The following is a 56,757-nucleotide window of genomic DNA, read 5'->3' as shown; positions in this document are numbered from 1 at the left end:
GCGGCCCAGGCGAACATCTGACGCCGTCTGGCTGCCGTCGGTATCGGTAAGCAGCTCACGGGCCGCTTCCGCCTGGCCGCTTTCCAGCTGTGCGGGAGTCAGTACACCCGCCCTTTGCTGGGTGTTCAGCTCGGCCAGTCGCTCTTGGTACAGCGCCACGTTGAGTGCCGTACGGTCTTGCTCGGGCTGCTCGCGACGAGCCCGCAGCAACGGCACCAGCACGAAACTCAGTGCAACCAGCAGCAACAGCCCGGCAGCGAGCCAGAAATCGATCATGGGTGGTCTTCATCCAGCGGTTTTTGGGCAAGCAAGTCAGCCAGGCGAGCCCGCTCGCCCGGGTCGAGATCGCGCGGGCTGGTGGCCGGTTGCCGACGTCGGCGGCGCACCGTCACCGCGATCACCCCCACGCCGGCCACGAGCAAAGCCGCCGGGCCGAACCAGAGCAGCCCGGTGCGCGCGGTCAGCGCCGGTCTGTAGCGGACGAATTCGCCATAGCGGTCGACCATGAACTCGATGATCTGCTCGTCGCTCTTGCCTTCGGTCAACAGCCGATGGATCTCGCGGCGCAGGTCGCCGGCAATGGGCGCATTGGAATCGGCGATGTCCTGGTTCTGGCACTTCGGACAACGCAACTGCTGAGTCAACTGGTGACAGCGCTCGCGCAATTCCTCATTGGCGAACCTATAGGTGTCGATGGCGGCGTGCGCCGCTCCGGCCAGGCTCGACAGCAGCATGCAGGTCAGCAGCCAGCGTTTCAGGTTCATGGTCGGGCCTCGTCGAGCAGCGCCTGGTACAGCGGCGCCAACTGCTCGCGCCATACGGTCTGGTCGATGACACCCACCCACTTGTGGCGAATCACCCCGCGGGCGTCGATGAGAAAGGTCTCCGGCGCGCCGTATACGCCCAGATCCAGGCCCAGAGTGCCGTCCTTGTCATTGATGTCCAGCGCGTAGGGGTTGTGATAGTCCGCCAACCAGCGGCGCGCGGCTGCGTTGTCATCCTTGTAGTTGATGCCGTAGATCAACACGCCCTGCCGGGCCAGCGTGTTGAGCAGCGGATGCTCGACCCGGCAGGCCACGCACCAGGTGCCCCAGACATTGACCAGTGCGGGCTTGCCCAGCAGGTCGGCGCGGGTCAATGTCCGTTCGCCCGGGGTATCGGCCAGGCTGAACGGGGGAAACGGCTTGCCGATCAGCGCCGACGGCAGCTGTGCCGGGTCCAGGTGGAGGCCGCGGTAAAGCAGCACCGCCACTATCAGGAATGCGCCCAAGGGCAGCGCCAGCAGCCAACGCTTCATGCCGGGGCTCCTTTGCCGAGTACGTCACGCACGCGCGCTTTGACCTTGAGCCGATAGCGCTTGTCCAGCGCGGCGAGCAATCCTCCCAGCCCCGTCAGCAACCCGCCCAGCCAGATCCAGCGCACGAACGGCTTGACGTGGATGCGTACGGCCCACGCACCGTTTTCCAGCGGTTCACCCAGGGCAACGTAGAGGTCGCGGGTAAAACCGGCGTCGATGCCTGCCTCGGTCATCACCGATTGCTGAACGGTGTACAAACGCTTTTCGGGATGCAGCAAGCTGACCTGTATACCCTCGCGCAGGACCTGGATGCTGCCACGCTGAGCGGTGAAATTCGGCCCGCGATGAGACTCGGCACCGTTGAAGATGAATTGATAGCCACCCAGTTCCACTGCATCGCCCGGTGCCATGCGCAGGTCGCGCTGGGCACTGTCGTGGCTAGACAGCACCACGCCCAAGGCACAGACGGCGATGCCCAAGTGGGCCAGTTGCATGCCCCAGTAGCTGCGCGGCAAGCCAGCCAGGCCTCGGCGAAAGCCCGTGTGACGGGTCTTGTCGTGCAGGTCGCGGGCACCGGCCAGCAGCACCCAGGCAGCCAGCGCAAAGATGGTCAATACCGGCCAGGCAAAATCCCCCAGGCACCACGCTGCCAGCGGCGCCAGCAAGGCACTGCCGATCAACACAGGCACCAGCATGCCCCGCAACCAGGCCGTTGGCGTGTGTTTCCAGCGCACCAGCACACCGACCGCCATGGTCAGCATCAGCAGCGCCATCAAGGGCACGAACAGCGCATTGAAATAGGGTGGGCCGACCGACAGCTTGGCGCCGGTCAGGGCATCCAGGGCCAGCGGATACAACGTACCCAGCAGAATCATGGAGGCGGCCACCAGCAGAATCAGGTTGTTGCCCAGCAGCAGGGTTTCGCGCGACCACAGGCCGAAGCCCACATGACTCTTGACCACCGGCGCGCGCAGCGCAAACAGGGTCAGCGAACCACCTACCACGAACAACAGGAAGATCAGGATGAACACCCCGCGCGTTGGGTCGGACGCGAACGCGTGCACCGAGGTCAGCACGCCCGAGCGCACCAGGAAGGTTCCCAGCAGGCTCAGGGAAAACGCGGCGATGGCCAGCAGCACCGTCCAGCTCTTGAACACGCCGCGCTTCTCGGTGACCGCCAGCGAATGGATCAGCGCGGTACCCACCAGCCAGGGCATGAACGAGGCGGTCTCCACCGGGTCCCAGAACCACCACCCGCCCCAGCCCAGTTCGTAGTACGCCCACCATGAGCCCAGGGTGATGCCGATACCCAGAAAGCTCCACGCCACCATCGTCCATGGACGTGACCAGCGTGCCCAGGCCGCGTCCAGCTTGCCGCCCAGCAGCGCGGCAATGGCGAAGGCAAAGGCCACCGAAAAACCGACGTAGCCCATGTACAGCATGGGCGGGTGAACGATCAGGCCGATGTCCTGCAGCAAGGGGTTGAGGTCGCGGCCGTTGGCGGGAATCTGCGGCAGCACCCGAGCGAAGGGATTGGACGTCAGGATCAGGAACAGCAGGAAGCCGACGCTGATCATGCCCATCACTGCCAGCACCCGCGCCAGCATCACCTGCGGCAACTGCCGCGAGCCGATCGACACGGCGAAGGTCCAGCCGCCCAGGATCAGCGCCCACAGCAGCAACGAGCCCTCGTGGGCACCCCATACCGCGCTGAACTTGTAGTACCAGGGCAAGGCGCTGTTGGAGTTTTCGGCCACGTAGCGCACGGAAAAGTCGTCGTTGAGGAAGCTTGCGGCCAGGCAGGCGAACGCCAGCACCAAGAACGTGAACTGGCCCCACGCAGCTGGCCGCGCCAGGCCCATCCACAGCCGGTCGCCGCGCCAGGCACCAACCAACGGCACACTGGCCTGCACCAGGGCCAGACACAGCGCCAGGATCATCGACAATTGGCCCAGTTCGGGCACCAGCAGTGCAGCGATCATGGCGAAGCTTCCATTCGGCCGGAGTCTTTCAAGGCTTTGGTGACTTCCGGGGGCATGTATTTCTCGTCGTGCTTGGCCAGTACCTCGTCCGCCTGCACCACGCCGGCAGCGTTCAGGGTGCCGAGGGCGACGATGCCCTGCCCCTCGCGAAACAGGTCGGGGAGGATGCCGCGGTAGGTGATGGTGACGCTGCGCTGGAAGTCGGTAACCACGAAGCGGACATCCAGCGAGTCGTCGGAACGCTGCAGCGAGCCCCGCTCGACCATGCCGCCGGCGCGAATGCGCGTGCCCACCGGCGCCTCGCCATTGGCGATCTGGGTCGGCGTGTAGAACAGGTTGATGTTCTGCTGCAATGCACCCAGGGCCAGGCCTACGGCAAGCGCGACACCTGCCACCAGGGCGAGGATGAGCGTCAGGCGTTTTTTGCGTAGCGGATTCACGGTCGACCCTCCCGGCGCAGACGTCGCGCTTCCTGTTGCAGGTGACGTCGCCGGGCCAGCAGCGGTCCGGCCACGTTGACCACCAGCACCAGCACGCACAGGCCATAGGCCGACCAGACGTAGACGCCGTGGCGCCCCATGCTCAGAAACTCGCCGAACGAATCGAAGCTCATGGCGCGGCCTTCGTTTTCAAGGCACCGGCCAGGTACTCCCGGACCCAGCGGCTGCGGGCTTCGCGTCTGAGCACCTCCAGGCGCATGCGCAACAACAGCACGGCGCCGAAGAAACAGTAGAAGCCGAGCACCGTGAGCAGCAGCGGCAACCACATCTGCGCGGGCATCGCCGGTTTTTCGGTCAGGCTGAACGTGGCGCCCTGATGCAGGGTGTTCCACCACTGCACCGAATACTTGATGATCGGAATGTTGACCACGCCGACGATGGCCAGTACCGCACAGGCCTTGGCCGCGTTCTCGCGGTTGCCGATGGCCTGCCCCAGGGCAAGCAGCCCCAGGTAGAGAAACAGCAGGATGAGCATGGAGGTCAGGCGCGCATCCCAGACCCACCAACTGCCCCACGTCGGTTTGCCCCAGATGGCGCCCGTGGCCAGCGCCAACACGGTCATCCAGGCGCCCACCGGTGCAGCGCATTGCAGCGCGATGTCGGCGATCTTCATCTTCCACACCAGCCCCACCACGCCGGCCAGCGCCATCATCACGTAGCAGGACTGGGCAAGCATGGCTGCTGGCACGTGAATGTAGATGATGCGAAAACTGTTGCCCTGCTGGTAATCCGGCGGCGCGAAAGCCAGCCCCCAGACAACGCCCGTGCCGATCAGCAGTGCCGCCGCCGCGCTCAACCACGGCAGCAGGCGTCCGCTCAGGGCATGGAATGCCTTGGGCGAGCCGAGCTTGTGAAACCACGTCCAGTTCATCACCTTGTTCTTCATGACCCCGTATCCAAAAGCATGAGCCAGACGCACACGCGGCCTGGCCCGTTCATTCGCCGACACTGATCTTCAGCCCCGCCGCGATGGCGAAAGGCGCCAAGGTCACCGACACCGCTGTCAGGCTGCCCAGCCATAACAGGTAACCCGTGGCTGGCAACTGCTGCAACGACGCCTGCAGGGCGCCACTGCCCAGAATCAGCACCGGGATGTACAACGGCAGCGTCAGCAGCGCCAACAGCAGGCCGCCGCGCTTGAGCCCGACCGTCAACGCCGCCCCCACTGCGCCGAGCAGGCTGAGCACTGGGGTGCCGAGCAGCAACGACAGCAACAGCACCGGCAGGCAGCGCTCGGGCAGCCCGAGCATCAGCGCCAGCAGCGGGGAGACGAGCACCAGCGCCAGCCCGGAAAACAGCCAGTGCACCAGCACCTTGGCCAGCACCAGCAAGGGCAGTGGATGTTCGGACAATATCCATTGTTCCAGCGAACCGTCCTCCAGATCGCTGCGAAACAGGCCGTCGAGTGACAGCAGCACGGCCAGCAGCGCCGCTACCCATACCAGGCCGGGGGAAAGACCTTGCAGCACCTGCATCTGCGGACCCACAGCCAGCGGGAACAGCGCGATGACGAGGGCGAAAAACACCAGCGGGTTGGCCAGCTCGGCGGGCCGTCGACACAGCAGCCGTGCTTCGCGCTTGAGCAACAGGACGAAAACACTCATGCCGCCTGCGCGTCCAGTTCCAGCCGCCGGTAGCTGCCGGGGGTCTGCGCCAGCAGATGGTGGGTGGTCAGCACGACCATGCCGCCTCGCTCGCAGTGTCCGACCAGGTGCCGTTCCAACTGCTCCACTGCCTGTGCATCGAGTGCAGTGAACGGCTCGTCGAGAATCCACAGCGGCGGGCCGGGCAGATGCAGACGAGCAAGCGCCACGCGGCGCCGCTGGCCGGCTGAAAGCCGGTGACACGGCACGTCTTCGAAACCGCGCAGGCCGATCGCCGCCAATGCCGCCCAGATGCGCTCGCGACTGGCCGGGGTGTGCAGCGCGCAGAGCCAGGCCAGGTTTTCCTCGGCGCTGAGTGTCTCGTTGATGCCGGGCGCGTGGCCGATCCATACCAGCGGGCAGCCACGTTCGCGCCGGTGTGCGGTCTGCGTCTGCGCCGTCAGGGCGACCTGCCCTTCAGCGGGCTGCATCAACCCGGCCAGCAGGCGCAGCAGGCTGGTCTTGCCACAGCCGTTGGGGCCGCACACCTGAAGCATGTCGCCGGCTGCCACCTGTACCTGCAGACGCTCGAACAGCAGCCGCCCATCGCGCTCGCAGGATAGATCGATGGCGTGCAGGTATGGGGTCAAGACTCGGCCTTATGAAATCGGATCGCACGTCACGGCGTCGAGCCGTGTTCAAGTTCTGCAGGGCATGGCCGCTATACTTCCATGGCACTGTATAGCAGAGCCGGCCGCAGTGGCCGCGCATTATACATGCGCAGCTCACGCCCAAGGGCGCAACCGACACAGGTTTCATCCATGCCTGACCTGATCAGCAACCTAGCCGCGCTGCCGTCTGCCAGCGGAGCCGCGCGCGCCAGTGCCTCGAACACCGAGATGGTGAAGATCACCCAGCCACTGGACAACCTGCTGGCCCTGGGCGAGACAGTCGACGCCGAGGTGGTGTCGGTCAAGGCCGGCGCCCAGGACTTTCAACTGCTGCTGCGCCTGAGCCTGGCCGGTGGCGGGGTGGCGACGATCACCGCCAGCAGCCTGCAACCGCTGCCCCAGGGCACTGCATTGCTGGTTTCGCACCTGGCCGGCGGCGCGGCCCTGGTCGCCACCCAGGAGCGCGGCAACGGCGCCCCGCTGACCCTGACCCGCATAGACACCCAGGCATTGCCGGTGGGCGCGCTGTTGCAGGGCAAGGTCAGCAGCAGCCAGATGCTGCCGCAGATCGCCGGGCAGCCGGCGGTGTATCGGGCCATGGTGACCCTGCTCAACACCGCTCAGGCGGGCAATATCCTGGCCATCGAGAGCCCTCAGCCGCTGCGCCTGGGCAGCCTGCTCAGCGCCCAGGTGATGAGCGACCGCAGCCTGAATTTCGTGCCCTTGAGCGGGCGCATGGACCAACTGGCCGTGGCCCAGCAATTGGGCGCCCAGCAAGCTCGGCAGGGTTCCTTGGACAGCCTCCTGAGCGCGGTGCAGAGCCTGCGGCAGAACCCGGAACTCGCGCCGCCGACGCGGGCGGGCCTGGAGCGTCTGTTGGCCAGCTTGCCGGACATGCAGCAAATGGCCGACCCGAAAACCGTTGCACAGGCCGTGGTCGCCAGCGGCGCATTCCTGGAAGCCAATCTGCTCAACGGCCAACCGGCACCCGATCTCAAGTCGGCGCTGCTGCGCCTGATGGCGCAGATCGCGCCTGCTGCGGTGCCCAATCCGGCGGCGCAACCGGCGGTGGCGGCCAATGTGCTCGCTCAGGTGCTGCCGGGGCGCGTGCGCAATGCCCTGAATGCCTGGGGGCAGGTCAGCGAAAAAATCGTCCCGGCAAGCTTTCCCCTGCCCGCCCGCACGGCGCAGAAAAGCGAAGGCGAAGACGATCTCGAACACCTGCTGCGCCTGGCCGGTGCGGCGGTGGCGCGCCTGCAGAGTCATCAGCTCGCTGGCCTGGAACAGACCGGGCGTACCCCAGATGGCGCCACGCAGACCACCTGGCAACTGGAGATCCCCATGCGCCACCTGCACGATTTCATCCCGCTGCAGGTCAAGGTGCAACGCGAAGACCCACCACCGGACCAACAGCCCCACGACAAGAACGAGCCCAGGCCCGCCCAGGAAAAGATCTGGCGCCTGGACCTGGCTTTCGATCTGGATGCACTGGGCCCGCTGCAGGTGCAGGCGCAACTGGCCCACGGCAGCCTCTCCAGCCAGTTATGGGCGCAACGACCAGCCACCGCCCTGCTCATCGAGAACCAACTGGACAATCTGCGGCAGCGCCTGCAGGCCAGCGGCTTGAACGTCGCCGACCTGCAGTGCCACCAAGGCACCGCTCCGCAAGGCGCCCGTACGCGTCTGGAACAACGCTGGGTGGATGAAACCGCATGAACGAACGAGCCCCACGCCAAGCCATCGCCCTGCGCTACGACGGCCAGAAGGCACCTACCCTCACCGCCAAGGGCGACGATGAGCTGGCTGAAGCGATCCTGGCCATGGCGCGCGAATACGAAGTACCGGTGTATGAAAATGCCGAGCTGGTGAAGATGCTGGCACGCATGGAACTGGGCGACAGCATCCCCCACGAGTTGTACCTGACCATCGCAGAGATCATCGCCTTTGCCTGGCACCTGCAAGGCAAGACCCCTTCCGGCTTCGAACTGGCGCCTGCGCCGGCCGAGCGAGACATCACGCCCAAGGCCTTGTAGCGCCTGGGCCAGAAGGCTTTTTCCACCCCTCGAATCGAGTCTACGGCGATCGCGTCGATAGCCTTTACCGGGCCGGTTTGCTATCGGTACCGGCGGCGGCCGCCCTAGATAGTTACCACGTCCACCCGATGCGCCGAACGAATCATGGCCTGGCACGACTTTCCGTGCTCTGAAAGGAATACCGCCATGACTTCCCGATTCATCAGCCCGCAGGGTGTGCAAGCCGTCCGCGACGCCCTCCAGGATTACCCCAGGCCCGATCGCGCCGCTGCCGATGCGGTACGCAAGTGGGCGTCGAAACAGGGCCTGGAGCTGAATCCGGACAAGGTCGACGCCGTTACCCTGCACTATCAATTCAAAGGCCAGCGCTGCATCGCCAAGGTCGTGCGCAAGCTGACCATGACCCAGGCGCTGCTGTCGAACTGGCAGGGCGAATCGAACAATGATCTGATCGGCGCCGCCCTGCATGCTGCCTGGGCCGGCACCCCGCCGCCCTACCCGATCACGCTGGTCGACCATCTGGATGAAAAGGGTTCGTTCGACTACGGCAGCGAGTACCTGGTGTACAACGGCCTGTACCGGCAGACATCGTCGGCGGGCTACGACCCGGCCAACCACATACGCCTTCCTGCCGAAGAGTTTCAACGCTTCATCTGGCACATGGACTTCCAGACGCCCTACAATCACATGCTCAAGGGCTACTGGAAAAACGGACTGCAAGCCTACCGCGACGCGGCCAAAGTCAATTTCATCGCGGCCTGCAACAGGCAGACGAGCCACGCGAGCCTGAGCGATGCCGGTCGGGTTCTGGCCTGGCAGATTGCAGGCCTGCTGCCGCGGCCCCATGCCGTACACGTCGCCTGCCTGAATATCTACGGCTATGCAGCGACCAATCTGCTGTGCCTGAAAAACACTGCGACCGGGCTGACGGTGCTGTACATACCCGGCAACAGCTCGCCGTTCCACGAATTCACCGACGAATCGTCGATGAAGCGGTGGGTGGCCAAGCACTGCAAGCACCCACACACGCGTCAAGCGCTCGAAGCGCACTTTCCACCCGGCGACGAGGCCGACACGCTGGGTTTCAGTGGCCTCGCCACCGCGCTTACGGGTCTGGGCCTGTACCCTGCCTACCACCATTTCGATCCCGACAGACATCCCGGTTTCGCCACCAGCGGTTTGTGGGTACCCGAGGATACGGTCAACTACCGGACGAGCCACTACAGCCCGCCCATCGAAGGCGACCTGTTCATGGCCATGGCCCGCCAACAGAAGAAACGCAGCGAGCAGGACGCCGCGTTCATCATCGACACCGACAGCTCGGTAACCCAGGAAAAGTGGCGCGGCTACTTCACTTCGGCTATCAACACCCTGGCCCCGATCGCGATGGTGGTGCCGGAACTGGCGCCAATCTTTGCCTTGGGCGGCCTTGCTCAACTAGGCCTTGGGCTGGATCGGGCAATCAACGGCAAAAACCTGGAGCAGCGCGCCGCCGGCGCCGACGATGCGGTCTGGGGGATGCTCAATGCAACACCACTGCTGCACCTGCAGATTCCCCAAAGACCGGCAATCTTCCGCTTCAAGCGTGCCGAGTTCGTCATCCCGGCACGCATCAACGGCCAGCTCGGCTACCCGCTGAGCCCGGTGCAGGCTCCGCACCTTGCGGCCCTGGAGCCGGTTCTGGAGACCGCCTTCAGCCTGCCGCAATCGGTACAACCCGTGGCCGGGGCGGACCAGGCGCTTTGCGATGCCATCATTCGCGTGCCCAGCTACAGTGGCAGGCACGACCTTCTGGAATGTGAAATAGACGGATACGTCGCTGCCGTTCACTACGATGTGGAGCACGACGCCTTCGTCCAGAGCACCGACCTCAACGAGATCGATCCGCCGTGCTACGTGGCGCCGCAGCCTGGCGGGCGCTCGCTGTCGCGGTTGCCGAACGTCAAGCGGCCCGTCACCGACGCCCAGCGCGCGCAAACCCTACGGGCGCTGGGGGTCGATCTGACACTGCCGCTGAGCCTTGGCGAACTGCGCCCGCCGGTCATGAAAGCCATTGCGAAGAAAATCTCCTGCCTGTGGGTCGGCGACAAGGTCATCAGCGCTGCCTTGCTGGAAAACGTAGGACGCAATGCCGCCCTGCTGCGCGACAGCAGTTACCAATACCGCCTGTTCCTTTCCACGACCTCACCGCAAGCCTATGCGCGCAACGTCGAGCTGTTGGCCCAGCATGCGCCCTCGCTGCGGGTCATCCCGCTCGAACCGCATCCGCTGTACACGGCGTTCAAACGCAGTCGCTATTTCCGGCAATACCAGGCGGCCATCGAAGGCAACGGCGGCATCGCCACCAACTACGCTTCGGCATCCGACGTGCTGCGCTATCGAATTCTGAAAAGCGAAGGCGGCCTGTACATGGATATGGACGACAGCATCCTCGCACCCGGAGAGAAAACCCCCATGGGGCAGCTGGCCGAGCCCATCGACAGCGTACCGCTGCGCACGTCGGACCGAGGCCTGATCCTTTCGGTGCCCCTGTCCAATGAAACCCTGGGCATGAACATCCAGTTCGGCAACAGCATGATCGGCAGCCACGCGGGCAATCCGACCCTGGATGCAGTGTCGCAAACGATGCTGGAGCGCTTCGAGGCGCAGCCACGGTTCTACGATAGCCGTCCGGATCGGGCGACCGATCCCGAAGGCTTCCAGCGTTATGCCATTACCTTGAACCACATCAGCGGGCCCGGTGCACTCAACCACACCATCAGCCAGCGGTTGCTTGAGCTGGCGCAGTACCGCGAGGCGTGGAACCTGGCGGCGTTGCCGATCCGTGACATCAACGGCGTCCTCGACTGGTCGGGATTCAACGATGCGTATCAGACACTCACGCCACTCAACCGCTTTTCGCGGGTAGGCAGCAGCCTGAGCTGGACCCACACCTGAGTGACACCGCCGGATGCTGACGAGCAACAGGCGCTGGGCGCTCAGCCGCGGTGCAGTTTGCTCATCAGCTCGGCCTCGGCCTGGGTGAGGCCGCAGGCCTGGGTCAGCTCATCCACCGACGCGCCCATGGCCACCAACTTGCCCGCCTGGGCAAACGACAGGCTGCCGGGGTCGCGTTGCTCGAGCTGGGCCAGCTTCTCCGGCAATGGCCCAACCACCGCGCGCAACTCGTGCAGTGCTTCGCCCAGGCGCACGTTGAGATTCTGGTAATCGTCCAGGCGCTTGGTCAGCTCGCGCAGCCGCTGATCGCGCAGCGCATCGCCTGCCGCCTGTTCAGCAGCCAGCAGGCGCTGGCTTTTCTGGTAGGACAGGAACAGCGAGACCGTTCCAACCCACAGCACCGCCAGCAGGACGACTGCAACCTCGAAGATCAATCAGATATTCTCCAGCTCGGACCACTCTTCTTCGGACATCATCTTGTCCAGCTCGACAAGAATCAGCAGTTCGCCATTCTTGTTGCACACGCCTTGGATGAACTTGGCCGACTCGTCGTTACCGACGTTGGGCGCCGTTTCGACTTCGGACTGGCGCAGGTAGACCACCTCGGCCACGCTGTCGACCAGAATCCCTACCACCTGCTTGTCGGCCTCGATGATGACGATGCGCGTATTGTCGCTGACATCGCTGGAATCCAGACCGAAGCGCTGACGCGTATCGATCACCGTGACCACGTTACCGCGCAGGTTGATGATACCCAGCACGTAGCTGGGCGCACCCGGCACCGGTGCGATTTCGGTGTAGCGCAACACTTCCTGCACCTGCATCACATTGATGCCGTAGGTTTCATTGTCCAGACGGAAGGTGACCCACTGCAGGATCGGATCTTCGGAACCTTGGGCGGACGACTTCTTCATACTACTAACCCCTCAAATGCCATGACGGCGGCGTGTTCATTCAATTCTTGACGATAGCGGTGGTGGCGGCAGGCTTGCCTGGCGCCGAGGCGACTGGACGCAGATGGCGTGCGCCGCCACTGGCGATCAACTCGGCCAGTTCGGCGACGTCCAGCAGCGCGCACATGTGTTCGATGACGGTTCCCGCCAGCCATGGCCGCTGGCCGCGCTGACTGCGCCACTTGATCTCGTTGGGGTCCAGGCGCAGCGAGCGGCTGACCTGGTGCACGGCCAGACCCCACTCGTAGCCCTGCACTGAAATCACGTACTGCAACCCCTGGCGGAAATCATCGCGGTAGCGATCGGGCATCACCCAACGCGCGGTGTCGAGCACTTTCAGGTTGCCACTGTTGCTGGGCAGGATGCCGAGAAACCAGTCGGGCTGGCCGAACAGCGGCGTCAGGGTCTGGCCAGCCAATGCATAGATCGAACCCAGGCACACCAGCGGCACGGCCAGGGTCAGCCCGGCAACGTCGAACAGCAGGCACTCGAACGGCTCGGCGGCCCAGCTGGGGCGGCCATCTACGGTTGCCGAGAGCGGCTGCAGACTTGCCGACGGCAGATGGACATCGACCACCGGTGCGACCAGCGCCGACTCGGCCGACTGGATTGAATCGACAATGGGCGTGTGCACCTGCACCTGCACCGGCGGCAAAAGCACTGGCACTGGCACTGGTACCGGCTGCAGGCTTGCAGCATCGCGCACTTGTTCCTCGAGCACGGCTGCCTGGAACTCGTCGAGTCTGTCCAGGCCGGCGTCGAGATCCAGCGCTTCGAACGCCTCGGTGGCTTCATGCAACAGGCCGTCCAGGTAGGACTGCAAGGCCACCTGGGGCCGTTGGGCAATATCGACGGGACGGTTCATCAGGCTACCTGCGCGACGAGTTGTTGGGCCAGCAAATGCTTGAGCAAGGCCCGGTAGGCGACCACGGCGCGGCTCTTGCCGTCGAAGCGCGAGGGTGTCTGTCCTGCCCGGCTGGCGTCGCGCAGACGCGTGTCGACCGGGATGTAACCCGGCCATATGTGCTGCGGGTAATCGTCGCGCAAGGTGCGCAGGGTGCTCAGCGACGCCTGGGTACGACGGTCGAACAACGTCGGAACGATGCTGTATGGCAGGGCCTGACGGCGCGAACGGTTGATCATGGTCAAGGTGCTGACCATGCGCTCCAGGCCTTTGACTGCCAGGTGCTCGGTCTGTACCGGGATCACCAGTTGCTGGCTCGCCGCCAATGCATTGACCATGAGCACGCCCAGCAGCGGCGGGCTGTCGATCACGGCGTAGTCGAAATCCTGCCACAGTTGCGCCAGGGTCTTGGCAATCACCAGGCCCAGGCCACTCTGCCCAGGTTGCTGGCGCTCCAGCGTCGCCAGTGCGGTGCTTGAAGGCAGCAACGAGACGTTGGCCTCGCCGGTCGGCAGCAGCAGTTGATGAGCCAGGCCTGGCGGCACGGCGCCCTTGTGCAGGAACAGGTCGTAACAGCTGTGCGCCAGTTCATCGGGGTTGTGCCCGAAATAACTGGTCATCGAGCCATGCGGATCGAGATCGACCATGACCACGCGCTTGCCCGCCTCGGCGAGCAAACCGGCCAAGGCGATCGAAGTCGTGGTCTTGCCTACCCCGCCTTTTTGATTGGCTACTGCCCAGACTCTCATGGTGATGATTTCCCCTCGGTAAACGGCGCACTACCGAGATAGTGAAGCTTTCGGGTTATGGGCCGGGCGGCGGACTTTTGACAGACCCAGGCGCGGACGGCACGGTTAAGGGCGTCTTTGCAGTTTGTGTGCCAGCCCGGCGCAATGCTGCATCCGGCTGGGCGTTGGCACTGCCAGAACTGGTGATGCTGCGACGCACGTCAAGGTTGCGCGAAATGACCAGCACCACCCGACGGTTGCGCCCTCGTCCATCGGCGCTGGCGTTGTCGGCCACTGGCTGGAACTCACCATAACCGACGGCCGCCATGCGCCGCGGGTCGATGCCTTCCATGGCCATCATGCGCACGATGCTCGCTGCCCGAGCGGTCGACAGCTCCCAGTTGGTCGGGAACTGCGCAGTACTGATAGGCAGGTTGTCGGTGAAACCCTCGACATGAACCGGATTGTCGAAGGGCTTGAGAATGCCCGCCACCTTGTCGACGATGGCGAACGCCATGTCGCTGGGCATGGCATCGCCACTGCCGAACAGCAGGCTGGACTTGAGTTCGATCTCGATCCACAGCTCGTTGCCGCGCACGGTCAGTTGATCCGAGGCAATCAGGTCGCCGAACGCCTGACGGACATTGTCGGCAATGGTCTGCAATGGGTCGACCGCCTCGCCGATGGCCGCTTCCGATTGCTCGCTGTCGGTGACCAGCGGCTGCACAGGACGGGTGGTCAAGGGTCGCTCCTCGCCGATCGGGATGGGCCTAATGCTACGGTCCGGGTCGCTGAACACCCCGACCAGCGCCTGCGACAAGACCTTGTACTTGCCTTCGTTGACCGACGAGATCGAATACATCACCACGAAGAAAGCGAACAGCAGGGTGATGAAATCGGCGTAGGACACCAGCCAGCGTTCGTGGTTTTCCGGCTCTTCTAGGCGACGACGACGGGCCATGCCATGCTCTCCTAGTCGAGGTAGCCTTGCAGCTTCATTTCGATCGAGCGTGGGTTCTCACCTTCGGCGATGGACAGCAGCCCTTCGAGCAGCATTTCCCGATAGGCCGCCTGACGCTGGGCGAGCGCCTTGAGCTTGTGCGCCACCGGCAGCAAAAGCAGGTTGGCGCTGGCTACACCGTAGATGGTCGCCACGAACGCCACCGCGATGCCGTTGCCCAGCTGGCTGGGGTCGGCCAGGTTGCCCATGACGTGGATCAAGCCCATCACCGCGCCGATGATGCCGATGGTGGGCGCATAGCCACCCATGCTTTCGAACACCTTGGCTGCCTGCAGGTCACGGGCTTCGCGGTTGTACAGATCGACTTCGAGCACGCTGCGGATGGCCGCTGCCTCGGCGCCATCGACCAGCAACTGCAGCCCCTTTCGCGCATAGTCGTCGGGCTCGGCTTCGGCACTGGCTTCCAGCCCCAGCAAGCCTTCCTTGCGCGAGACCAGGCTCCAGTTCACCACACGATCGATACCGCCGGCCATGTCGATCCTGGGCGGAAAGAGAATCCAGCGCACATTGTGCAGTGCGCGCTTGAAAGCGCTCATGGGCGACTGGATCAGCGCCGCCGCCAGCGTGCCACCGACCACGATCAGCGCGGCAGGACCATTGAGCAGCGCCGACAGGTGGCCACCCTCGAGAAAATTGCCACCGATGATGGCAACGAACGCGAGGATGATCCCGATCAGGCTGAGTACATCCATCAGCCGCACGCCTCGACCAGGTGCCGGCCAATGTCGTCGAGGCTGTAGATGGCGTCGGCCAGGCCAGCCTTGACGATCGCCATGGGCATGCCGTAGATCACGCAGCTTGCTTCGTCCTGGGCCCAGATGTGACTGCCGCCCTGCTTGAGCAGGCGCGCGCCCTCTCGACCGTCGGCGCCCATGCCGGTAAGCACCACCGCCAGGACCTTGTCGCCGTAGGACTTGGCCGCCGAACCAAACGTGATGTCCACGCAGGGTTTGTAGTTAAGGCGCTCGTCACCGGGCAGAATCTTCACCGCGCCGCGGCCGTCGATCATCATCTGCTTGCCGCCGGGCGCCAGCAATGCCAGCCCGGGACGCAGCACGTCGCCGTCCTCGGCTTCCTTGACGCTGATCCGGCACAGCTTGTCGAGGCGCTCGGCGAACGCGCGAGTGAAGGCGGCCGGCATGTGCTGGACGAGCACGATCGGCGTTGGAAAATGTGCCGGCAGCTGGGTCAGCACGCGCTGAAGCGCCACCGGCCCTCCGGTGGAGGTGCCGATGGCCACCAGTTTGTAAGGCTTGCGCCGCGGCGTCGCACTGCTGGCGGTCGGCGCCGGCGCCCGCACCGGCGTCACCGGTGCGGGCGTACGCGTCGGCACGGGCCGCGACGGTGTCAAAGCGGCTGGAGAGGCCGCGGCCGCGAGCGCCGGAGCGGGCGTGGCCATGTGCGCACCCAGCCGGCGGTTGCTGCGCGAGAGTGTGTGGATCTTCTCGCAGAGCATCTGCTTGACCTTCTCGGGGTTGCGAGAAATGTCTTCGAAATTCTTCGGCAGGTAATCCACCGCCCCCGCGTCGAGGGCGTCGAGGGTTACCCGCGCGCCCTCGTGGGTGAGGGAGGAAAACATCAGGACCGGGGTGGGACAGCGCTGCATGATATGACGCACGGCAGTGATGCCGTCCATCATCGGCATCTCGTAGTCCATGGTGATCACATCGGGTTTGAGCGCCAGGGCCTGATCGATCGCTTCGCGGCCATTGGTAGCGGTCCCGACCACCTGGATGGTGGGGTCCGACGAAAGAATTTCCGAGACGCGGCGGCGGAAAAAACCGGAATCATCCACCACCAGGACCTTGACTGCCATAAACACTCCACTACGATCAGATACGCCGTGCGGCGTAGCGCTTGAGCATGCTCGGTACATCGAGGATCAAGGCGATTCGGCCGTCACCGGTGATGGTCGCGCCGGACATGCCGGGCGTGCCCTGCAGCATCTTGCCCAGCGGCTTGATCACCACTTCTTCTTGCCCGACCAGTTGGTCGACCACGAAACCGATGCGTTGGGTGCCGACCGACAGGATGACCACGTGGCCCTCGCCCTGCTCCTCGTGGGCCGCCGACTTGACCAGCCAGCGCTTGAGGTAGAACAACGGCAGCGCCTTGTCGCGCACGATGACCACTTCCTGGCCATCGACGACGTTGGTGCGCGAGAGGTCCAGGTGGAAGATCTCGTTGACGTTGACCAGCGGGAAGGCGAACGCCTGGTTGCCCAGCATCACCATCAGCGTCGGCATGATTGCCAGGGTCAGCGGCACCTTGATGACGATCTTCGAGCCCTGGTCCTTGGCCGAGTAGATGTTGATCGAGCCGTTCAGCTGGCTGATCTTGGTCTTGACCACGTCCATGCCGACGCCGCGGCCCGACACGTCGGAAATTTCCGTCTTGGTGGAAAAGCCCGGCGCGAAAATCAGGTTGTAGCAGTCGGACTCGCTGAGGCGGTCGGCGGCGTCGCGGTCCATCAGGCCTTTTTCCACGGCCTTGGCGCGCAGGACCGCAGGGTCCATGCCCTTGCCGTCATCGCTGATCGACAACAGGATATGGTCGCCTTCCTGCTCCGCCGACAACACCACGCGCCCACCGCGCGCCTTGCCGTTGCGTTCGCGCTCTTCCGGCGTCTCGATGCCGTGGTCGACGGCGTTGCGCACCAAGTGCACCAACGGGTCGGCCAGGGCCTCGACGAGATTCTTGTCCAGGTCGGTTTCTTCACCGACCAGTTCCAGGTTGATTTCCTTCTTCAACTGCCGGGCCAGGTCGCGGACCAGCCGCGGGAAACGCCCGAAGACCTTCTTGATCGGCTGCATGCGCGTCTTCATGACGGCCGTCTGCAGGTCGGCCGTCACCACGTCGAGGTTCGAGACTGCCTTGGACATGGCTTCGTCGCTGCTGTTGGCGCCCAGGCGCACCAGGCGGTTACGCACCAGCACCAGCTCGCCGACCATGTTCATGATTTCGTCCAGGCGCGCGGTATCGACGCGTACGGTCGTCTCGGCTTCGCTGGCAACCGGCTTCTCGGCCACCGGTGCACGTGCAGGGGCTGCCTCGACCTTGCGCGGTGCCGCCACCGGCGCGGGCGCGGCCGGAGCCGGCTGCGTCTCGGGCAGGCTGGCGACATCGCTGAACTTGCCCTTGCCATGCAGTTGGTCGAGCAGTGATTCGAACTCGTCGTCGGTGATCTGGTCGCTCGTGGGAGCCTGCGCCTGCGCCTGGGCAGGCGGTGGCGTGACCGCATCGGCAGTGAACGTACCCTTGCCATGCAACTGGTCGAGCAGCGCCTCGAACTCGTCGTCGGTGATCTCGTCGCCAGACGCACCCACGGCAGCCTGCGCCGAAGCGGCTGGCGATGCCGCAGCCGGCGCCAGCGCATCGACCGCGAACTGACCCTTGCCGTGCAGCTGGTCGAGCAGCGACTCGAATTCGTCGTCGGTGATATCGTCGCTGGCCGCACCGTGCTGTGCAGCAGCGGACGCGGTGGGCGCGGCGGCCTGCGCTTTGGCCGCGCTCAAGGAATCGAGCAATTGCTCGAACTCGCTGTCGGTGATGTCTTCGCCCGGCGTCGAGGCTGGCGCCGCAACGGGCACCGCCACGGACGGCGCAACGACCGCCGCAGCCGGTTCGGCCAGGCGCGCCAGGGCATCGAGCAACTGGGGGCTGGCCGGCGTGACCGGAGAGCGTTCACGCACCTCGGTGAACATGCCGTTGACCGCGTCCAGCGCTTCGAGAACGACATCCATGAGTTCGGCGTCGACCCGGCGCTCACCTTTGCGCAAGATGTCGAAGACGTTCTCGGCGATATGGCAGCACTCCACCAGCTCGTTGAGCTGGAGGAAGCCGGCGCCGCCTTTTACAGTGTGAAAACCGCGAAAAATTGCATTGAGCAAGTCGGCATCATCGGGACGGCTTTCCAGCTCGACCAGTTGTTCGGACAGTTGCTCGAGAATTTCGCCGGCCTCTACCAGGAAATCCTGAAGGATTTCTTCGTCGGCGCCGAAGCTCATGTGGATGCTCCCTGGAATACGTGATTAACGGTCAACACAGTCAGGCGCAGGCGATGGCCTAGAAGCCCAGACTGGACAGCAGATCGTCGACATCGTCCTGACCGGATACGACGTCTTCACGTTTATCGGCATGGATCTGCGGACCTTCACCCTTGGCGGGATGTTTTTCTTGATCTTTTTCGGCGCGGAGCTGTTCGTGATCATGCTGGATGCCGGCGAAGCGATCGACCTGGCTGGCCATCAGGACCAGTTTGAGCAGGTTGCTCTCCACTTCGGTGACCAGCGCGGTGACACGCTTGATGACCTGGCCGGTGAGGTCCTGATAATCCTGGGCCAGCACGATGTCGTTGAGGTGGCTGGCGACTTCGCGATTGCCCTGCTCGCTGCGGGTCAGGAAGCTGTCGACCCGGCGCGCCAGTTCGCGGAACTCGTCGGCGGCCACTTCGCGGCGCATGAAGCGCTGCCAGTCGGCGCTCAAGGCACTGGCTTCGGCACTCAGCGTATTGAGCACCGGGGTGCTCTGCTCGACCAGATCCATGGTGCGGTTGGCCGCGTTTTCGGTCAGGCGTACCACATACGACAGACGTTCGGTCGCGTCGGTGATCTGCGAAACCTCTTCGGCCTGGGGGATGTTCGGATCGATCTGGAAACTGACGATTGCGCTGTGCAGCTCGCGCGTAAGCTTGCCCACTTCCTGATACAGGCCGCGATCGCGGGTCTGGTTCAGTTCGTGGATCAATTGCACCGCGTCGCCGAAACGGCCTTTTTCAAGGCTGTCGACCAGCTCCACGGCGTGTTTTTTCAGGGTCGACTCGAAGTCCCCCAACGTGCTTTGTTTGTGGTCCATTGCGCCCCCATTGCAGACTTCAGCTATTGACGCGCTCGAAAATCTTTTCGATTTTTTCTTTCAGCACTTGCGCAGTGAAAGGCTTGACCACATACCCGTTGACCCCGGCCTGGGCGGCTTCGATGATCTGCTCGCGCTTGGCCTCGGCGGTGACCATCAGCACCGGGAGGTGCTTGAGGCGATCGTCGGCGCGCACCTGGCGCAGCAGGTCGATGCCGGACATGCCAGGCATGTTCCAGTCGGTGACGAGAAAATCGAAGTTGCCGCTGTGCAACATCGGCAAGGCGGTGTTGCCATCATCGGCCTCGGCGGTGTTGGTGAAGCCCAGGTCACGCAGCAGGTTCTTGATGATGCGCCGCATCGTCGAGAAATCGTCGACGATGAGGATTTTCATGTTCTTGTCCAATTAGACCTCCAGCAGTCTTGAACACGCCCAGCCCCTGGACGTGCATAACAATCGAATTCGCCTGAGCCACTTGCCGCTGCAGATCGCCTACCCGCGCTACGCCAGCGGGCCTCTTCACGGACAGAGCCCGCTTCCACGGTCTCGACCTCTGTGGGAGCGGGCTCTGCCCGCGACAAAGCCCGCACCGGTCTTGCCGTTCCTTCAGCGTGCCCGCCATTCCCCCAGGCGCCCGCGAAGTCGCGCCGCGCACTGGCTGTGCAACTGGCTTACCCGCGATTCGCTGACACCCAGTACCTCGCCGATTTCCTTGAGGTTCAGCTCTTCGTCGTAATACAACGACAGGACCAGCTTCTCGCGCTCGGGCAGGTTGGCGATGGCCTCGGCCAGCGCGCCTTGAAAGCGTTCGTCCTCGAGATCCCGCGAGGGCTCCAGCGAACCGCTGGCGCCGTCTTCGTGCAGGCCCTCGTGCTCACCGTCCTGCAGCAGATCGTCGAAACTGAACAAGCGGCTGCCCAGGGTATCGTTCAGGATCCCGTAGTAATCATCCAGACTCAGACTAAGTTCGGCAGCGATCTCGTGATCTTTAGCGTCGCGACCGGTTTTCGACTCGATTCGGCGAATGGCATCACTGACCATGCGGGTATTGCGGTGCACCGAACGCGGCGCCCAGTCGCCCTTGCGCACTTCGTCGAGCATGGCGCCGCGGATACGAATACCGGCGTAGGTCTCGAAACTGGCCCCCTTGCTCGAGTCGTACTTGGTCGAGACCTCCAGCAGACCGATCATGCCGGCCTGGATCAGGTCTTCCACCTGCACGCTGGCTGGCAGACGCGCCAGCAGGTGATAGGCGATACGCTTGACCAGCGGCGCGTATTGCTCGATCAGCTGATGCTGCTGCGAGTCGCGCGACGCCTTGCTGTACATACGGTATCCGCTGGCACTCATGATACGGGCCCTGCGCTGGTTTGCTGGACCAGGCGTTCGACGAAGAACTCCAGGTGGCCACGGGGGTTGGCCGGCAAAGGCCAGGTGTCTACTTTCTGCGCGATCGCCTTGAAGGCCAGCGAGCATTTGGAACGGGGGAACGCCTCGTACACGGCGCGCTGCTTCTGCACGGCCTTGCGCACCGACTCATCGTAGGGCACGGCGCCGACGTACTGCAGGGCAACGTCGAGGAAGCGATCGGTCACCTTGGTCAGCTTGGCGAACAGATTGCGCCCTTCCTGGGGGCTCTGCGCCATGTTGGCCAGGACCCGGAAGCGGTTCATGCCGTAATCGCGGTTGAGCAGCTTGATCAAGGCGTAGGCATCGGTGATCGAGGTGGGCTCGTCGCATACCACCAGCAGGACTTCCTGGGCGGCGCGGACAAAGCTCACTACCGATTCGCCGATACCGGCGGCGGTGTCGATGATCAGTACGTCGAGGTTGTCGCCCACATCGCTGAAGGCCTGGATCAGGCCGGCATGCTGGGCCGGGCTCAACTGCACCATGCTCTGGGTACCCGAGGCTGCCGGCACGACACGGATGCCGCCGGGGCCCTGCAACATCACGTCGCGCAGTTCGCAGCGACCTTCGATCACATCGGCCAGGGTGCGCTTGGGGGTCAGGCCCAGCAACACGTCGACGTTGGCCAGGCCAAGGTCGGCGTCCAGCAACATGACCCGGCGGCCGAGCTCGGCCAACGCCAGGGACAAGTTCACTGACACATTAGTCTTGCCGACGCCACCTTTGCCGCCGGTCACCGCGATCACCTGTACGGGATGCATGCTGCCCATGTTCGTTCTTTACCTTGTCTAGACCGAGGCCACACGAGTGGCTGCCAGTTCGATTGCTCGAGTGTTTCCTGGCAACCCTACGATGCAGGAAGAGTGTGCTTGCATAACGTTCTTCACCTCAGCCAACTCGCTTGTCGGGGCTGTGGTAGAGACCCGCGAACATATCGGCCATGGCCTCTTCGCTGGGCTCTTCTTGCATTTGCACGCTCACTGCGCGGCTGACCAACTGGTGCCGGCGCGGCAAATGCAAGTCATCGGGAATGCGCGGCCCATCGGTAAGATAGGCAATCGGCAGTTCCTGAGTGATGGCCAGGCTCAGCACTTCGCCGAGACAGGCCGTTTCATCCAGTTTGGTCAGGATGCACCCGGCCAGACCGCAACGCTTGTAGCTATGGTACGCGGCGCTGAGCACCTGCTTCTGGCTGGTAGTAGCCAGCACGAGGTAATTACGCGCATTGATCCCGCGTCCGGCCAGGCTTTCGAGCTGCATGCGCAGGGCCGGATCGCTGGCTTGCAGGCCAGCGGTGTCGATCAATACCACGCGCTTGCGCAGCAGGGGTTCCAGGGCCTGTACCAATGACTGGCCCGGATCGACCTGAGTCACCGATACATTGAGAATGCGGCCCAGGGTCTTGAGTTGTTCCTGGGCACCGATGCGAAAGCTGTCCATGCTCACCAGCGCCACGCTCTGGGAACCGTACTTGAGCACATAACGGGCCGCCAGCTTGGCCAGAGTGGTGGTCTTGCCCATGCCAGCCGGGCCGACCATGGCGATCACGCCACCTTCTTCGAGCGGTTCCACTTCCGGTGTACGGATCATACGCGCCAAGTGCGCCAGCAGCATCCGCCATGCCTGCCGAGGTTCGTTGATTTCGCTGGTCAGGCTGAGCAGCTCGCGAGCGATCGGGCCGGACAAGCCGATGCGCTGCAAACGACGCCACAGATTCGCCTGCGCCGGCTTGCTGCCTTGCAGCTGGGTCCAGGCCAGGGAGCCCAGCTGCACTTCCAGCAGTTGGCGCAAACCGTTGAGTTCGGAACGCATGGAATCGAAAAGACGTTGGTCGACGGCAGGCTGTGGCGCGGGGGCCACCTGCACACGCGGGGGCTCTTCGCGACGCGGCTCGACCAGCGGCTCGGCGGCGGTCAACGGCAGGCCGGCAACCAGCTGGCGGTTGGTAGCCGCATCGCTTTCGCCACGGGTGCTCAGCTCGGCCTGGGCCGAAACGATCCGCGATTGGGTCTTGCGCAGCTCTTCTTCCAACTCCAGGTTGGGCACGCGCGGCGCCAGGGCCGACAGCTTGTAGTCCAGCGCTGCGGTCAGCTCGACGCCGCCGGCGATGCGACGGTTGCCAATGATGGCAGCGTCGGCGCCCAGCTCATCGCGGACCAATTTCATCGCCTGACGCATGTCGGCGGCGAAAAATCGCTTCACTTGCATAACCCACTACCTCAGCCGTTGGGCCCTACTGTCGCAACGATGGTGACTTGCTTGTTATCAGGGATTTCCTGATAGGCCAGTACGTGAAGGTTGGGGATCGCCAGGCGACCGAAGCGTGACAGCATCGCGCGGACCGGACCGGCTACCAGCAGTATCACCGGTTGGCCCTGCATCTCCTGCCGCTGCGCCGCATCGATCAGGGATCTCTGCAGTTTTTCCGCCATGCTCGGTTCCAGCAAAACGCCTTCTTCCTGACCCTGACCAGCCTTCTGAAGACTATTTAGCAATATCTGTTCCAACCTTGGTTCCAGCGTGATGACAGGCAGCTCCGACTCAATGCCTACAATGCTTTGCACGATTGCGCGGGACAAACCGACCCTGACGGCCTGAACCAGCGCGGCGGTATCTTGACTCCGATGCCCGTTGTTGGCGATGGCTTCTGCGATGCTGCGGATGTCGCGTACGGGTACCTGCTCTGCCAGCAGGGCCTGCAGGACCTTGAGCAGCGAAGACAGCGAAAGGATGCCCGGAACCAGCTCTTCGGCCAGCTTGGGCGAGCCTTTTGCCAGAACTTGCAGCAATTGTTGCACTTCTTCGTGGCCGATCAGCTCATGGGCATGCTTCTGCAGGATCTGGTTCAAGTGCGTGGCCACTACCGTACTGGCATCGACCACCGTGTAGCCCAGCGACTGCGCCTGGCTGCGCAGGTTGACGTCGATCCATACCGCGTCCAGACCAAACGCCGGATCCTTGGCGGTGATGCCGTTCAACGAGCCGAACACCTGCCCGGGGTTGATTGCCAGCTCGCGATCCGGGTAAATCTCGGCTTCGGCGAGGATCACCCCCATGAGCGTCAAACGATAGGCGCTGGGCGCCAGGTCGAGGTTGTCGCGAATATGCACGGTAGGCATCAGGAAGCCCAGGTCCTGGGACAGCTTCTTGCGTACGCCCTTGATCCGCGCCAGCAATTGGCCGCCTTGATTGCGGTCCACCAGCGGGATCAAACGGTAGCCAACTTCCAGGCCGATCATATCGATGGGCGTCACGTCATCCCAGCCCAGTTCCTTGGTTTCCTGGGTGCGCGTCGGTGAAGGCAGCAGCTCTTGTTGGCGCTGCACTTCGGCCTGGGCCTGGACCTTGACGTCGTTCTGCTTTTTCCACAAAAGGTAGGCACCACCACCGGCGATGGCACCCAGGGTGATAAAGGCCATGTGCGGCATTCCGGGCACCATGCCCATGATCACCATCAGCGCGCCGGAGACGGCCAGTGCCTTGGGCGAAGCGAACATCTGCCGCTGGATCTGCTTGCCCATCTCCTCGGAGCCCGAAGCACGGGTCACCATGATGGCTGCCGCGGTGGACAGCAACAGCGATGGCAACTGAGCGACCAGGCCGTCACCGATGGTCAACAGGGCGTACACCTTGCCTGCCTCGGCGAATGGCATGTTGTGTTGCAGCATGCCCACCAGCATGCCGCCGATCAGGTTGATGAACAGGATCAGCAGACCGGCGATGGCGTCGCCACGGACGAATTTGCTGGCACCGTCCATCGAGCCGTAGAACTCGGCTTCGGCGGCCACTTCGGTACGACGCGCCTTGGCCTGGTTCTGATCGATGAGGCCGGCGTTGAGGTCGGCGTCGATGGCCATCTGCTTGCCGGGCATGGCATCCAGGGTGAACCGCGCGCTCACTTCGGAGATGCGCCCGGCGCCCTTGGTGACCACCACGAAGTTGATGATCATGAGGATGGCGAACACCACGATACCGACGATGTAGTTACCGCCGATCACCACCTCACCGAATGCCTGAACCACTTTACCTGCGGCGGCATGGCCTTCCTGGCCGTGCAGCATGATCACCCGCGTCGACGCCACGTTGAGCGCAAGGCGCAGCAGCGTGGCCACCAGCAGGATGGTCGGGAACACGGCGAAGTCCAGCGGACGCAGCGCGTACACGCACACCAGCAGCACGACGATGGACAAGGCGATGTTGAAGGTGAAGAACACGTCCAGCAGCAGTGCCGGGATCGGCAGCATCATCATCGCCAGCATCACCAGCAACAGCAGCGGCACGCCAAGGTTGCCGCGGCCAAGGCCGACGATGTTGCTGCGAGCGGTGTTGATTAATTGAGAGCGATCCACCGACATTCCCCACTTCCCCAAGCGAACTTTTGACGCGCCAGGCGTCTTGCCAAGGGGCAGTGCAAGAAGAGGTCCAACTTTTGCCGGAGGGGGTTAAAGATTATTGAAGGGCTGCCGAGATGGAGTGAAATCAATCTATCGGGGGCGCGGCCTTCGCGGGCAGAGCCCGCTCCCACAGGGGGCTCGCCGCGGCCTAACTGTCCCGCTGTAGATCCGGCGGGATCGGCAGGTCCTGCAACGGGTCGGGACGCTTGCCTCGCCCGGCCTGGTACTGGCGGATCTGGTAGACATAGGCAAGCACCTGCGCCACCGCCAGGTACAACCCCGCAGGAATCTGCTGTTCGATCTCGGTGGAATAGAAGATCGAACGCGCCAGGGCCGGTGACTCCAGCACCTGGATGCGATGCTCGTTGCCGATCTCGCGAATCTTCAAGGCAATGAAGTCCGAGCCCTTGGCCAGCAATACCGGCGCATTGCCCTTCTCCGGATCGTATTTCAACGCCACCGCGTAGTGAGTCGGGTTGGTGATGATCACGTCCGCTTCGGGAATCGCTGTCATCATCCGGCGCTGCGACATCTCGCGCTGCAACTGGCGTACCCGCCCCTTTACCTCGGGCCGGCCTTCGGAGTCCTTGTGCTCGTCCTTGACCTCCTGCTTGGTCATCATCAGCTTCTGTTTGCTGCTGTAGAGCTGGAACGGCACGTCCACGGCGGCAATCAACACCAGCCCACAGGACATCCACAAGGCGCTCCAGCCGACCAGCTGCACGCTGTGGATGATCGCCATTTCCAGCGGCTCGTTGGCAATCGCAAGCAGGTCGGTACGGTCTTTGGCCAGCACCATCATGGCAACGATCAGGGTGATGGCGAACTTGGCCAGCGCCTTCAGCAATTCGGTCAATGCATGCATGGAGAACATGCGCTTGAGGCCGGCGGCCGGGTTCATGCGGCTGAACTTGGGAGCCATGGAGCTGGCGGCGAACAACCAGCCGCCCAGCGCGACCGGGCCGATCAGCGCCGCCAGCAGCAAGGTCAGCAGAATCGGCTGGGTCGCCAGAATCGCCACCTTGCCCGACTGCAGCAGAAAAATGCCCATGTAGCGCTCATCGAGCAACACCTCGCGGCTCAAGGTGAAGTTGCTGCGCATCAGTTCCAGCAGGCTTTGCGCCAGATGGCCGCCGAACGCCAGCAGCGCGCCGCACCCGGCGACCATCACTGCCAGCGTGTTGAGCTCCTTGGAACGGGCGATCTCGCCCTTCTCGCGCGAATCCTTCTTGCGCTTGTCCGTGGGGTCTTCTGTCTTGTCCGCACCGCTTTCGCTTTCGGCCATTGCCTACTCCGCTCGCGCCAATTCGCGCAGCCACTGCAAGGCGTTGGCCGCCAGCGGCTGATACTGGTTGAGAATGTCGCCCAGGCTGACCCACAGGATGAACATCCCCAGCACCAGGGTCAGCGGGAAACCGATGGAAAAGATGTTCAGTTGAGGCGCCGCGCGGGTCATCACGCCGAAGGCAATGTTGACCACCAGCAAGGCTGTGATGGCAGGCAGCACCAGCAACACCCCGGCGCCCAGCACCCAGCCCATGCGCAGCACCACGTCCCAGTAGTGCGCGGTCAGCAGGCCGCCGCCGATGGGCAGCGTGGTGAAGCTCTCGGTGAGCACCTCGAACACCACCAGATGGCCGTTCATGGACAGGAACACCAGGGTCACCAGCATGCTGAAGAACTGGCCGATCACGGCCACGGACACGCCGTTGGTGGGGTCGACCATGGACGCGAAGGCCATACCCATCTGGATCGCGAGAATCTGCCCGGCAACGGTAAAGGCCTGGAACAGGAACTGCAGCGAGAAACCGAACAGCGCGCCGATGATGATCTGTTCGGCCACCAGCAGCAGCGCCTGGCCGCTGATCGCATCCACCGTGGGCGCCGGCGGCAATCCCGGCACGATGACCACGGTAATGGCCACGGCCACATACAGGCGCACGCGCTGCGGCAGTACCTGGGTGCCGAAGATCGGCATGGTCATCAGCATCGAGGCCACGCGGAACAGCGGCAGGATGAAGCTGGCCACCCAGCCGCCGATCTGCGCATCGGTCAATTGCAGCAGCGGCTGCATCAGCCGATCACCTGCGGAATATTGGAGTACAGGGTAGTGATGTACTCCATGAAGGTGCGCACCATCCATGGCCCGATGACGATCAGCGTCACCAGCATGACCAGCAGGCGCGGGAGGAAGCTCAGGGTCTGTTCGTTGATCTGCGTGGCGGCCTGGAACATGGCGATGATCAGGCCGACGATCAGACTCGGCAAAACCAGGATCGCGACCATCACGGTGGTCAGCCACAGCGCTTCGCGAAACAGGTCGACGGCGACTTCCGGGGTCATGGATTCACGCTCCTGTGAAAGGCAAAGTCATACACCACCGAAACTCCCGGCCAGGGTCCCGATGATCAGCGCCCAACCATCGACCAGCACGAACAGCATGATCTTGAACGGCAGCGAGATGATCAATGGCGACAGCATCATCATACCCATGGCCATCAGCACACTGGCGACCACCAGGTCGATGATCAGGAACGGAATGAAGATCATGAAGCCGATCTGGAACGCCGTTTTCAGCTCGGAGGTGACGAACGCCGGCACCAGGATGGTCAGCGGCGCCTGGTCGGCGCTGGCGATGTCGGTGCGCTTGGACAGCCGCATGAACAGCTCCAGGTCGCTCTGCCGGGTCTGTGCCAGCATGAAATCCTTAATCGGGCCTTCGGCGCGTGCCACGGCATCCTGGGCGCTGAGCTGCTCACTCAGATAAGGTTGCAGGGCCTGCTGGTTCACCTTGTCGAACACCGGCGCCATGATGAACATGGTCAAGAACAGCGCCATGCCGGTCAACAGCTGGTTGGACGGCGTCTGTTGCAGGCCCAGTGCCTGGCGCAGGATGGAAAAGACGATGATGATACGTGTGAAGCTGGTCATCAACATGACGAACGCCGGAATGAAACTCAGCGCCGTCATGATCAACAGGATCTGCAGATTGACCGAATACTCCTGCTGGCCGTTGGCACCGCTGGTCATGGTCAATGCCGGAATCTGCAGCGGATCCGCGGCCATGGCCAGGGGCGCCACCAACAGCAGGCCCAGCGGCAGGACAGTGCGCAACACACCCATCACTTCTTATCCTTCTGGTCCTTGCCCAGCAGTTCCATCAGGCGCTGGGCGAATTCGGGTGTGGCCTGGGTGGTTCGGTCGGGTGGCTGCACCGGCGTGCTCATCACGTGCAGCGCGCTGATGCGCCCCGGGCTGACACCCAGCAGGATCTGCTCCTCGCCCACCTGCACCAGCACCAGCCGATCACGTGGCCCCAGCGCCTTGGCGCCAATCACGTCGATGACCTGGCCCTGGCGCGGCGCCGCCTGCTGCACGCGCCGCATCAGCCACGCCAGCGCGAAGATCAAGGCCACCACTGCCAGCAGCCCCAGCACGGTCTGGGTCAACTGACCGGCCAGGCCAGTGCCTCCCGACGCCACCACCGGCGCCGCAGCAGGGGCCACTTCCGGCGCTGCCAGGGCGACCACGGGCAAGAGCAGCAAGGCCCACAGGAACCGGCCCATCACCGCAGCTTCTTGATGCGTTCGCTGGGGCTGATCACGTCGGTCAGGCGAATGCCGAACTTCTCGTTGACCACCACCACTTCGCCGTGGGCGATCAAGGTGCCGTTGACCAGCACGTCCAACGCCTCGCCGGCCAGACGGTCGAGCTCGATCACCGAGCCCTGGTTGAGCTGCAGCAAATTGCGGATGCTGATATCGGTCGCCCCAACCTCCATGGAAATGGTCACCGGGATATCCAGGATCACGTCGAGGTTCGGGCCCTCGAGCGTGACCGGGCCGTTACCCGACTTGGGCGAACTGCCGAACTCTTCCATCGGCAGGCGGGAGGAACTCGAACTGCCGCGGGTATCGGCGGCCAACAGCGCGTCGATATCGTCCTGCCCGGCATCCCCGGACTCATCCAGAGCCGCCGCCCATTCATCGGCGAGCGCCTGGTCTTCGGCAGAAATTGTTTCATCTTGATCAGCCATCAGTGGTCCTCGACGGGCATCTAAATCATCAGGTCAAACCGATCAGCGACGCTCGATCGGTTCGATAACTTGTAAAGCCAGGTTGCCTTTGTGCGAGCCAAGCTTGGCTTTGAACGAAGGCACGCCATTGGCACGCAGGATCAACTCTTCCGGCAGTTCCACCGGGATCACGTCACCGGGCTGCATGTGGAGAATATCGCGCAGCTTGAGCTGACGCCGCGCCACGGTGGCGCTCAGGGGAACGCTGACATCCAGGACATCTTCGCGCAGGGCCTTGCTCCAGCGCTCGTCCTGGTCGTCCAGGTCGGACTGGAAGCCGGCATCGAGCATCTCGCGCACGGGCTCGATCATCGAGTACGGCATGGTCACGTGCAGGTCCCCACCGCCGCCATCGAGCTCGATGTGGAAGGTGGAGACCACGACCGCCTCGCTGGGCCCGACGATGTTGGCCATGGCCGGGTTGACCTCCGAGTTGATGTACTCGAAGTTGACTTCCATGATGGCCTGCCAGGCTTCCTTCATGTCGAGAAAAGCCTGGTCCAGCACCATGCGTACCACGCGCAGCTCGGTAGGGGTGAACTCGCGCCCCTCGATCTTGGCGTGGCGGCCGTCACCGCCGAAGAAATTGTCGACCAGCTTGAACACCAGCTTGGCATCGAGAATGAACAGGCCAGTGCCGCGCAGCGGCTTGATCTTCACCAGGTTGAGGCTGGTCGGTACGTACAGCGAATGCACGTACTCGCCGAACTTCATCACCTGCACGCCGCCTACCGCCACATCGGCAGAACGACGCAACAGATTGAACATGCTGATGCGGGTGTAGCGGGCGAAGCGCTCGTTGATCATTTCCAGCGTCGGCATGCGCCCACGCACGATGCGATCCTGAGTGGTCAGGTCGTAGCTCCTGATCCCCCCGGGCTCGCCATTGCCTTCGGTTTGCACCAGGCCATCGTCGACGCCATGCAGCAGCGCATCGATCTCGTCCTGGGACAGCAGGTCCTGTACGGCCATGAGTTGTTCCTACTGCAATACGAAGTTAGTGAAGAGCACCTGGTCGATCACGGGCTTGCCCACTTCTTTCTGCGCCACTTCCTGAACGCTCGCGGTAGCTTTCTGGCGCAGCATTTCCTGGCCGATGGGCGTGGTCAAAGTTTCGAACGGTTGCCCGGAAAAAAGCATGACCAGGTTATTGCGAATGACCGGCGTGTGCACCTTCAGGGCGTCCATGTCGGCCTTGTCCCGCGCCTGCAGGACGATGCTGACCTGCATGTAGCGATCACGACCGTTCTGCTTGAAGTTGACCACGAAGGCGGGTGTGAGGGGCTCGTAGATCGCCGCAGGTTTGGTGTGGGCAGCATCTGCCGTGGCCTTGTCCGCGGGCGCTTCGGCGGGTTTGTGCATGAGGAACCAGGTGGCCCCGACCGACAGGCCGACGGCCAGCAGCAGGCCCACGACCAGCAGGATGATCAGCTTGAGTTTGCCCTTGCCTTCCTTGGCTGCGGGTTCCTTTGCTTCTTCGGTCTTTGCCATGCCAATAATCCGTCACCATTGAGGGGTAAGCGTACCCATGGCGACGATGGAGCAAGGGTTATGCCAACAATCCTGTGGGCTCGATTTCGAGCCTGGCAACCGACCCCTTCAGGCACTGTCAGGCGTAGTAATCCACAGCGCTAGTCCCCAGCACCGTGCCGGAGGTCAGGGGCTGCGCAGCCGCGACGGCGGGCTCGGCGGAATCGAGCGCGTCCGCACCAGAGCGTGCGCCACCCGTGCGGCGGCTCTGTTGCGCCTGCTGCTCGCCTTGGGACTGACGGGACTGGTCGGAAACGTTGACGTCCAGCTGCCCCATGCCCTGCTGGTTGAACATGTCCTTGAGCCGATGCTGCTGGCTCTCCAATGCCTCACGCACGCCGATATGGGCGCTGGTGAAGGTCACTTGGGTCTGCTGGTCCGGGGTGATGTCGACGCGAATGTCCAGGCGCCCCAGTTCCGCCGGTGTCAGTTGGATGTCGGCTGATTTCAAGTTCTGGCTGGACAGGTACATGACCCGGTTGACCAGGCCTTCGGTCCATCCTGACTGCTGCATGGCCAACGGCTGGCCCAGCGGGCTGGCCAGCGGCGCCGCAGTGCCGGTCTTGGCCGTGGTCGACTGGGTCAAGGCCTGCAGGCGGTCGGCGAAGTTATCGAGGCGGCTGTCGCTGGCCGTTGTGTCGGCATCCTTCAAGCCCCCGCCGATCAAACCAGCAAAACCGTCATCGCCGCCCTCACCCGCTTCGCCTGCCGACTCCTTGCTCACCATGGCCGCCAGACCATTGACGAAATTGCCTTCTATACCCTGCTCGCCTGCCTTCGAGGGATCGCCCGATGACGTTTGGCTGGCATGTGCAGAGGTAGTGCCATTATTTTTGGCCGTCTGCTCCAGGGCCAGGCGCAGCGCCGGCAAATCGGCAAGCACGTCTTGAGCTGGATCGAAATCCTCGCCAGCGCCGACGCTATCGCTGTCCGCCGGGCTGAGAGCGGCCACTGCCGGTGGCGGCACCTGGGCCAGTGCCGGATTGGCGGCGGGATCGGCCGGGATGGGTACCGCGGCAGGATCGACCGGTGCCGCAGCAGCGCCAACGCTGGGATCGTCCTTGTCGGCGGTATCGCTGACCTTGTCGTCGTCTTTGGCGGCGGTTTTGTCGGTCTTGTCGAGCTTCTCAGGCTTGTCGGCCTTGGCAACTGGCAACTTCTTGCCGCTATCGGCAATCGTCGGGTTGGCGCCAGCCGCCTTCGAGGCCGGCGGCGTGGCGGTTTCCCGTGGGGCACTCGGCGCAGGCTCGGTCCGAGGCTTGACCGCGACTTCGTGGTTTTGACGGGCATAGAGATCGGCGAAACGAGGCGCCGAATCGTTGTCCGCTGCACTGGGCCTGGCCGCGCCGGTGACCGATGTGGCGCGAGCAGCGGCGCCCAGTTGCAGCAACAAAGGGTTTGAAGCGACAGCCATGAAGATCTCCCCGGTACGGTGGCGTTAACGCTGATTGCCATGGAGAAAGCAAGTATCGGGCCAGCGAGGAACCAGCAACGTCAACGACGCTCAACCTGCAAAGCGCGCGCGCTCCTGCGAGTACAGTTGAAGGACCAGGACGAATTCGCGGTCGATCCGCTGTACATAAGCATCCACACCCTCCAGCGCGCCTTGTCGGCAGTACTGCTCGAGCTCGCTGCACAACTGCGCCAGGCGCAGGGCGCCCATGTTGCTGCTGCTGCCCTTGAAGCTGTGGGCGGCATGGCCCAGTTCGACCAGATCGTGGGACCGGTGCAGTTCGTTCAAGCGCAGTTGCGAGTCGCTCAGGAAGGTGTCGAGCAACAGAGGGTATTCATCCTCCATGACCTCCTGCAGGGCCTCGAGGGCCGTGGGGTCTACATGGGGCTTTTGCAGTGCTTCAGCCAGTTGTTCTTCAGCCAATTGTTCGATGGGCACTTGTTCGCTCCTTGATCAAGCCGATTACGCTTGAGACTCCCAGGTAAATTCGACGTGCGCGCTGCGCCCGTCTTCCGACCAGCCCGCGCTGTGGCTCAGTTGGCGGACCAGATTGACACCACGCCCAGACAGTCCGTGCACGCTCGGCGGCTTCGCCAGGACCTGTTTCGGATCGAATCCCTTGCCGCTGTCTTCGACCACGATTCTCAGGACTCCGCCAACCCCGTGCGGGCGTATCTGCAAGTGTATGCGTATATAGCCCTCTTCCAAAGCCGCCAGGCGATCGTTGCGCAACGCGTAGTACTGGGCGAATCCGGTGGCATCGCACTTGAGCGCGGAATCGAGGCCAAGTACGCCATGCTCCAGCGCGTTGGAGTATAACTCGGCAAACACGCTGTACAGCTCTCCACTCTGCGGACGCAGGCCATGAATTTCCTGCAGCAATTGCAGGATGTACGGCAAGGGATTGAAGCGGCGCAAGGTGTCGGCACGAAACTCGAACATGGCCGACCAGTCGAGCGGGCTCGACTGGCCGCTGTCGGAATAGATCAGGCTGGCCGGGGGCTGGCGCTCGGCGTCGATCAATGCCAGCTGCACCATGCTCACATCGTCGCGCGATTCACCGCGGAAATCATGCAAAGCCTGCAGGATGCCTTCGAACAGCGACTCAGGGTCCTTGTGCGTGTCGAAGACGCGTTCGAGCCTCTCCACGCCGAAAGACTGCTCTTGCGCATTGCTGGTTTCGATGACGCCGTCGGACAGCAGCAGAACTCGATCGCCCGGCGCCAGCGGCCACACCTCGGTCTGGTCCTCGAAACGGGTGGCCGGCAATACGCCCAGCGGCAGATGACGCGACACCAGCGCGACACGCGCCGAGCCATCCTGGCGGTGCAGGTAGCCGTCGGGCATGCCGCCGTTCCAGACTTCGACCGTGCAACGCTGAAAGCTCAGGCGCAACATGGTGGCGCAGCAGAACATGTCCACCGGCAGGATCCGCTTGAGCTTGGCGTTCATCTCGCGAAGAATTTCGTTGAGCCCGTAGCCCTTCGCCGTCATGCCATAGAACACCTCGGCCAAGGGCATCGCGCCCACTGCCGCCGGCAGCCCGTGCCCGGTGAAATCACCGAGCAGCACATGCATGTCGCCCGAAGGCGTGTAGGCAGCCAGCAGCAGGTCGCCATTGAACAGCGCATAGGGCGACTGCAGGTAACGCACGTTGGGAGCGTCGAGGCATCCGGAATGGGCGATCTGGTCGAACACCGCCTTGGCCACGCGCTGCTCGTTGAGCAGGTAGTCATGGTGGCGGGTGATCAGGTCTCGCTGCTCGAGCACCGTGGCCTGCAAGCGGCGCAGGCGATCCATTGCCTTGATCTTGGCGGCCAGGATCACCTGGTTGTAGGGCTTGGCCAGAAAATCGTCGCCACCGGCGTCCAGACAACGCACCAGCGCCTGTTCTTCGGTCAGCGAGGTCAGGAAGATCACCGGCACCAGGGCCTCACCGGCTAGCTGTTTGATGGCACGCGCAGCCTCGAAGCCGTCCATGACCGGCATCATGGCATCGAGCAGTACCAACTGCGGACGCTGCTGGCGGAACACTTCGACCGCCTCCTGGCCGTTGCTGGCCGTGATCACCGCATGCCCCTGACGTCGCACGATGCTGGACAGCAGCATGCGGTCGGTCATGTTGTCGTCGGCGATCAGGACCGTCAGCGCTTCCTCGTTGGCTGGCTGCATCAGGAGATCTTGAACAACTTGTCGAAATTGGAGATGGCCAGGATCTTGCGCACGTCGGGAGAAATGTTCATCAGTGCGATGTCGGCGTTGTCGCCCCCGGCGTGGTCGCGCAACAGCAGCAGCATGCCCAGCGCCGAGCTGTCCATGTAGGTGGTGTTCTTCAGGTCGATGACATAACGGCTGGGCTTGCCGGCACGCTCGTCTTCGTAGGCTTCGCGAAACTGCTGGTGCAGGCTGAAATCGAACCGGCCCGAAATGGCCACCGATGACGTATTGCTTTCAAGGTCGAAGGTCTGGGTGACAGAACTCTGGGTTACAGCCATGTAGTAATGCTCCTTGGGTGTGCCTTGCAGGCCAGATGTAGCACCGCTCTGCAGAGCGTTCAACGGGGTACTGACAAATTCCGGCTAAAAGTTCTCGTGCCTGGGCAGGCGTTGCGACAACTCGTCGAGCAGCCGCTGTTCCCGCTTGTCCTCCAACTGCCTGGCCTCGAGGATATAGCGCTGCACCAGCTTGCGCAGCCCTTCCACTCGAGCATAGGCCTGTTGCCAGGTGGCGCGCGCATTGTTCAAGTTGTTCTGATGCCACGCAAGGCTCTGTTTCTGCTGGCCGACGGCCGTTTCCAACTGGTTGAGAAAGCGCTGATAGTTCAACAACCATTGCCCGGACACGCCACGACTGCCGTTGCTGATCCACTGTTGCTGGTAGTCGTTGCGGAAGCGTTCGAGCTCGGCCAGCTTGGCTTCGGCCAGGCTCACCTGACCCTGGAAATGCCCCAGCCGCTGGGCAGCCTTGCGCTCGGTGCTTTCGGCCATTTCCACCACGGGCGCCAGGCGCGCCGCACGACTCATCGCCATGGTCGCTTACCCCGGTGCCACGGGCGTGAACACTGCCGCCAGGCGCTCGGCGCTGGCTTGCAGGCTTTCATTGTCGTTCAGACCCTGGCGCAGGTAGCGCACCAGTTGCGGCTGAAGGGCAATGGCCAGGTCGGTCTCGCGATCGCCGCCGGCCACGTAGGCACCGACGCTGATCAAGTCACGGCTCTGCTGGTAGCGCGACCACAGCTGCTTGAACTGCTGGGCCTGGGCCAGATGCTGGGGGCTGACCACGCTGGGCATCACCCGGCTGATCGACGCTTCGATATCGATGGCCGGGTAATGCCCTTCTTCGGCCAGGCGCCGCGACAGCACGATGTGGCCATCAAGTACACCCCGTGCCGAGTCGGCGATCGGGTCCTGCTGGTCGTCGCCTTCGGACAACACCGTATAGAAAGCGGTGATCGAGCCGCCCCCGGCCTCGGCATTGCCGGCCCGCTCGACCAGCTTGGGCAGCTTGGCGAAAACAGAGGGCGGATAGCCCTTGGTGGCAGGTGGCTCGCCGATAGCCAGGGCGATTTCCCGCTGGGCCTGGGCAAAACGGGTGAGCGAGTCCATCAGGAGGAGGACGTTCTTGCCCTTGTCGCGGAAATATTCGGCAATGCGGGTGCAGTACATGGCCGCGCGCAGACGCATCAGCGGGGCTTCGTCGGCCGGCGATGCCACCACCACCGAACGGCGCAGGCCCTCCTCGCCCAAGGTGTGTTCGATGAACTCCTTGACCTCGCGGCCGCGCTCGCCGATCAGCCCGACGACGATGATGTCGGCCTCGGTGAAGCGCGTCATCATGCCCAGCAGCACACTCTTGCCCACGCCGGTACCGGCGAACAGACCCAGGCGCTGGCCACGGCCCACGGTCAACAAGCCATTGATGCTGCGAATGCCGACATCCAGTGGCTGGCTGATGGGATCACGCTTGAGCGGGTTGATGGTGGGCCCGTCCATGGGGATCCAGTCCTCGGCCTTCATGCCGCCCTTGCCGTCCAGCGCACGGCCGGCGCCGTCGAGAATGCGTCCGAGCATGCTCATGCCCATGGGCAGGCGCCCGGTATCGGCAACCGGCACCACCCGCGCGCCAGGCGCGATGCCGCTCACGCTGCCCACCGGCATCAGGTAGATCTTGCTGCCGGAAAAGCCCATGACTTCCGCTTCGACCTGCACCGGCTGGTCGCTGTCGTCGTTGATGACCACACAGCGACTGCCCATGGCGGCACGCAACCCTTCGGCCTCCAGGGTGAGCCCGACCATGCGCAGCAGGCGGCCTTCGACGATTGGCTGGCGCGGCAGGTCGATGGCCGCCTCGTAGGTGCCCAGGCGCTTGCCGAAGCTGGTGCGATCAAGCTTCATCGGGCTCACCCAGCTCGATGGTGATGTCGGCCGGGGCCGGGTGCATGTTCTGCTCGTGCAGTTGGTCGAACAGCTGGGCAATGGCCTGGGTGATGCGCGTCTCCATGCTGGCATCGATGCGACTGTGCTCGGTTTCGATACGGCAGCCACCGGGCTGCAGCGCGTCGTCCTCCTGGATGCGCCAGTTTTCCTCGTGCTTCTCCCGCAATGACTTGATCTGCTCGAAATCCTGGGGATTGATGAAGATGCGGATGTTGTTGGCGCCCATGGGCAACAACTTGAGCGCCTCACGCAGTACTTTCTCGATCTGGCTGGAATCGGTGACCAATTCGCGGCGAATGACCTGCCGGGCAATGTGCCCTACCAGCTCGACCAGGGATTTTTCGATCTGGGTGTCCTGATCGGCGATGGGCGTCAACAGGTGCCCCAACAGCCGGTCGAACTGGACGAGCTTGCTGGCCAGTGCGGCCTCGGCTTCCTGACGCACTTTGAGCTGGGTACTATGAAAGCCTTCTTTTTCGCCGGTGGCGAAACCCTCGTTGTAGGCTTCCTGGCGAATGGCTTCGAGTTCTTCCAGGGTGATGGGCTGGACCTCGTCGAGGGGAACCTCTTCGATCTCCTCGACCGACACCGGCGCCAGCACCACCTCGACGGCGGGCCGTTCGGGATCGAAACTGGGCAACGCCCACAGGTCGGCGCTGCGCGCGTCGACGGCGCGGATCAGTTCACTGACGGGTTCTTGCGGGGGGCGGGACATGGCTTGCGATTCCTGGCGCCTGGGTGCGAAGTGGGGTCGCTCGGAGCCGACCACCCCAGGGTGGCCAGCCTCCACGACAGAGGTCCGGGAGAGGGACGATTAGATCATCTCTTCCCCACCCTTGCCACCCAGCACGATTTCACCGGCCTCGGCCATGCGCCGGGCAATGGTGAGCACTTCCTTCTGCGCCGACTCGACATCGCTGACCCGCACTGGCCCCTTGGCCTCGAGGTCGTCGCGCAGCAGTTCGGCCGCGCGCTTGGACATGTTCTTGAAGATCTTCTCGCGCACGCCTTCGTCGGCGCCCTTGAGCGCGACCACCAGTACGTCGGAAGAGACTTCGCGCAACAGCGCCTGAATGCCGCGATCGTCGACATCCTTGAGATTGTTGAAAACGAACATCAGGTCTTCGATCTGCCCGGACAGCTCTTCATCGACCTCGCGTATGGAGTCCATCAACTGGCCCTCGGACGAGCTGTCGAGGAAGTTCATGATGTCGGCGGCGCGCTTGACCCCACCCAGCGTGGTCCGCGTGGCGTTGGAGTTGCCGGAGAACTGTTTCTCCAGAATGGTATTGAGCTCTTTGAGCGCCGCAGGCTGTACGGTGTTCAGCGAAGACACGCGCAGGATGATGTCCAGGCGCGCCTTGTGCTCGAAATGCGCCAGCACTTCGCCGGCCTGGTCGGGGTCGAGGTAGGCCACGACGATCGACTGGATCTGCGGGTGTTCGTAGCGAATCACATCGGCCACGGCGCGGGGTTCCATCCATTTCAGGCTGTCCAGGCCGCTGGTGTTGCCGCCCAGCAGAATTCGGTCGATCAGGCCGTTGGCCTTGTCTTCGCCAAGGGCCGAGGTGAGCATCTTGCGGATGTAGTTGTCGGAACCCACGCCCAGGCCGGTCTGGTCGCCGACCACGGTGACGAACTCGCTCATCACCTGCTCGACCTGCTCGCGGTGCACATTGCGCATCTGCGCCATGGCCACGCCCACGCGCTGGACCTCCTTGGGACCCATGTGGCGAAGCACCTGCGCCGCGTCGGTTTCACCCAGCGACAGCAGAAGAATGGCGGCCTTGTCGACCTTGGTCAGCTTGGGGGTGACGGCTTGTGAACTACTCATCGGCATTGATCCACTCTTTCACGACCTGGGCCACTCGGCCCGGGTCTTCGGCCACAAGACTCTTGATTGCATTCAGTTGGGCGTCATAGCCCTCGGTCGGGCTGGGCAGCAGAATGCTCTGCGGCCCACCCAGGCTGACCCGATCGTTGGCCAGCTCGCTGTCCATGCCCAGTGCGGCCACACCGCCCAGCCCGCCGGCGGCACCAAGTTCGCCATCGCCCGGCCTGGATTTGCCACCACCGGTGATGTTGGTCAGCACCGGGCGCAACACGCCGAACACCAGGACCAGGATGAACAGCACGCCCAGCGCCTGTTTCATGATGTCCCAGAACCAGGGTTCCTTGTAGAACGCAGGCTCGGTGATGACTTCCGCCGAATTGGGCGCGAACGGTACGTTGATCACGGTCACGCTGTCGCCACGGCTCGCATCGAAGCCCACGGCATCCTGTACCAGACGGGTGAAACGTGCCAGCTCCTGGGCATTCCAGGGCGCCAGGGTCACGGTGCCGTCGGCCGGGTTGACCTTGGCCTGGTCATCAACCACCACGGCGACCGACAACCGGGTCAGGCGACCCTGCTGCTGCTTGGTGTGGCTGATGGAGCGGTCGAGCTCGAAATTCTTGGTCGACTGCTGACGCTTGTCGGCCGGATACGGCGCCAGCATCGGCTGGCCGGTGGCCGGGTCCATGATCTGCTGGCCATTGGCGTCGAGCAGCGGCTGGCCTGGCTGGATCGCGCCAGCGGCTGCCTGCCCCTGGGCGGCATTCTGCGGTGCGGTGGCCGGGCCCGGTGGCTGGTTACTCAAGGCGCCGGGCACACCCGATGGGCCCGAACCGCTGGAACGTTGCTCGCTGGTGGACTGCTCGCTGCGCAGTGCCGGCTGGTCCGGGTTGAACTGCTCGGAGGTCGACTCGACCGCGCTGAAATCCAGGTCCGCCGACACCTCGGCCTTGAACCGATCACTGCCCACCACCGGTTGCAGTATGTTGTGGACACGCTGGGTCAGCATGCTTTCCATGCGGCGACTGTAGTCGTACTGCTTGCCGGCCATGGTCAACGCGTTGTCTTCCAGCTGTGCCGACAGCAGGGTGCCCTTCTGGTCGACGACCGACACGTTGGACTTGTTCAGTTCCGGGACGCTGGTCGCCACCAGATTGACGATGGCCGCGACCTGGCCGGCATCCAGGGTCCGGTTGGGGTACATTTCCACCAGCACCGAGGCGGTTGGCTTGCGTTCGTCACGGACGAACACCGAACTCTTCGGGATGGCCAGGTGCACGCGCGCAGCCCGGATATTGTTCAGGCTGCCGATGGTACGGGCCAGCTCGCCTTCGAGGCTGCGGCGGTAGCGCGCCGTTTCCATGAACTGGCTGGTGCCCAGGCCTTGTTCCTTGTCGAGCGACTCGTAGCCGACGTTGCCGTCGCTGGGTGCAACGCCGGCCGAGGCCAGGGCGATGCGCGCACGCGACTGGTCGTCGGCCTTGACCAGCAAGGCGCCGGAGTTGGGTTCCACGGTATAGGGAATGTTGGCCGTGGTCAGGGTGTCGATCACCTGCTTGGTGTCCATGCCCGCCAGGCTGCCGTACAGCGGCCGGTAGTCGGGTTGCTGCGACCAGAGCACCACGGCAAAGCCGATCGCGACGCTCGCAGCCAGGCCGACCAACAGGCCGACCTGACGCAGCATGGTCATCTGCGACAGATTCTGCAGGACAGACAAGCCCATGAGCGGCGATTTGTTGCCGCTCTTGGCAGGGAGGTTATCGGTGGTCGCTTCAGCCATGACTCAATTCGTCCTCAGACCGGCATCTGCATGATGTCTTGATATGCCTGGACCAGCTTGTTGCGCACTTGGGTCAAGGCCTGGAACGAGACACTGGCTTTCTGCGAGGCGACCATCACATCGGTGAGGTCGACGCCGCTCTTGCCGATCTCGAAAGCAGTGGCCAGTTGGCTGGAAGCACCCTGCACGTCCGCGACCTTGTTGATGGCGCCGCCGAGCATGTCGGCAAAGCTGCTGGCGCCGACTTCCGGCGCCGCAACCCCTGCAGGCCTGGCCATGGCGTCCGCCTGCATGGCGCGCATGTCCAGCATCAAGCGGTTGAATTCAATACCTTGGCTCATGGGTGACCCTCTGCGACGACCTGCGTTTTTTTGACACTGCTGCATTCACTACAGAGGTAGTAGCAAGGAGGGTGCCAGTTGCAGTCGCAGGCTTGCGAAACAGATCGATGGCGACGAATCGCCGCAGTCGCTGCCAGTCAGCGGGCGTCCGTCACGAGGCGAACAGACTGGCCTCCACGTCCATTCCGGCATCGCGCATCTGCGCCAGTTTGTAGCGCAGCGTCCGCGGGCTGATGCCCAGGCGCTCGGCGGCTTCCTTGCGGCGGCCGCGCTCGCTGCGCAGGGTGTCAATGATCATTTCGAATTCCCGTCGGCGCAGATCGTCCTCCAACGCGCCGGCCGGCAGCCCGACCGGCGCCTGGGTTTCCAACGGCAGTGCCGGGGCACGGGCTTGCACCACCAGGCTCAACGGCGGCAACGGTGCCGCGCCTGCAGGCCCGGCCAGGCAGAAATCGGCTGCCTGGATCAAGCCGCCGTGCTGCAGAATCAAGGCGCGCTGAATGGCGTTGTCCAGCTCGCGAACGTTGCCCGGCCACGGATGATCGAGCAGAGACTGTTCGGCCTGCGGCGAGAAACGCACAGGCGCATGCTTCATCTTGTCGACATGGCGGGCCAGCAAGCGTCGCGCCAGCGGCAGGATATCGGCGCGGCGCTCGCGCAGAGGTGTCCACGCCAGCGGGAAGACCGAAAGACGGTAGAACAGGTCTTCGCGAAAGCGCCCGGCCGCCACGTCGGCCGCCAGGTTGCGGTTGGTGGTGGCGATGACGCGTATGTCCAGGGCAATGGGTTTGCGTGCGCCAACGCGCTCGACCTCACGCTCCTGCAACACGCGCAACAGCTTGGCCTGCAGGCCCAGCGGCATCTCGGAAATTTCATCGAGCAGCAAGGTGCCGCCATCGGCCTGCTCGAACTTGCCCGCCTGCGCCGCGACAGCGCCGGTGAACGCGCCCTTCTCGTGGCCAAACAGCGTGGCTTCGAGCATGTTGTCGGGAATCGCCGCGCAGTTGATGGCGACGAAAGCCCGTTCTGCGCGCCGTGACTGCTGATGAATATAGCGTGCCAGCACCTCCTTGCCGGTGCCTGATTCACCGGATATCAGCACCGTGGAATCACTGCGTGCAACCCTCGCCGCCAGCTCGAGCAAGGCCAGGCTGGCCGGCTCCAGTGCGACCGGGCCGTGATCGGTACCGGCCGGGATCAGGCCGCGGCCATGCCGGGTCACCAGGTCGAGCAGCGCGTGCGGCTCGAATGGCTTGACCAGGTAGTCCGCCGCACCCTGGCGCATGGCATCCACCGCACGCTCGACGGCGCCATGGGCCGTCATCAGCAACACCGGCAGTTGCGGCTGCCGGGCGCGTAGCCTGGCAAGCAACTGGTGCCCATCGATACCGGGCATGTTGACGTCGCTGACCACGATCCCGAAGGGCTCGCGCGCCACTGCCAACAATGCTTCCTCGGCACAGCTCACCGCCTCGAATTCGAAGCCACCCAGCTCCAGCGTATCGCCCAGCGCCTCGCGCAGGGCCCGGTCGTCCTCGACCAACAGCACCTTGATGCTCATGGAGCACGCTCCTGCAGGGCCACCAATGGCAGGGTCAAGGTGGCGCAGCTGCCGCGGCCGAGCGTGGAGCGCAGTATCAACTCGCCTTGATGCGCCCTTGCCACGGCCTTGACCACCGACAGGCCGAGCCCGGTACCGGTGGGCTTGGTGGTAAAGAACGGCTCACCCAGCCGCGCCAGCGTTGCCGGGGCCATGCCAGGCCCATTGTCACTGACGCACAGGCGCAGGGTGTCGTTGCGCGCATACAGATGGACCTTCAGCCGTGCCTCACCGGCGCTGGCCTGGATGGCGTTGTCGATCAGGTTGAGTACCGCGCCCACCAAGGTGTCCTTGTTGCACAGCAACTCGCCGGCATGGCTGTCGCACTGCCAACGCACGGCGACATTGTGCACATGGGGCTGGGCTGAGGCCTGCAGGGCCTGCAGCAACTGGCGGGGCGTGAGGCGATCGGGCAGCGGCAGCTCGCCGCGGGCGAACACCAGCATGTCGCGAACCTGGTTTTCCAATTCATGCAGACGCTCCTTGAGGCGTCCAGCGAAGCGCTGCTGGGTCTGCACCGGCAGTGGTTTTTCGGTCAGGTGACTGGCGTACAACAGCGCTGCCGACAGCGGCGTGCGTATCTGATGGGCCAGCGAGGCCATCATCCGGCCCAGTGACGACAGGCGCTCACTGCGCGCCACTTCGCTCTGCAGACGGCGGGTCTCGGTCAGATCGGTAAGCAACACCAATTGACCAGGCTCGGCGTCCAGCGAGCGGGTGGAAATCGACAGACGCCGCCCATCGATCAAAGAAATTTCATGACCGTCGTCGCGGCGTGGCGCGAAACTGCGGACGATCACCTCGCGCCACAGTTCGCCTTCCAGAGGCGCACCCAGCATATTCGTGGCTGCCGGGTTGGCTTCGCGCACACGACCATGCCCATCGATGACGATGACGCCGCCGGGCAACAGATCGAGCAGGTTCTGCAGGCGATTGGCAAGCCGTTCCTTTTCCGCCAATTCGGCCAGGCGCTGGGCGCTGACCACTTCCAGCTCACCCTTGAGCGATGCCACGCGCGCCTCGAGCAGGCTGTAGGAGTCGCTCAAGCGGTCGGACATCTGGTCGAACAGGACAAACGCCTGGTCCAGCCCCTGGCGGCTGTCTGATGGCGCTACGGACACGGAAGCGTCGCTGCGGGGCATGGGCGCGGAGGGCTGGATAGCGGCCTGTGGCATGGGTCTCTCTCACTTGGCTCACCGTCAAAAACGGTATCGTGAAAGGGATAAAAGCAATAGCCGTGCCGGATGAAACCCTGCGGGCTGCGAGCGCCGCGAGGAACAGTCGGATGGCGCAGGGAAAGTGTGGGAGTTCAAGCGCTTGGCGCGCGTTGCCTTAAACGGCAAATGTTGTATGAAGCATGGCCACTGCCTGAAGGGCAGCGGCCGGTCGAGCCGCAGGCGTCAATCGTCTGCCTGTTGCTCTTCGCCCTCGCCTTCGCGTCGGCTCATGCCGTACTTGCGCATCTTCTCCACCAGGGTGGTACGGCGGATGCGCAGACGTTCCGCAGCGCGGGCGACGATACCATTGGCATCGTCCAGCGCCTGCTGGATCAAACCCTGTTCCAATCCGCCCAGGTAGTCCTTGAGGTCGAGCCCCTCGGGCGGCAGCATGGCGCTGGAAGCGAAGTCGGGCGTATGGCCGTTGATTGCCACACGCTCTTCCAGATCGCTGCGCAGGCTGTCGACCAATTGCTCGTCTTCGTCGTCGACGTAGCGAAATTTCTTCGGCAACTCGACCACGCCAATCACACCATACGGATGCATGATCGCCATCCGCTCGACCAGGTTGGCCAATTCACGCACGTTGCCCGGCCAGCCATGGCGGCAGAGCGACATGATGGCTGCCGAGTTGAAGCGGATCGACCCACGCTTTTCATGCTCCATGCGCGAGATCAGCTCGTTCATCAACAGCGGGATGTCTTCCACGCGCTCGCGCAGCGGGGCCATCTCGATGGGGAACACGTTGAGGCGGTAATACAGGTCTTCACGGAACGTGCCGACCTCAATCATGCTTTCCAGATTCTTGTGCGTGGCCGCAATGATGCGCACATCGATGCTCTGGGTCTTGTTGCTGCCCACGCGCTCGAATGTCCGTTCCTGTAACACTCGCAGCAGCTTGACCTGCATCGGCAACGGCATGTCGCCGATTTCGTCGAGGAACAGGGTACCGCCGTTGGCCAACTCGAAGCGGCCGGCGCGGCTGGTGATCGCGCCGGTGAAGGCGCCCTTCTCGTGACCGAACAGCTCGCTTTCGAGCAACTCGGCCGGAATCGCGCCACAGTTCACCGGCACGAATGGCGCATCGCGACGCTTGGAATGATAGTGCAGGTTGCGCGCGACCACTTCCTTGCCGGTACCCGACTCGCCGAGGATGAGCACGCTGGCATCGGTATCGGCCACTTGCTGCATCATCTGGCGCACATGCTGGATGGCGCGGCTGGTGCCCACCAGGCTGCGGAACAGGTTGGGTTCGCGCTGACGGCCGCGCTCGCGGGCCTGGTCGTACATCTCGCGATAGACCTGGGCACGGTGCAGCGAATCGAGCAGCTTGCTGTAGCTGGGCGGCATCTCCAGGTGCGACAGCACGCGACGACGCAGGTCGTCGGGCAGCTCGACAGCACCTGGCTCGCCCAGCAGCAGCACCGGCAGGAACTCGTCCCAGTTGGCGAGCGTCTTCAGCAGGCCGGCAAGGTTGCCCGAAGACACCTCCCCCACCAGGACGCAGAGCACCTCGCGGCTGGACGACAGCGCGTCGACCGACATCTGCCAGTCAGCGCTGCCACAGGCCAGGTTCTCTTCGCCAAGAAAGTTCAGGATGACCGCCAGATCCCGGCGGCGAACGCTATCGTCATCGATCAGCAGAATTTTGGTTTCACGCCACATGCAATAGCAACTTCCCTAGTCAACTCGAAGCCCGAAAGGGCGCTTTCGACGTTTTTGGCCATGGTTTCAGCTAACAGACGCCAGACGAATCGTAACAGCCACTAGTAAAGGCAAAAAAATCGACTTAGTCAAATTTATGGCGCAATGGCTGTCAGCGGAACAGATGGTAAACCTTTGCAGCGTTCTTCGCTTGGGTGAACTGTGACATTTCGTCGACAACTGACTGACGCGCTAATCGAGTGACGTTGAGTAATTGACGGTAGACCTCGAGCAGATCCTCGAGGTGACTGCGCAATTGCACTGGGTCTTCCGGGACTTCCTGCAATACGCTGTCGACACAAGCCCGGCATTCGATGTCCAGAACGCCGATCGCGTCCCAATCGCCTGCCTGCATGGCGTCTACCAAGGCGTGGCGAGTCTGCTGAATCCGCTGTAGTGCACTCATGGCAAACTCCTCAGGCCGGCTGTGCCGATTCGTGGCTGGCGATGGCGTCCCAACCGCTCTTGACGGTGATCATCAGCCGGGCGACTTCGTCGATCAACTGCGGATCATTCTTGATGTTCGCTTCGGTCAGGCGACCGGACATGTAGGCGTAAAGGTCGTCGAGGTCTTTGATGGATTGCGACTCGCCGGCCTTGCTTGGATCCAGCCCCTGGCGCAGGCCACCAATGATGGCCACGGCCTTGCCGAGCATCTCGCCCTTCTGCGACACCTGACCACGGCTCAGCGCACCCTTGGCCTGGGCCATGCGATCGAGACTGCCCTGCATCAGCATCTGCACCAGCCGATGCGGCGTGGCTTCGGATGTCTGGGCATGGGAATCGACCTTCTGGTATTGGCTCAGCGCTCTCATGGCGTTCATTGTGGCGGACCTCGTAACACATGATTTGATGTTGTATCGCTTGGTTACTATGTCGTCGCGGTTGGGGAAAACTTTAGTGAGCCTGATGGAATATGCAAAGTAACGTGGTATCAGGTAACGAACGCCGTCGATCTGGAAGCATTCGTGCAAATGACGGATATGCAAAGGCCCGGCATAGACCGGGCCCCGTGAGTGGCACTTTTCGTCAATCGCTGTCGGCTTTGTTCAGCGCGTTCAGCGTGGTCATGATGCTCTTGCTGGTGGCGTTGAGCTGCGCGACGAGGGTGTCCATGGCGGTGTACTTGGCATTCAAGGTGTCCGTCAGGTTCTTGATCCGGCGGTCCAGGGCCTGCTGTTGCTCGGTCAATTTGGTCAGCGTGCCGGAGAGCGAATCCGAGCGCGAGGCGAGAATGCCGCCTTTCACCGCATAGGAGTCGGTCGCGGTGGTCATCCGCGAAAGTAGACCGTCCTTGCCGGTGAACATGTCCTGGATGGCTGCCACGTTGGCGGGATCGCCCATGGCCGTGCTCCACTTGGCGTCATCCATTGCCAGCAGACCGGTCTTCTGGTCGGTGTTGATCCCGAACTGCGACAGGGTCAGCTTGCTCGAGCCCGAGGAGGTGACCAGCTCGTTGCGCATCGACTGGATCAGGTGGCGCACGGTGGAGTCGCCGGTCAGCCCTCCCCCACTGGTCGTGCCGTCGGCCCCGGTGCTGACCTTGGTCAGGGTATTGAGCTGGGTCATCAGCGCGTTGTAGGCATCGACGAAGCCAGTGGTGGCTTTTTTCAGGGTTTCAGTGTTGGTGCTGACCGAGATGGTCGTCTTGGCGCCCCCTGCTTCCAACAGTTTGATTGACACGCCGCTGATGGCCGCGGCGACCGTATTGGTCGACGACTCCATCTCGATGCCGTCGATCTTGTACGTCGCATTGGTGGGCTCGTTCACAGTGGTGGAGGCAGTCAGCTTGTCGAGGCCGCTGCCCGCATCGGCGGTCATGGAAATCTCGGTACCCTTCCCGGTGGTCGACGAACTCAGGACCAGGCGCGAGCCACTGGCGTCGGTCAGGATGTTGGCACTGATACCGCGACCGACCAGCTGGGTGTTGATGAGATCGCGGGTCTGCGCCAACGTCGCACCCGCCGGAATGCTGATCTTGCTGTCTTTGAATGACTGAGTGATCGTCAAGGTCTGGGCGGAAGACGTAGCATTGACCACGGCTGCGCTCTTGTCGGCGTAGACGCCAGAAGAAATCTTCGAGGAAGTCGCCAGGGTCGTTACTTCAAGCGAGTACGTACCGTCGGAGGCGGAATCGGTCACGGTCACCGAAGCCGCCTTGTCGTTGGACGAGGCACCGGTCAAGCCGCTGAACGCCGAGGCCTTGTTCATTGCCGCGACGGCGGCCCGATAGGTTTCCAGCGAGCTCTTGACGGTGCCAACGGCGGTCAAGGTGGTGGTGGTGGTCAGCGTCTGGGTATCGATCTGCTTTTGCTTGGGCGCTTTCTCGGCATTCACCAAGGCCTTGACGATGGCATCGGTGTCGATACCCGTGCCCACGCCGCTGGACTTGATCGCGCCGCTGGTGCTTGAGGTGGTGGTGCTTGAAGTACTGGCAGTCGTGGTGGCGGCGGTGGTGCCGGTAGTGGAGGAAACAGTAGCCATCGGTATCTCCTAGAATCGAGTCAGGCGTGTTTTTGACGGATACCGCCCCAAGCACACCCAGCTACATTTTTCGTGCCAGCTCAGATGGTCGCGTCGAGCAGACCGCTGCGACTGTCTGCCAGGCTCTGCGCCAACTTGAGCGCGGCCTCGGTTGGCAACTGACGAATGATTTCACCGCTGTCCGTAGCGATGACCTTGACCACGACGGCATGCGTCGAGTCGTCGATGGAGAATTCCAGATTGCGCTGTGCGGTATTCACATGCGCCTGGAGGTCCTTCACCGCTTGTTCCAATTCGGCCCGCTCGGGAGTCACCGACTCGACCGCGGGTTCATCCTGCTTGACCTGCCGCGCAGGCAGGGAGGCGGCGCTCGCTGGCGCTGACGTGGCGGCAAGAGGCAATCTTGCAGTAACGCTCATGTCCATGTTTGATCACCCCGAAAATCAAAAAACGGAAGGGTGCGTGGGCACCCTTCCGTCAGTCAGCCAGGGGCCGTATTACTGAAGCAGCTTCAGTACGGACGATGGCAGCTGGTTGGCCTGGGACAGGATCGCGGTGGATGCCTGCTGCAGGGTCTGCTGCTTGGTCAGCTCGGCGGTTTCCGAAGCGAAGTCGGCGTCCTGGATACGGCTACGAGCGGCCGACGAGTTCTCGGAGATGCTCTGCAGGTTCGACACAGTGCTGTCGAAACGGTTTTGCACCGCACCCAGGTCGGCGCGCTGGGCGTCGATGTTGGAGATGGCCTTGTCCAGTGCAGCGATTGCGTTCTGAGCGTTGAATGCAGTGGTGATGTCGGTTTCGCTGACCGAGGTGAGCTCGGAGGCCTTGCTGGACGAAGCACCGGCAGTACCGGTGGCGAACAGGCCGGTAACACCTACACCAGCGACCGAGTAGCCTTTGGACGAATCAAGCGAGACAGCACCGGTGGCGATGAAGGTGTCTGCAACGCCTACCGCAGTGCCTGGAGTACCGCTAGCGTCTTTGGTAGCTACCGTCACGTTCGCAGCAGCGGCGGCGGCACCGGTGACGGTGGTATCAACGCCGAACACGATATTTTCACCGGTGTCGGATTTGACCGACAGCGTGCCTGCCTTGCTGTCGTAGTTGACACTGATACCCAGTTTCGCCGCGTTCGAGTTCAACTGATCGGCAAGCGAGGCGGTATCGGTCACGCCAACCATGCTGACGGTTTCGCTGCTGCCGACCTTCATAGTGAAGGTTGCCGGAGCGGCTGCGGCACCTGCGCCTACGACGAAAGATGCCTCGGTGCTTGCCTTGGCGGTCAGACCGGGTACTGAACCGTTAAGCTGGCTGGCGATAGTCTTGGCTGACGCTTTGGCGTCGATGGTCACATCTTTGGTCTCACCCCCGCCTGTAACCTTGACTGCACCACCTGCAACCCCGGCAGCCGACACGGCTACACCGATACTCTTGACCTGCTGCGAACCGATAGCGTTGGCAGACACATCGCCCAACGTCACGTTGATGGTTTCGTTGGCATTGGCGCCGATCTGGAAGGCGGTGGAACCGAACGAGCCGTCGACCAGGTTGCGACCACCAAAGGTGGTGGTGTTGGCGATACGGGTCAGCTCGGAAGTCAGCTGGGTGTACTCGGACTGCAGCGAAGTCCGGTCATCGCCGCTGTTCGAACCGTTCGCCGACTGCAGGGCCAGTTCACGCATACGCTGCAGGATGTTGGTGGATTCCTGCATCGCGCCTTCAGCGGTCTGGGCGATGGAGATACCGTCGTTGGCGTTCTTCACTGCGACCGACAGGCCGTTGATCTGGCTGGTCAGACGGTTGGAGATCTGCAGGCCGGCGGCGTCGTCCTTGGCGCTGTTGATTTTCAGGCCCGAGGAAAGACGGGTCATCGAGGTGCTCAGCGCATCGGAAGCCTTGTTCAGGTTTTTCTGAACGGTCAAGGAAGCGGTGTTGGTGTTTACGGATAAGGCCATGACAAATTCCTCGGGGTTGTTAGCTGTGGCTTCCGGCCCTGGCGAGCGCCGGGTGTGGCCTAGAGAACCTTCGTAGTAGTTATCGTCGGTTCAGCGCTTTGCTTGAGGGCGATTGCAATGTTTTTTCGCCTTCAAGCCGCTGTAGCCGGAAAAAGCAAGCGTTGGCTTGATCTCTCTTGATAACTGTTTCGTCCGAGGAAGGGGGAACTTGAGGGGAATGGACAGCGATAGCGCGAATTTCTGGCGTCAACGGATCAACGGTAGCAGTGGCCCGAATCGCGCCACGGTTGCCGCCGTGTGCATGCAAGAGCGCGGCGAGCCCGGACGCGGCTTGCGCCGCTGCTACAGGGGATCGCGGTATCTGTAGCAGCGGAGCAAGCCGCGTCGGCGGGCAACGCCGCATTTGTAGCAGCGGCGCAAGCCGCGTCGGCGGGCAACGTGGTATCCGCAGCAGCAGCTCAAGCCGCGTCAACGGACAACGCCGCATTTGTAGCAGCGGCGCAAGCCGCGTCTGGGGGCAACGCGGTGGATCAGGGGCGGTAAATGAGCGCCGAGCCCCAGGACAGGCCGACACCGAAGCCGCTCAGGGCAACGCGCTTCCAGGCGGAGTCGAGAATGTGCTTTTCCAGCAGTAGCGGGATACTGCTGGACACCGTGTTGCCGGTTTCGACCATGTCCTTGATGAACTTCTCCGGCTCTTCCTCGAAACGCCGGGCTACCGCATCGACGATCGCCGCACTGCCCTGGTGGATGCAGTAGGCGTCGACGTCGGCGCTGGTCAGGCCCGACTCATCGAGCAATTCGTGCAGATGCGCCGGGACCTTCAGCAGAGCGAAGTTGAACACCTGCCGACCGTTCATGAAAAACACCCCATCGGTGACCTTCAGGTGCGGGGCGCCGGAACCATCGGTACCGAACTTGGCCTTGCCCAGCTGCCAGGGCGCGTCCTCGCCCATCCAGGTGGCGGTGGCCGCGTCGCCGAACAGCATGGTGGTGTTGCGATCCTCGGGGTCGACGATCTTGGAGTACGGGTCGGCGGTGATCAGCAGGCCGTTCTTCAAGCCAGCCGCTTCCATGAAGCCCTTGAGCGCATAGATGCCGTACACATAGCCCGAGCAACCCAGGCTGATGTCGAACGCCGCAACGTTGGTCGACAGGCCGAGCTTGTCCTGAACGATAGCTGCGGTGTGTGGCAGGCCCTCCTCGTCCCCGTTCTGGGTGACGACGATCAAGGCGTCGATGGACTCGCGGGACAGCTGCGGATTGCTGGCGAACAAGGCGTTGGCCGCTTCCACGCAGAGGTCGGAGGTTTCCTGGTCGTCGGACTTGCGCGGCAGGAAGGCCGAACCGATCTTGCCGATGATGAAATCTTCATCCTTGGCGAATTTGGCACCTTGGGCGTAGTTGTCCAGGCCTTCGGCAGGCACGTAACTCGCGATGCTTTTTATGCCAATCATTGTGGCTTCCCAATACAAAGGTAGCTGGAGGCCATTACGCGGAGCGTTTGCGCAATGCCATCGAAAAGGGTGTCAGGCGGCGTCGGCCCAGGTAAGACGGCGCCACTGCTGCCAGAAACGAAGCAGCTGCAGGCCGCTGATTCAGCGGCCCGGCAATACATAAGTGTGAAGATGCACGATTCGACCCATTGGTCACACAGGTATTGTGCCATAGGCGGTAGGAAATGGCGCGCGGCGGGGTCGTGCGAGACGGGGCCTGCGCCCCGCCGATCAGAGTTTGTTGAACAGACTCAGCTGGGAGATCTTCGCGAAGGCCAGCTGCGAAGCCTGCAGCATGGTCTGTTGCAGACTCAAGGTCACCGATGCGGTGGCGAAGTCGGTGTCGGAAATCGCCGACTGCGTGCTCTTGTTGGCCAACGCCAGGCTGACGTTCTCGTCGTTCTGGATAGCCAGCGAGTTGAGCCGCGCACCGATCTGCCCACGGGAAATGTCGATGTTCTCGTTGGCGCTGGCCAGGTTGCCCAACGCCGAGTCGGTGGCGTTCTTCAATGCCAGCGCGGATCTGGCGTCGGTCACCGGTATCTCCAGGGCGGACTTGAGCTGATGCAGCGTATCCAGCACGTTCTGGGTCTTGTGGCTGTTCGCGTTGACACTGAAGCTGTCGCCCGCGCCGGCCTGGCCCGAAACAGTGAAGGTCACCCCCGCCGCCGTGATCGAACTGCCAGCGGCACCGACAACCACTGCTCCCTTGCCAATGGCTTGGCTGGAATCGGTCAGTGGTTGGGCATAGACCTCGTACTCGCTGTCGCTGGTGAACTTGATCACCGCCCCGCCAGCCGGGAAAGCTGCGGAGTAGCGATCGGTATCGGTCACGTTCGCGCTGGTCAGCTGCGCCGTGGAGGTGTTGGCCGCGTTGCGCGTCGAACTGATGCTGTCTGGCTTGCTGCCCAGGCTGAACGTGCGCCCTGCCATGTCGGCATCGGCAACGGTGCCCAGCGCGCTCTGCTTGGCCGCCACGTCGATGTCGAACTCCACACCGTACAGGCTGATAGTGGTACCACCGTCGGCCTTCGGGTCAAAGGTGCCGTTGCCAGTGACCTGCGAGGTCACATCCTGGTTCTTGCTGTTGGTGAGGGTGAACTGGGTGCTGCTGGTGAACGTCAGCTTGTACGGCTGGCCGTCGGTGAACGCCTTGTTGTAGGTGGTCAGCGATTCGAGGCGGCCGTCGGACACGGTCACCAGGCCGTCGTCGACCACCGGTGCGGTCATGGTGGTTTGCGTACGGCTGGTGTTCACCGCTGTTTCCAGGATGCCGTAGCCGGTGTCGTTGGTCGCCAGCTGCAGGGTATCGGACACCTGCAGGCTGAGCTGGGTCTGGTCGCCCTGGTAGGTGTAGCTGCCGTCGCTGTTCTGCACATAAGGCGGCGTGCTGGTCTTGGATCCGGAGAACATGTACTGGCCGTTGGCATCCTTGGTGTTGAGCAGGCCAAGGACGTTTTTCTCGATCTCGCCGATTTCGCTGGCAATCGAGGTGCGGTCGGCATCGCTCAGGCCGCCGTTACCGGCCTGAATCGTCAATTCCTGGGCCCGCTGCAAGGCCGTAGTGATGCTGTCGAGCACACTCTCTTCCTGGGTCAGCGAGTTGGTAACGCTGGTCATGTTGCCGCTGTACTGGGTCAGCAAGCTGCTCTGCTGCTGCAGTTGCAACAGTTTGGCGGCACCGACCGGGTCGTCTCCGGCACTCTGGATGCGATTGCCCGAGCTGATCTGCGCCTGGGTCTTGGCGGTGTCCGAGAAATTCTTGGAATAGCCGGTCGCGCTGGTCTCGAAATACTGAGAAGTGGAAATTCGCATGGTCGACTATTCCTTAGAGGGCGTTGATCAGGACGCTGAATGTTTCCTGCGCAGCCTTGATGATCTGCGAGGACGCCGTGTAGTACTGCTGGAACTTCACCAGGGAGGCGGCTTCGTCGTCCAGATTGACACCCGATACCGAGTCGCGGTTGGTCTTGGCCTGGGTCAGCACCGCACCGGTGGCCTTGGTGTCGACGGTGGCCTGGCTGGCCTTGGCGCCAACCCGCTCCACAAGCGATGCGTAGGCACTGGTGAAGCTCATGCCGGGGTTGCCCGCCGTGGCGCCAACCGTGGCCTTGGTCTGCAACGCCAGCAATTGCGTGGCATTGCGGTTGTCGGACTTGCCATCGGCGTTGAACGACACGGTGTAGCTGTCGTTGACCGCAGGCGTGCCGCCCACGGTGGTGTCGAAACTGAAGGTGAGCTGCTTGCCGTCGGCGCCGTTGACGGGCTTGCCGTCGGCACCTACCACCGGCACGGTCAGGCTCAGGTTGTTGCTCTGGCCAGGCACGATGGTACCGCTGCCGATACTGGTGCCTGATGCGTTGAACAGACTGTAGCTCTGCGCACCGTCGGTGGTCTTGCCGAACACCAGCTTGACCGGCGACGAGGTTTCGATGCCGCTCTGCAACTGGCTCAGGGCCGTGCCACTGTAGATGTCCAGCTTGCTGCCCAGCACCGGCTGGGTGAAGGTGCCGGTGCCCGAGTTGCCAACGGTCGCCGTGCCGGTGAGCGGCGCGGCAAAAGCCAGCTTGTTCGAATCGGTGAGTGTGGTGGTGATAGCGCTCGCGCCGCTGCGCGTCGGTGTGACGACGAAACTGTCGCCGCTGGCAACCTTGCCGTTCAGGCCCAGGGTCACACCGTCGATCACCGGTGCCGGGTTGGCGCCCAGGTCGAAGCTGCCCATCGAGGTGCCGTCCGAACGGGTCACGCTGTAGGCGGTGGTGCTGCTGAACTTGACGTTGTAGTCGTAGATGCTCAGCTTGCTGGAGTCGGCAACGGTAACGCTCAGGTTGCCCGAACCTGCGCTGTTGGTGGACGCCGCCAGGCTGCGGTTGGCCGTGGCGGTGGCGCTGTTGATGCTGGCGAATACCGACGAACCGAAGTCACCGTTGAGGTCGATACCCTTGCCCAACTGGCCGTTCAAGGTGTCGCTCACGACAATGGCGGCGCGCCCCAGCTCGTTGATTGCCGGGTTCAGCGCATCGCTGCGAAAGCGCAGCAGGCCGCCGATCTCGCCGCCGGTGGTGACCGAGGTCACGTCGGTGCTGTAGCCCTGATACTGGATGGTCAGGCCATACTGGCTCTTGTCGGCCACACCGGGTGTGGCCACCAGCGAATTGGCCGAGCTGCCGGTGACCAGCGACTGCCCCGAGCCCAGGTAGACGTCGTAGTTGCCGTCACGCTGCTGCACGCTGACACCGACCAGCTCGTTGAGCTGGCGAACGTTTTCGTTGCGCGCATCGAGCAGACTGTTGGGCGTAGAACCGGTGCCCGACATCTCGGTGATCTGCCGGTTGAGTTCGGCGATGTTGCCGCTCAGCTTGTTGACCTGGCCGGTCAGGGTGGTCAACGACGCATTGATGCTGTCGTTCTGCTGGCTGAACTGCGACGAAATCGAATTGAAGCGATTGCTCAGGGTTTGCGCCTGGGTCAGCAGCAGTTGCCGCGACGAGGTATCGCTCGGGTTCGCCGCTGCGGTCTGCACGGCGGAAAAGAAGCTGCTGAGCACGGCGCTGATACCCGTGCTGCCATCGGACAGCAGTTTGTCGATGCTGTTGATCTGAGTGCTGTACGCGCTCGCGTCGTTGCTCAACGCAGTGCTGGTCTGCAGTTGGGTATCCATATAGCTGCTGTAGATACGGCGAACGTCGGAGATCGTGGTGCCGGTGCCCAGATAGCCCACGCCGATGTTCTGCAAGCCACTGGCAGTGTTCACCACCGACTGCCGGGAATAGCCCGCAGTCGCGACGTTGGCGATGTTGTTACCGGTGGTCGCCAGGGATGCCTGGCTGGACGCCAGACCGGACAGCCCAATGGAGATCAGATTCGACATGGGTTCAAACCTTATAGATTCGTGGTAGCGCTGGTGCTGCTGCGAGCGTAGTTCTCATAGCCTTGCATCTGCTTGGCGATGGAAGAGATCTTGCTGGCGTAGTTCGGGTCGGTGGCGTAGCCGGCCTTCTGCAGTTCCTTGACGAATTGTTCGGGGTTGTCCGCGGACTTGACCACGCCTTGGTAGCGATCGTTGTTCTGCAACAGGCTGACCAGGTCGTGGAAGCTGTCTTCGTACGAGGTGTATGAGCGGAAATCGGCGGTTTCCTTGACCATCTGGCCGTCGCGGAATTCGCTGGTGATCGCGCGGGCGTTCTCGCCTTTCCAGTTGCCGGTGGCCTTGATGCCAAACAGGTTGTGGCTGCTGCTGCCGTCGTCGGCGCGCATGATTGATTTGCCCCAGCCGGTTTCCAGCGCCGCCTGGGCGACCAGCACCTTGGGGTCGACACCGATGCGCGCAGCGGCTTTTTCGGCCATCGGCAGCATGGTCGCGATGAACTCGTCGGACGAGCCGAACGCGCGCTTGGCCGGGGCCAGGGGCGGCTGGGCGACGCTCTTCGCCAGGCTGCTGCCCTCGACCGCAGCGCCACTGCGCACGGTCTTGGCAAGGCTGTTGAGCGGTGCATCGGCCGCAACGTTGATGAGGTTCTTGCTGCCGCTGGCTGCCCCTGCTTCGGTGGCCGCCGACGGCACGATGCCGGCCACCAGACGGTCGGCAAGCTTGCTGGGCAACGACAGCCGACGCTGGTTGAGCAAGGCCATGTCGTTGTGACCAACGCTGCCGGCGGCCTTGGCATCGGCCGAGGCGTCGCGAGTGGCACCCAGTGGCTTGTTCAGGCTGTTGTCGGCATGGGCGAACGGATTCGCGCCGGCACGGGCCACGCCCTTGGTCTTGGACAACTGGCGCATGAGCACGTCCTGCAGGCCGATACCGCCACCTTCCTTGGAGAGGGTCACGGACAGCTGCTGGTCGTACATCGACTGGTACTGCTTGGTGGTTTCGGTGTTCAGCGGGTTGTCCTTGGCCAACACGTCATTTGCCGAACGCATGGACTTGAGCATTTCACCGAGGAACAGCGACTCGAATTCCTGGGCCACCTTGCGCAGGTTGGCCTCGCTGTCGCGATCCCCGACTTTCAACGAGCTCAGGCGATTGAGGTCTGTGTAAGCCCCCGAATCCCGTGTTCCCGATACTCCACCATTCGGCATTTCCATCAACTGTTACCTCAAATCACGATCAGGTCGGCCTGCAATGCGCCGGCCTGTTTCAGGGCTTCGAGAATGGCCATCAAGTCACCGGGCGCTGCCCCCACCTGGTTGACCGCGCGGACGATCTCGTCGAGCGTGGTGCCAGGGCCAAACTTGAACATCGGTTTGGCTTCCTGCTGGGCGCTGACCCGCGAACGTGGCACCACCGCCGTTTCGCCACCGGACAAAGGCCCTGGCTGGCTGACGATCGGGTCTTCGGTAATGGTCACCGTCAGGCTGCCGTGGGTCACTGCCGCAGGCGATACCTTGACGTTCTGGCCAATCACGATGGTGCCGGTGCGCGAATTGATGATCACCTTGGCCACCGCCTGCCCTACGTCGACATCGAGGTTCTCGAGGATCGACAGGTAGTCCACGCGCTGGCTGGGGTCGACCGGTGCAGTGACGCGCACCGAGCCCCCGTCAATAGCCTGTGCAACTCCCGGGCCAAGAAGCTCGTTGATCT

The 56,757-nt window shown here is 63.1% G+C and carries 57 protein-coding genes and 1 pseudogene (2 of these 58 running past the window's edge); 3 read left to right on the top strand and 55 right to left on the bottom strand.

From position 1 onward, the window contains the following. The 9 genes from ccmI to ccmA all read right to left on the bottom strand — a co-directional run. A protein-coding gene (gene ccmI / locus IFT76_RS10325; protein WP_192058226.1) for a c-type cytochrome biogenesis protein CcmI crosses the window boundary here: on the bottom strand, positions 1–276 show its start. The gene continues 924 nt to the left of window position 1, outside the view; the window shows 276 of its 1,200 coding nt (coding positions 1–276); its start codon is at positions 274–276; its stop codon lies off the left edge, out of view. Next, positions 273–758, bottom strand: a complete 486-nt coding sequence (locus IFT76_RS10320; protein WP_244647936.1) for a cytochrome c-type biogenesis protein — start codon at positions 756–758, stop codon at positions 273–275. Before IFT76_RS10320 ends, ccmI begins: the two co-directional genes overlap by 4 nt. A 2-nt stretch (positions 759–760) precedes the next feature. Then, complete coding sequence (locus IFT76_RS10315; protein WP_192058222.1) at positions 761–1,297, bottom strand: DsbE family thiol:disulfide interchange protein; 537 nt, start codon at positions 1,295–1,297, stop codon at positions 761–763. Further along, positions 1,294–3,264, bottom strand: a complete 1,971-nt coding sequence (locus IFT76_RS10310; RefSeq protein ID WP_192058307.1) for a heme lyase CcmF/NrfE family subunit — start codon at positions 3,262–3,264, stop codon at positions 1,294–1,296. Before IFT76_RS10310 ends, IFT76_RS10315 begins: the two co-directional genes overlap by 4 nt. A gap of 11 nt (positions 3,265–3,275) precedes the next feature. Further along, the gene (gene ccmE, locus IFT76_RS10305) at positions 3,276–3,719 is read right to left on the bottom strand and encodes a cytochrome c maturation protein CcmE (protein WP_192058220.1); all 444 of its coding nucleotides are present in this window, start codon (positions 3,717–3,719) and stop codon (positions 3,276–3,278) included. Next, the gene (gene ccmD / locus IFT76_RS10300; protein WP_192058218.1) at positions 3,716–3,892 is read right to left on the bottom strand and encodes a heme exporter protein CcmD; all 177 of its coding nucleotides are present in this window, start codon (positions 3,890–3,892) and stop codon (positions 3,716–3,718) included. The genes ccmE and ccmD overlap by 4 nt, the downstream gene beginning before the upstream one ends. Then, complete coding sequence (locus tag IFT76_RS10295; RefSeq protein WP_185794566.1) at positions 3,889–4,653, bottom strand: heme ABC transporter permease; 765 nt, start codon at positions 4,651–4,653, stop codon at positions 3,889–3,891. The genes ccmD and IFT76_RS10295 overlap by 4 nt, the downstream gene beginning before the upstream one ends. 61 nt (positions 4,654–4,714) lie before the next feature. Then, complete coding sequence (gene ccmB, locus IFT76_RS10290) at positions 4,715–5,383, bottom strand: heme exporter protein CcmB (protein WP_192058216.1); 669 nt, start codon at positions 5,381–5,383, stop codon at positions 4,715–4,717. Beyond that, the gene (gene ccmA, locus IFT76_RS10285) at positions 5,380–6,012 is read right to left on the bottom strand and encodes a cytochrome c biogenesis heme-transporting ATPase CcmA (protein WP_192058214.1); all 633 of its coding nucleotides are present in this window, start codon (positions 6,010–6,012) and stop codon (positions 5,380–5,382) included. Before ccmA ends, ccmB begins: the two co-directional genes overlap by 4 nt. Positions 6,013–6,183: 171 nt before the next feature. On the opposite strand from ccmA, the gene fliK reads away from it, so the two are divergent. The 3 genes from fliK to IFT76_RS10270 all read left to right on the top strand — a co-directional run bounded on the left by fliK (position 6,184) and on the right by IFT76_RS10270 (position 11,003). Next, on the top strand, positions 6,184–7,749 hold the full coding sequence (gene fliK, locus IFT76_RS10280; protein WP_192058212.1) for a flagellar hook-length control protein FliK: 1,566 nt from the start codon (positions 6,184–6,186) through the stop codon (positions 7,747–7,749). After that, positions 7,746–8,066: an EscU/YscU/HrcU family type III secretion system export apparatus switch protein gene (locus IFT76_RS10275; protein ID WP_192053356.1), complete on the top strand. Its 321-nt coding sequence runs from the start codon at positions 7,746–7,748 to the stop codon at positions 8,064–8,066. The genes fliK and IFT76_RS10275 overlap by 4 nt, the downstream gene beginning before the upstream one ends. Before the next feature lie 186 nt (positions 8,067–8,252). Next, on the top strand, positions 8,253–11,003 hold the full coding sequence (locus tag IFT76_RS10270; RefSeq protein WP_192058210.1) for a dermonecrotic toxin domain-containing protein: 2,751 nt from the start codon (positions 8,253–8,255) through the stop codon (positions 11,001–11,003). 41 nt (positions 11,004–11,044) lie between these two features. Here the strand turns inward: IFT76_RS10270 and IFT76_RS10265 are convergent, their stop codons facing one another. The 46 genes and pseudogenes from IFT76_RS10265 to IFT76_RS10045 all read right to left on the bottom strand — a co-directional run. Further along, positions 11,045–11,437 (bottom strand): DUF2802 domain-containing protein, encoded by a 393-nt coding sequence (locus tag IFT76_RS10265; protein WP_049858773.1) that lies wholly within the window; start codon positions 11,435–11,437, stop codon positions 11,045–11,047. Then, positions 11,438–11,917, bottom strand: a complete 480-nt coding sequence (locus tag IFT76_RS10260) for a chemotaxis protein CheW (RefSeq protein ID WP_043186096.1) — start codon at positions 11,915–11,917, stop codon at positions 11,438–11,440. A 40-nt stretch (positions 11,918–11,957) separates the two neighbouring features. Next, positions 11,958–12,821: a CheW domain-containing protein gene (locus IFT76_RS10255; protein WP_192058208.1), complete on the bottom strand. Its 864-nt coding sequence runs from the start codon at positions 12,819–12,821 to the stop codon at positions 11,958–11,960. Next, positions 12,821–13,609 carry a ParA family protein gene (locus IFT76_RS10250; RefSeq protein ID WP_122475877.1) on the bottom strand — a complete coding sequence of 263 codons (789 nt, stop codon included), beginning with the start codon at positions 13,607–13,609 and terminating at the stop codon, positions 12,821–12,823. Before IFT76_RS10250 ends, IFT76_RS10255 begins: the two co-directional genes overlap by 1 nt. Before the next feature lie 55 nt (positions 13,610–13,664). Beyond that, complete coding sequence (gene motD / locus IFT76_RS10245; RefSeq protein ID WP_192058206.1) at positions 13,665–14,549, bottom strand: flagellar motor protein MotD; 885 nt, start codon at positions 14,547–14,549, stop codon at positions 13,665–13,667. 11 nt (positions 14,550–14,560) lie between these two features. Then, the gene (locus IFT76_RS10240; protein WP_192058205.1) at positions 14,561–15,301 is read right to left on the bottom strand and encodes a flagellar motor protein; all 741 of its coding nucleotides are present in this window, start codon (positions 15,299–15,301) and stop codon (positions 14,561–14,563) included. Then, positions 15,301–16,425 carry a protein-glutamate methylesterase/protein-glutamine glutaminase gene (locus tag IFT76_RS10235; RefSeq protein ID WP_122475881.1) on the bottom strand — a complete coding sequence of 375 codons (1,125 nt, stop codon included), beginning with the start codon at positions 16,423–16,425 and terminating at the stop codon, positions 15,301–15,303. Before IFT76_RS10235 ends, IFT76_RS10240 begins: the two co-directional genes overlap by 1 nt. A 16-nt stretch (positions 16,426–16,441) precedes the next feature. Further along, a complete protein-coding gene (locus tag IFT76_RS10230) occupies positions 16,442–18,616 on the bottom strand; it encodes a chemotaxis protein CheA (RefSeq protein ID WP_185794515.1) in 2,175 nt (724 codons plus the stop codon). 58 nt (positions 18,617–18,674) lie between these two features. Continuing rightward, on the bottom strand, positions 18,675–19,463 hold the full coding sequence (locus IFT76_RS10225; RefSeq protein ID WP_185794514.1) for a protein phosphatase CheZ: 789 nt from the start codon (positions 19,461–19,463) through the stop codon (positions 18,675–18,677). A 19-nt stretch (positions 19,464–19,482) separates the two neighbouring features. Next, a complete protein-coding gene (locus IFT76_RS10220; RefSeq protein WP_090362272.1) occupies positions 19,483–19,857 on the bottom strand; it encodes a chemotaxis response regulator CheY in 375 nt (124 codons plus the stop codon). A 213-nt stretch (positions 19,858–20,070) separates the two neighbouring features. Next, positions 20,071–20,817, bottom strand: a complete 747-nt coding sequence (gene fliA, locus IFT76_RS10215; protein ID WP_240998692.1) for an RNA polymerase sigma factor FliA — start codon at positions 20,815–20,817, stop codon at positions 20,071–20,073. Continuing rightward, complete coding sequence (gene fleN, locus IFT76_RS10210; protein ID WP_122475888.1) at positions 20,811–21,644, bottom strand: flagellar synthesis regulator FleN; 834 nt, start codon at positions 21,642–21,644, stop codon at positions 20,811–20,813. The genes fliA and fleN overlap by 7 nt, the downstream gene beginning before the upstream one ends. A 118-nt stretch (positions 21,645–21,762) precedes the next feature. Then, positions 21,763–23,082, bottom strand: coding sequence for a flagellar biosynthesis protein FlhF (gene flhF, locus IFT76_RS10205; protein ID WP_192058203.1), 1,320 nt, complete (start codon positions 23,080–23,082; stop codon positions 21,763–21,765). An 11-nt stretch (positions 23,083–23,093) separates the two neighbouring features. Further along, complete coding sequence (flhA, locus tag IFT76_RS10200) at positions 23,094–25,223, bottom strand: flagellar biosynthesis protein FlhA (protein WP_122476754.1); 2,130 nt, start codon at positions 25,221–25,223, stop codon at positions 23,094–23,096. A 193-nt stretch (positions 25,224–25,416) separates the two neighbouring features. Next, positions 25,417–26,553 carry a flagellar biosynthesis protein FlhB gene (gene flhB, locus IFT76_RS10195; protein WP_192058201.1) on the bottom strand — a complete coding sequence of 379 codons (1,137 nt, stop codon included), beginning with the start codon at positions 26,551–26,553 and terminating at the stop codon, positions 25,417–25,419. Between the two features lie 3 nt (positions 26,554–26,556). After that, a complete protein-coding gene (gene fliR / locus IFT76_RS10190) occupies positions 26,557–27,342 on the bottom strand; it encodes a flagellar biosynthetic protein FliR (RefSeq protein WP_122475893.1) in 786 nt (261 codons plus the stop codon). Beyond that, positions 27,342–27,611, bottom strand: a complete 270-nt coding sequence (fliQ, locus tag IFT76_RS10185) for a flagellar biosynthesis protein FliQ (RefSeq protein WP_043186065.1) — start codon at positions 27,609–27,611, stop codon at positions 27,342–27,344. Before fliQ ends, fliR begins: the two co-directional genes overlap by 1 nt. Before the next feature lie 27 nt (positions 27,612–27,638). After that, complete coding sequence (gene fliP, locus IFT76_RS10180) at positions 27,639–28,391, bottom strand: flagellar type III secretion system pore protein FliP (protein ID WP_122475897.1); 753 nt, start codon at positions 28,389–28,391, stop codon at positions 27,639–27,641. Beyond that, positions 28,391–28,834 (bottom strand): flagellar biosynthetic protein FliO, encoded by a 444-nt coding sequence (gene fliO, locus IFT76_RS10175; protein ID WP_122475899.1) that lies wholly within the window; start codon positions 28,832–28,834, stop codon positions 28,391–28,393. The genes fliP and fliO overlap by 1 nt, the downstream gene beginning before the upstream one ends. Next, complete coding sequence (gene fliN / locus IFT76_RS10170) at positions 28,834–29,304, bottom strand: flagellar motor switch protein FliN (RefSeq protein ID WP_122475901.1); 471 nt, start codon at positions 29,302–29,304, stop codon at positions 28,834–28,836. Before fliN ends, fliO begins: the two co-directional genes overlap by 1 nt. Positions 29,305–29,346: 42 nt before the next feature. Continuing rightward, positions 29,347–30,315, bottom strand: a complete 969-nt coding sequence (gene fliM, locus IFT76_RS10165; protein WP_043186057.1) for a flagellar motor switch protein FliM — start codon at positions 30,313–30,315, stop codon at positions 29,347–29,349. Positions 30,316–30,324: 9 nt separating this feature from the next. Beyond that, positions 30,325–30,834, bottom strand: coding sequence for a flagellar basal body-associated protein FliL (gene fliL / locus IFT76_RS10160; protein WP_122475903.1), 510 nt, complete (start codon positions 30,832–30,834; stop codon positions 30,325–30,327). Between the two features lie 118 nt (positions 30,835–30,952). Continuing rightward, positions 30,953–32,287 carry a flagellar hook-length control protein FliK gene (locus tag IFT76_RS10155; RefSeq protein WP_192058199.1) on the bottom strand — a complete coding sequence of 445 codons (1,335 nt, stop codon included), beginning with the start codon at positions 32,285–32,287 and terminating at the stop codon, positions 30,953–30,955. Between the two features lie 90 nt (positions 32,288–32,377). Beyond that, the gene (locus tag IFT76_RS10150) at positions 32,378–32,722 is read right to left on the bottom strand and encodes an Hpt domain-containing protein (RefSeq protein WP_185794565.1); all 345 of its coding nucleotides are present in this window, start codon (positions 32,720–32,722) and stop codon (positions 32,378–32,380) included. 66 nt (positions 32,723–32,788) lie between these two features. Next, positions 32,789–34,498, bottom strand: a complete 1,710-nt coding sequence (locus IFT76_RS10145; protein WP_185794508.1) for an ATP-binding SpoIIE family protein phosphatase — start codon at positions 34,496–34,498, stop codon at positions 32,789–32,791. Next, on the bottom strand, positions 34,498–34,821 hold the full coding sequence (locus IFT76_RS10140; RefSeq protein WP_192058197.1) for an STAS domain-containing protein: 324 nt from the start codon (positions 34,819–34,821) through the stop codon (positions 34,498–34,500). Before IFT76_RS10140 ends, IFT76_RS10145 begins: the two co-directional genes overlap by 1 nt. An 84-nt stretch (positions 34,822–34,905) precedes the next feature. Then, positions 34,906–35,355 carry a flagellar export protein FliJ gene (gene fliJ / locus IFT76_RS10135; protein ID WP_122475909.1) on the bottom strand — a complete coding sequence of 150 codons (450 nt, stop codon included), beginning with the start codon at positions 35,353–35,355 and terminating at the stop codon, positions 34,906–34,908. Between the two features lie 6 nt (positions 35,356–35,361). Next, the gene (gene fliI, locus IFT76_RS10130; RefSeq protein ID WP_122475911.1) at positions 35,362–36,720 is read right to left on the bottom strand and encodes a flagellar protein export ATPase FliI; all 1,359 of its coding nucleotides are present in this window, start codon (positions 36,718–36,720) and stop codon (positions 35,362–35,364) included. Further along, on the bottom strand, positions 36,710–37,477 hold the full coding sequence (gene fliH / locus IFT76_RS10125; RefSeq protein ID WP_122475912.1) for a flagellar assembly protein FliH: 768 nt from the start codon (positions 37,475–37,477) through the stop codon (positions 36,710–36,712). Before fliH ends, fliI begins: the two co-directional genes overlap by 11 nt. 99 nt (positions 37,478–37,576) lie before the next feature. Then, positions 37,577–38,596, bottom strand: coding sequence for a flagellar motor switch protein FliG (gene fliG / locus IFT76_RS10120; RefSeq protein WP_043193255.1), 1,020 nt, complete (start codon positions 38,594–38,596; stop codon positions 37,577–37,579). Beyond that, on the bottom strand, positions 38,589–40,376 hold the full coding sequence (gene fliF / locus IFT76_RS10115) for a flagellar basal-body MS-ring/collar protein FliF (RefSeq protein WP_192053332.1): 1,788 nt from the start codon (positions 40,374–40,376) through the stop codon (positions 38,589–38,591). The genes fliG and fliF overlap by 8 nt, the downstream gene beginning before the upstream one ends. 14 nt (positions 40,377–40,390) lie before the next feature. Next, positions 40,391–40,717 (bottom strand): flagellar hook-basal body complex protein FliE, encoded by a 327-nt coding sequence (fliE, locus tag IFT76_RS10110; RefSeq protein ID WP_192058194.1) that lies wholly within the window; start codon positions 40,715–40,717, stop codon positions 40,391–40,393. 151 nt (positions 40,718–40,868) lie between these two features. Beyond that, positions 40,869–42,278: a sigma-54-dependent transcriptional regulator gene (locus IFT76_RS10105; RefSeq protein ID WP_192058192.1), complete on the bottom strand. Its 1,410-nt coding sequence runs from the start codon at positions 42,276–42,278 to the stop codon at positions 40,869–40,871. Continuing rightward, a complete protein-coding gene (locus tag IFT76_RS10100) occupies positions 42,275–43,492 on the bottom strand; it encodes a sensor histidine kinase (RefSeq protein ID WP_192058190.1) in 1,218 nt (405 codons plus the stop codon). The genes IFT76_RS10105 and IFT76_RS10100 overlap by 4 nt, the downstream gene beginning before the upstream one ends. Positions 43,493–43,717: 225 nt before the next feature. Beyond that, positions 43,718–45,199 (bottom strand): sigma-54 dependent transcriptional regulator, encoded by a 1,482-nt coding sequence (locus IFT76_RS10095; protein WP_122475920.1) that lies wholly within the window; start codon positions 45,197–45,199, stop codon positions 43,718–43,720. Between the two features lie 151 nt (positions 45,200–45,350). Then, positions 45,351–45,644 (bottom strand): flagellar protein FliT, encoded by a 294-nt coding sequence (locus IFT76_RS10090; protein WP_122475922.1) that lies wholly within the window; start codon positions 45,642–45,644, stop codon positions 45,351–45,353. A 10-nt stretch (positions 45,645–45,654) separates the two neighbouring features. Further along, positions 45,655–46,062: a flagellar export chaperone FliS gene (gene fliS / locus IFT76_RS10085; protein ID WP_122475924.1), complete on the bottom strand. Its 408-nt coding sequence runs from the start codon at positions 46,060–46,062 to the stop codon at positions 45,655–45,657. Between the two features lie 205 nt (positions 46,063–46,267). Then, positions 46,268–47,722, bottom strand: coding sequence for a flagellar filament capping protein FliD (gene fliD, locus IFT76_RS10080; RefSeq protein WP_192058188.1), 1,455 nt, complete (start codon positions 47,720–47,722; stop codon positions 46,268–46,270). Positions 47,723–47,802: 80 nt separating this feature from the next. After that, positions 47,803–48,147: a flagellar protein FlaG gene (locus IFT76_RS10075; RefSeq protein ID WP_192058186.1), complete on the bottom strand. Its 345-nt coding sequence runs from the start codon at positions 48,145–48,147 to the stop codon at positions 47,803–47,805. 72 nt (positions 48,148–48,219) lie between these two features. Continuing rightward, positions 48,220–49,677, bottom strand: a complete 1,458-nt coding sequence (locus IFT76_RS10070; RefSeq protein WP_122475929.1) for a flagellin — start codon at positions 49,675–49,677, stop codon at positions 48,220–48,222. A gap of 530 nt (positions 49,678–50,207) precedes the next feature. After that, positions 50,208–51,134 carry a ketoacyl-ACP synthase III gene (locus IFT76_RS10065; protein WP_122475930.1) on the bottom strand — a complete coding sequence of 309 codons (927 nt, stop codon included), beginning with the start codon at positions 51,132–51,134 and terminating at the stop codon, positions 50,208–50,210. 270 nt (positions 51,135–51,404) lie between these two features. Then, entirely contained in the window at positions 51,405–52,988 is a 1,584-nt protein-coding gene (locus IFT76_RS10060) for a flagellar hook-associated protein 3 (protein ID WP_192058184.1), read from the bottom strand. A gap of 13 nt (positions 52,989–53,001) precedes the next feature. Next, the gene (gene flgK, locus IFT76_RS10055; protein ID WP_192058182.1) at positions 53,002–55,044 is read right to left on the bottom strand and encodes a flagellar hook-associated protein FlgK; all 2,043 of its coding nucleotides are present in this window, start codon (positions 55,042–55,044) and stop codon (positions 53,002–53,004) included. Positions 55,045–55,055: 11 nt separating this feature from the next. Continuing rightward, positions 55,056–55,736 (bottom strand): flagellar assembly peptidoglycan hydrolase FlgJ, encoded by a 681-nt coding sequence (gene flgJ / locus IFT76_RS21000; RefSeq protein WP_446731100.1) that lies wholly within the window; start codon positions 55,734–55,736, stop codon positions 55,056–55,058. Next, positions 55,728–56,258: pseudogene (locus tag IFT76_RS20995) on the bottom strand (rod-binding protein); the annotation flags it as partial. The pseudogene IFT76_RS20995 and the gene flgJ, both read right to left, overlap by 9 nt. Before the next feature lie 11 nt (positions 56,259–56,269). After that, positions 56,270–56,757, bottom strand: the 3' end of a protein-coding gene (locus IFT76_RS10045; protein WP_122475937.1) for a flagellar basal body P-ring protein FlgI. Its footprint extends 622 nt past the window's final position; only the last 488 of its 1,110 coding nucleotides appear in the window; its start codon lies beyond the right edge, outside the window; the stop codon is at positions 56,270–56,272.

Origin of the sequence: Pseudomonas sp. CFBP 13727, assembly GCF_014841915.1 — a bacterium.
GTDB lineage: Bacteria > Pseudomonadota > Gammaproteobacteria > Pseudomonadales > Pseudomonadaceae > Aquipseudomonas > Aquipseudomonas baltica.
The sequence above is the reverse complement of the archived record's forward strand: the minus strand, read 5'-3'. Positions and strand labels throughout refer to the sequence as shown.

What these genes read in the sequence shown, in the direction of transcription:
- IFT76_RS10140 (WP_192058197.1), bottom strand. Translation starts at nt 34,821, where the DNA reads ATGGCTGTAACCCAGAGTTCTGTCACCCAGACCTTCGACCTTGAAAGC.
- fliH (WP_122475912.1), bottom strand. Translation starts at nt 37,477, where the DNA reads ATGTCCCGCCCCCCGCAAGAACCCGTCAGTGAACTGATCCGCGCCGTC.
- IFT76_RS10155 (WP_192058199.1), bottom strand. Translation starts at nt 32,287, where the DNA reads ATGGCTGTCGCTTCAAACCCTTTGTTGCTGCAACTGGGCGCCGCTGCT.
- fliJ (WP_122475909.1), bottom strand. Translation starts at nt 35,355, where the DNA reads ATGGCGATGAGTCGTGCGGCGCGCCTGGCGCCCGTGGTGGAAATGGCC.
- IFT76_RS10270 (WP_192058210.1), top strand. Translation starts at nt 8,253, where the DNA reads ATGACTTCCCGATTCATCAGCCCGCAGGGTGTGCAAGCCGTCCGCGAC.
- IFT76_RS10250 (WP_122475877.1), bottom strand. Translation starts at nt 13,609, where the DNA reads ATGAGAGTCTGGGCAGTAGCCAATCAAAAAGGCGGGGTAGGCAAGACC.
- fliL (WP_122475903.1), bottom strand. Translation starts at nt 30,834, where the DNA reads ATGGCAAAGACCGAAGAAGCAAAGGAACCCGCAGCCAAGGAAGGCAAG.
- fliM (WP_043186057.1), bottom strand. Translation starts at nt 30,315, where the DNA reads ATGGCCGTACAGGACCTGCTGTCCCAGGACGAGATCGATGCGCTGCTG.
- fliS (WP_122475924.1), bottom strand. Translation starts at nt 46,062, where the DNA reads ATGAACGCCATGAGAGCGCTGAGCCAATACCAGAAGGTCGATTCCCAT.
- fleN (WP_122475888.1), bottom strand. Translation starts at nt 21,644, where the DNA reads ATGGGCAGCATGCATCCCGTACAGGTGATCGCGGTGACCGGCGGCAAA.
- IFT76_RS10275 (WP_192053356.1), top strand. Translation starts at nt 7,746, where the DNA reads ATGAACGAACGAGCCCCACGCCAAGCCATCGCCCTGCGCTACGACGGC.
- IFT76_RS10065 (WP_122475930.1), bottom strand. Translation starts at nt 51,134, where the DNA reads ATGATTGGCATAAAAAGCATCGCGAGTTACGTGCCTGCCGAAGGCCTG.
- IFT76_RS10240 (WP_192058205.1), bottom strand. Translation starts at nt 15,301, where the DNA reads ATGGATGTACTCAGCCTGATCGGGATCATCCTCGCGTTCGTTGCCATC.
- IFT76_RS10220 (WP_090362272.1), bottom strand. Translation starts at nt 19,857, where the DNA reads ATGAAAATCCTCATCGTCGACGATTTCTCGACGATGCGGCGCATCATC.
- IFT76_RS10060 (WP_192058184.1), bottom strand. Translation starts at nt 52,988, where the DNA reads ATGCGAATTTCCACTTCTCAGTATTTCGAGACCAGCGCGACCGGCTAT.
- flhF (WP_192058203.1), bottom strand. Translation starts at nt 23,082, where the DNA reads ATGCAAGTGAAGCGATTTTTCGCCGCCGACATGCGTCAGGCGATGAAA.
- flgK (WP_192058182.1), bottom strand. Translation starts at nt 55,044, where the DNA reads ATGTCGAATCTGATCTCCATTGGGCTGTCCGGTCTGGCGTCCAGCCAG.
- IFT76_RS10260 (WP_043186096.1), bottom strand. Translation starts at nt 11,917, where the DNA reads ATGAAGAAGTCGTCCGCCCAAGGTTCCGAAGATCCGATCCTGCAGTGG.
- IFT76_RS10070 (WP_122475929.1), bottom strand. Translation starts at nt 49,677, where the DNA reads ATGGCCTTATCCGTAAACACCAACACCGCTTCCTTGACCGTTCAGAAA.
- IFT76_RS10075 (WP_192058186.1), bottom strand. Translation starts at nt 48,147, where the DNA reads ATGGACATGAGCGTTACTGCAAGATTGCCTCTTGCCGCCACGTCAGCG.
- fliN (WP_122475901.1), bottom strand. Translation starts at nt 29,304, where the DNA reads ATGGCTGATCAAGATGAAACAATTTCTGCCGAAGACCAGGCGCTCGCC.
- ccmD (WP_192058218.1), bottom strand. Translation starts at nt 3,892, where the DNA reads ATGAGCTTCGATTCGTTCGGCGAGTTTCTGAGCATGGGGCGCCACGGC.
- fliG (WP_043193255.1), bottom strand. Translation starts at nt 38,596, where the DNA reads ATGAGTAGTTCACAAGCCGTCACCCCCAAGCTGACCAAGGTCGACAAG.
- IFT76_RS10255 (WP_192058208.1), bottom strand. Translation starts at nt 12,821, where the DNA reads ATGAACCGTCCCGTCGATATTGCCCAACGGCCCCAGGTGGCCTTGCAG.
- IFT76_RS10225 (WP_185794514.1), bottom strand. Translation starts at nt 19,463, where the DNA reads ATGGACCACAAACAAAGCACGTTGGGGGACTTCGAGTCGACCCTGAAA.
- fliQ (WP_043186065.1), bottom strand. Translation starts at nt 27,611, where the DNA reads ATGACCCCGGAAGTCGCCGTCGACCTGTTTCGCGAAGCGCTGTGGCTG.
- fliI (WP_122475911.1), bottom strand. Translation starts at nt 36,720, where the DNA reads ATGAAGCTTGATCGCACCAGCTTCGGCAAGCGCCTGGGCACCTACGAG.
- IFT76_RS10145 (WP_185794508.1), bottom strand. Translation starts at nt 34,498, where the DNA reads ATGCAGCCAGCCAACGAGGAAGCGCTGACGGTCCTGATCGCCGACGAC.
- flhB (WP_192058201.1), bottom strand. Translation starts at nt 26,553, where the DNA reads ATGGCCGAAAGCGAAAGCGGTGCGGACAAGACAGAAGACCCCACGGAC.
- IFT76_RS10105 (WP_192058192.1), bottom strand. Translation starts at nt 42,278, where the DNA reads ATGAGCATCAAGGTGCTGTTGGTCGAGGACGACCGGGCCCTGCGCGAG.
- IFT76_RS10095 (WP_122475920.1), bottom strand. Translation starts at nt 45,199, where the DNA reads ATGTGGCGTGAAACCAAAATTCTGCTGATCGATGACGATAGCGTTCGC.
- motD (WP_192058206.1), bottom strand. Translation starts at nt 14,549, where the DNA reads ATGGCCCGTCGTCGTCGCCTAGAAGAGCCGGAAAACCACGAACGCTGG.
- IFT76_RS10100 (WP_192058190.1), bottom strand. Translation starts at nt 43,492, where the DNA reads ATGCCACAGGCCGCTATCCAGCCCTCCGCGCCCATGCCCCGCAGCGAC.
- fliK (WP_192058212.1), top strand. Translation starts at nt 6,184, where the DNA reads ATGCCTGACCTGATCAGCAACCTAGCCGCGCTGCCGTCTGCCAGCGGA.
- fliO (WP_122475899.1), bottom strand. Translation starts at nt 28,834, where the DNA reads ATGGGCCGGTTCCTGTGGGCCTTGCTGCTCTTGCCCGTGGTCGCCCTG.
- fliR (WP_122475893.1), bottom strand. Translation starts at nt 27,342, where the DNA reads ATGCAGCCGCTGCTGCAATTGACCGATGCGCAGATCGGCGGCTGGGTG.
- fliP (WP_122475897.1), bottom strand. Translation starts at nt 28,391, where the DNA reads ATGGGTGTGTTGCGCACTGTCCTGCCGCTGGGCCTGCTGTTGGTGGCG.
- ccmB (WP_192058216.1), bottom strand. Translation starts at nt 5,383, where the DNA reads ATGAGTGTTTTCGTCCTGTTGCTCAAGCGCGAAGCACGGCTGCTGTGT.
- IFT76_RS10230 (WP_185794515.1), bottom strand. Translation starts at nt 18,616, where the DNA reads ATGAGCTTCGGCGCCGACGAAGAAATCCTTCAGGATTTCCTGGTAGAG.
- fliF (WP_192053332.1), bottom strand. Translation starts at nt 40,376, where the DNA reads ATGGCTGAAGCGACCACCGATAACCTCCCTGCCAAGAGCGGCAACAAA.
- fliE (WP_192058194.1), bottom strand. Translation starts at nt 40,717, where the DNA reads ATGAGCCAAGGTATTGAATTCAACCGCTTGATGCTGGACATGCGCGCC.
- fliD (WP_192058188.1), bottom strand. Translation starts at nt 47,722, where the DNA reads ATGGCTACTGTTTCCTCCACTACCGGCACCACCGCCGCCACCACGACT.
- IFT76_RS10235 (WP_122475881.1), bottom strand. Translation starts at nt 16,425, where the DNA reads ATGGCAGTCAAGGTCCTGGTGGTGGATGATTCCGGTTTTTTCCGCCGC.
- IFT76_RS10315 (WP_192058222.1), bottom strand. Translation starts at nt 1,297, where the DNA reads ATGAAGCGTTGGCTGCTGGCGCTGCCCTTGGGCGCATTCCTGATAGTG.
- IFT76_RS10090 (WP_122475922.1), bottom strand. Translation starts at nt 45,644, where the DNA reads ATGAGTGCACTACAGCGGATTCAGCAGACTCGCCACGCCTTGGTAGAC.